The organism is Streptosporangium subroseum (genome assembly GCF_900188345.1).
In the GTDB taxonomy this organism is placed as follows: Bacteria; Actinomycetota; Actinomycetes; order Streptosporangiales; family Streptosporangiaceae; genus Streptosporangium; species Streptosporangium subroseum.
In genome coordinates this window covers 1-57671 of sequence record NZ_FZOD01000016.1, presented here as the reverse complement: position 1 = coordinate 57671, position 57671 = coordinate 1, and the positions used below count along the sequence as shown (strand labels likewise).

General features: G+C 68.9%; 49 protein-coding genes, 2 tRNA genes and 1 riboswitch (1 of these 52 running past the window's edge). Of the genes, 28 read left to right on the top strand and 23 right to left on the bottom strand.

Annotated features, from left to right (window positions below; translation table 11 throughout):
• Positions 1 to 470, bottom strand: the 5' portion of a protein-coding gene (locus tag CHC08_RS18020; RefSeq protein ID WP_089208461.1) for a tripartite tricarboxylate transporter TctB family protein. The gene continues 67 nt to the left of window position 1, outside the view; the window shows 470 of its 537 coding nt (coding positions 1–470); the start codon lies at positions 468 to 470; its stop codon lies off the left edge, out of view.
• Positions 470 to 1432: a tripartite tricarboxylate transporter substrate binding protein gene (locus CHC08_RS18015; protein WP_089208460.1), complete on the bottom strand. Its 963-nt coding sequence runs from the start codon at positions 1430 to 1432 to the stop codon at positions 470 to 472. The genes CHC08_RS18020 and CHC08_RS18015 overlap by 1 nt, the downstream gene beginning before the upstream one ends.
• 172 nt (positions 1433 to 1604) lie before the next feature.
• Here CHC08_RS18015 and CHC08_RS18010 point away from each other — a divergent pair, with 172 nt between their 5' ends.
• From CHC08_RS18010 to ilvC, 8 genes are all read left to right on the top strand, one after another.
• Positions 1605 to 3287, top strand: coding sequence for an ATP-binding protein (locus CHC08_RS18010; RefSeq protein WP_245878391.1), 1683 nt, complete (start codon positions 1605 to 1607; stop codon positions 3285 to 3287).
• On the top strand, positions 3284 to 3955 hold the full coding sequence (locus CHC08_RS18005; RefSeq protein WP_089208459.1) for a response regulator: 672 nt from the start codon (positions 3284 to 3286) through the stop codon (positions 3953 to 3955). The genes CHC08_RS18010 and CHC08_RS18005 overlap by 4 nt, the downstream gene beginning before the upstream one ends.
• Before the next feature lie 209 nt (positions 3956 to 4164).
• Positions 4165 to 6306: a VanW family protein gene (locus tag CHC08_RS18000; RefSeq protein ID WP_089208458.1), complete on the top strand. Its 2142-nt coding sequence runs from the start codon at positions 4165 to 4167 to the stop codon at positions 6304 to 6306.
• Positions 6307 to 6360: 54 nt separating this feature from the next.
• On the top strand, positions 6361 to 7269 hold the full coding sequence (locus CHC08_RS17995; protein WP_089208457.1) for a 2-hydroxyacid dehydrogenase: 909 nt from the start codon (positions 6361 to 6363) through the stop codon (positions 7267 to 7269).
• Positions 7270 to 7526: 257 nt separating this feature from the next.
• Complete coding sequence (locus CHC08_RS17990) at positions 7527 to 10205, top strand: putative bifunctional diguanylate cyclase/phosphodiesterase (RefSeq protein ID WP_245878390.1); 2679 nt, start codon at positions 7527 to 7529, stop codon at positions 10203 to 10205.
• A gap of 344 nt (positions 10206 to 10549) precedes the next feature.
• On the top strand, positions 10550 to 12337 hold the full coding sequence (locus tag CHC08_RS17985) for an acetolactate synthase large subunit (RefSeq protein WP_089208456.1): 1788 nt from the start codon (positions 10550 to 10552) through the stop codon (positions 12335 to 12337).
• 82 nt (positions 12338 to 12419) lie between these two features.
• The gene (gene ilvN, locus CHC08_RS17980) at positions 12420 to 12944 is read left to right on the top strand and encodes an acetolactate synthase small subunit (protein ID WP_089208455.1); all 525 of its coding nucleotides are present in this window, start codon (positions 12420 to 12422) and stop codon (positions 12942 to 12944) included.
• 39 nt (positions 12945 to 12983) lie between these two features.
• The gene (gene ilvC / locus CHC08_RS17975; protein ID WP_089208547.1) at positions 12984 to 13964 is read left to right on the top strand and encodes a ketol-acid reductoisomerase; all 981 of its coding nucleotides are present in this window, start codon (positions 12984 to 12986) and stop codon (positions 13962 to 13964) included.
• Positions 13965 to 14085: 121 nt separating this feature from the next.
• On the opposite strand, the gene CHC08_RS17970 is transcribed toward ilvC, so the two are convergent.
• The 3 genes from CHC08_RS17970 to dacB all read right to left on the bottom strand — a co-directional run bounded on the left by CHC08_RS17970 (position 14086) and on the right by dacB (position 17931).
• Positions 14086 to 14946, bottom strand: a complete 861-nt coding sequence (locus tag CHC08_RS17970; RefSeq protein ID WP_089208454.1) for a CAP domain-containing protein — start codon at positions 14944 to 14946, stop codon at positions 14086 to 14088.
• A 403-nt stretch (positions 14947 to 15349) separates the two neighbouring features.
• Entirely contained in the window at positions 15350 to 16231 is an 882-nt protein-coding gene (locus CHC08_RS51540; RefSeq protein ID WP_143653258.1) for a CAP domain-containing protein, read from the bottom strand.
• A 155-nt stretch (positions 16232 to 16386) separates the two neighbouring features.
• Entirely contained in the window at positions 16387 to 17931 is a 1545-nt protein-coding gene (dacB, locus tag CHC08_RS17960) for a D-alanyl-D-alanine carboxypeptidase/D-alanyl-D-alanine endopeptidase (RefSeq protein ID WP_089208452.1), read from the bottom strand.
• A gap of 127 nt (positions 17932 to 18058) precedes the next feature.
• Between dacB and CHC08_RS17955 the strand changes: the two genes are divergently transcribed.
• Positions 18059 to 19417, top strand: coding sequence for an MFS transporter (locus CHC08_RS17955; protein WP_089208451.1), 1359 nt, complete (start codon positions 18059 to 18061; stop codon positions 19415 to 19417).
• Here the strand turns inward: CHC08_RS17955 and CHC08_RS17950 are convergent.
• A complete protein-coding gene (locus tag CHC08_RS17950; protein ID WP_089208450.1) occupies positions 19398 to 19943 on the bottom strand; it encodes a DUF1707 and FHA domain-containing protein in 546 nt (181 codons plus the stop codon). The genes CHC08_RS17955 and CHC08_RS17950 overlap by 20 nt on opposite strands.
• A gap of 88 nt (positions 19944 to 20031) precedes the next feature.
• Here CHC08_RS17950 and CHC08_RS17945 point away from each other — a divergent pair, with 88 nt between their 5' ends.
• The 5 genes from CHC08_RS17945 (at position 20032) to CHC08_RS17925 (ending at position 27484) form a co-directional block, all read left to right on the top strand.
• Entirely contained in the window at positions 20032 to 20559 is a 528-nt protein-coding gene (locus tag CHC08_RS17945) for a PadR family transcriptional regulator (RefSeq protein ID WP_089208449.1), read from the top strand.
• On the top strand, positions 20556 to 21263 hold the full coding sequence (locus tag CHC08_RS17940) for an ABC transporter ATP-binding protein (RefSeq protein ID WP_089208448.1): 708 nt from the start codon (positions 20556 to 20558) through the stop codon (positions 21261 to 21263). The genes CHC08_RS17945 and CHC08_RS17940 overlap by 4 nt, the downstream gene beginning before the upstream one ends.
• Before the next feature lie 112 nt (positions 21264 to 21375).
• Entirely contained in the window at positions 21376 to 24000 is a 2625-nt protein-coding gene (locus tag CHC08_RS17935; protein ID WP_089208447.1) for an ABC transporter permease, read from the top strand.
• A 225-nt stretch (positions 24001 to 24225) separates the two neighbouring features.
• Positions 24226 to 26850, top strand: a complete 2625-nt coding sequence (locus CHC08_RS17930) for an FtsX-like permease family protein (RefSeq protein ID WP_089208446.1) — start codon at positions 24226 to 24228, stop codon at positions 26848 to 26850.
• 67 nt (positions 26851 to 26917) lie between these two features.
• Complete coding sequence (locus CHC08_RS17925; RefSeq protein WP_218825353.1) at positions 26918 to 27484, top strand: hypothetical protein; 567 nt, start codon at positions 26918 to 26920, stop codon at positions 27482 to 27484.
• Positions 27485 to 27547: 63 nt separating this feature from the next.
• Here CHC08_RS17925 and CHC08_RS17920 read toward each other — a convergent pair whose 3' ends face one another.
• Positions 27548 to 28411: a hypothetical protein gene (locus CHC08_RS17920; protein ID WP_089208445.1), complete on the bottom strand. Its 864-nt coding sequence runs from the start codon at positions 28409 to 28411 to the stop codon at positions 27548 to 27550.
• Positions 28412 to 28617: 206 nt separating this feature from the next.
• On the opposite strand from CHC08_RS17920, the gene serA reads away from it, so the two are divergent.
• Together serA and CHC08_RS52425 are read left to right on the top strand one after the other, a co-directional pair.
• Positions 28618 to 30207, top strand: a complete 1590-nt coding sequence (gene serA / locus CHC08_RS17915) for a phosphoglycerate dehydrogenase (protein ID WP_089208444.1) — start codon at positions 28618 to 28620, stop codon at positions 30205 to 30207.
• Between the two features lie 490 nt (positions 30208 to 30697).
• Positions 30698 to 30823 (top strand): hypothetical protein, encoded by a 126-nt coding sequence (locus tag CHC08_RS52425; RefSeq protein WP_275937183.1) that lies wholly within the window; start codon positions 30698 to 30700, stop codon positions 30821 to 30823.
• Positions 30824 to 30886: 63 nt separating this feature from the next.
• On the opposite strand, the gene CHC08_RS17910 is transcribed toward CHC08_RS52425, so the two are convergent.
• The 4 genes from CHC08_RS17910 to CHC08_RS17895 form a co-directional block, all read right to left on the bottom strand.
• Positions 30887 to 31753, bottom strand: coding sequence for an ROK family protein (locus tag CHC08_RS17910; RefSeq protein ID WP_089208443.1), 867 nt, complete (start codon positions 31751 to 31753; stop codon positions 30887 to 30889).
• Complete coding sequence (locus CHC08_RS17905) at positions 31750 to 32916, bottom strand: sugar ABC transporter permease (RefSeq protein ID WP_089208442.1); 1167 nt, start codon at positions 32914 to 32916, stop codon at positions 31750 to 31752. Before CHC08_RS17905 ends, CHC08_RS17910 begins: the two co-directional genes overlap by 4 nt.
• A 61-nt stretch (positions 32917 to 32977) precedes the next feature.
• Positions 32978 to 33697, bottom strand: a complete 720-nt coding sequence (locus tag CHC08_RS17900) for an ATP-binding cassette domain-containing protein (RefSeq protein ID WP_089208441.1) — start codon at positions 33695 to 33697, stop codon at positions 32978 to 32980.
• Positions 33698 to 34783 carry a sugar ABC transporter substrate-binding protein gene (locus tag CHC08_RS17895; protein ID WP_089208440.1) on the bottom strand — a complete coding sequence of 362 codons (1086 nt, stop codon included), beginning with the start codon at positions 34781 to 34783 and terminating at the stop codon, positions 33698 to 33700.
• A 114-nt stretch (positions 34784 to 34897) separates the two neighbouring features.
• Here CHC08_RS17895 and CHC08_RS17890 point away from each other — a divergent pair, with 114 nt between their 5' ends.
• The gene (locus CHC08_RS17890; RefSeq protein WP_218825352.1) at positions 34898 to 36070 is read left to right on the top strand and encodes an ROK family transcriptional regulator; all 1173 of its coding nucleotides are present in this window, start codon (positions 34898 to 34900) and stop codon (positions 36068 to 36070) included.
• 266 nt (positions 36071 to 36336) lie between these two features.
• On the opposite strand, the gene CHC08_RS17885 is transcribed toward CHC08_RS17890, so the two are convergent.
• A complete protein-coding gene (locus CHC08_RS17885; RefSeq protein WP_089208439.1) occupies positions 36337 to 37140 on the bottom strand; it encodes a C40 family peptidase in 804 nt (267 codons plus the stop codon).
• An 11-nt stretch (positions 37141 to 37151) separates the two neighbouring features.
• Positions 37152 to 37382: riboswitch (cyclic di-AMP (ydaO/yuaA leader) on the bottom strand.
• A gap of 143 nt (positions 37383 to 37525) precedes the next feature.
• Between CHC08_RS17885 and CHC08_RS17880 the strand changes: the two genes are divergently transcribed.
• Both CHC08_RS17880 and CHC08_RS17875 read left to right on the top strand, forming a co-directional pair.
• Positions 37526 to 38572, top strand: coding sequence for a 3-isopropylmalate dehydrogenase (locus tag CHC08_RS17880; protein WP_089208438.1), 1047 nt, complete (start codon positions 37526 to 37528; stop codon positions 38570 to 38572).
• A 170-nt stretch (positions 38573 to 38742) separates the two neighbouring features.
• Positions 38743 to 39837: a branched-chain amino acid aminotransferase gene (locus CHC08_RS17875; protein ID WP_089208437.1), complete on the top strand. Its 1095-nt coding sequence runs from the start codon at positions 38743 to 38745 to the stop codon at positions 39835 to 39837.
• A gap of 153 nt (positions 39838 to 39990) precedes the next feature.
• Here CHC08_RS17875 and CHC08_RS17870 read toward each other — a convergent pair whose 3' ends face one another.
• On the bottom strand, positions 39991 to 40578 hold the full coding sequence (locus CHC08_RS17870) for a Uma2 family endonuclease (RefSeq protein WP_179282096.1): 588 nt from the start codon (positions 40576 to 40578) through the stop codon (positions 39991 to 39993).
• A 102-nt stretch (positions 40579 to 40680) separates the two neighbouring features.
• Positions 40681 to 41334, bottom strand: coding sequence for an O-methyltransferase (locus CHC08_RS17865; RefSeq protein ID WP_089208435.1), 654 nt, complete (start codon positions 41332 to 41334; stop codon positions 40681 to 40683).
• A gap of 344 nt (positions 41335 to 41678) precedes the next feature.
• On the opposite strand from CHC08_RS17865, the gene CHC08_RS17860 reads away from it, so the two are divergent.
• The 4 genes from CHC08_RS17860 to cimA all read left to right on the top strand — a co-directional run bounded on the left by CHC08_RS17860 (position 41679) and on the right by cimA (position 46389).
• Entirely contained in the window at positions 41679 to 42323 is a 645-nt protein-coding gene (locus CHC08_RS17860; RefSeq protein ID WP_245878388.1) for a hypothetical protein, read from the top strand.
• Positions 42324 to 42706: 383 nt separating this feature from the next.
• A complete protein-coding gene (locus CHC08_RS17855; RefSeq protein WP_179282095.1) occupies positions 42707 to 43993 on the top strand; it encodes an N-6 DNA methylase in 1287 nt (428 codons plus the stop codon).
• Entirely contained in the window at positions 43990 to 44613 is a 624-nt protein-coding gene (locus CHC08_RS17850; protein WP_089208433.1) for a restriction endonuclease subunit S, read from the top strand. Before CHC08_RS17855 ends, CHC08_RS17850 begins: the two co-directional genes overlap by 4 nt.
• A 198-nt stretch (positions 44614 to 44811) precedes the next feature.
• Complete coding sequence (gene cimA, locus CHC08_RS17845; protein WP_089208543.1) at positions 44812 to 46389, top strand: citramalate synthase; 1578 nt, start codon at positions 44812 to 44814, stop codon at positions 46387 to 46389.
• Between the two features lie 222 nt (positions 46390 to 46611).
• Here the strand turns inward: cimA and CHC08_RS17840 are convergent, their stop codons facing one another.
• On the bottom strand, positions 46612 to 48318 hold the full coding sequence (locus CHC08_RS17840) for a heparinase II/III domain-containing protein (RefSeq protein WP_089208432.1): 1707 nt from the start codon (positions 48316 to 48318) through the stop codon (positions 46612 to 46614).
• Positions 48319 to 48714: 396 nt separating this feature from the next.
• Between CHC08_RS17840 and CHC08_RS17835 the strand changes: the two genes are divergently transcribed.
• Entirely contained in the window at positions 48715 to 49311 is a 597-nt protein-coding gene (locus tag CHC08_RS17835; RefSeq protein WP_089208431.1) for an HD domain-containing protein, read from the top strand.
• 108 nt (positions 49312 to 49419) lie between these two features.
• Here CHC08_RS17835 and CHC08_RS17830 read toward each other — a convergent pair whose 3' ends face one another.
• From CHC08_RS17830 to CHC08_RS17805, 7 genes are all read right to left on the bottom strand, one after another.
• On the bottom strand, positions 49420 to 49797 hold the full coding sequence (locus CHC08_RS17830) for an antibiotic biosynthesis monooxygenase family protein (protein ID WP_275937182.1): 378 nt from the start codon (positions 49795 to 49797) through the stop codon (positions 49420 to 49422).
• A gap of 61 nt (positions 49798 to 49858) precedes the next feature.
• A complete protein-coding gene (locus tag CHC08_RS17825; protein ID WP_143653257.1) occupies positions 49859 to 50452 on the bottom strand; it encodes a hypothetical protein in 594 nt (197 codons plus the stop codon).
• Entirely contained in the window at positions 50449 to 51117 is a 669-nt protein-coding gene (locus CHC08_RS17820; RefSeq protein ID WP_179282094.1) for a DUF6286 domain-containing protein, read from the bottom strand. Before CHC08_RS17820 ends, CHC08_RS17825 begins: the two co-directional genes overlap by 4 nt.
• A 62-nt stretch (positions 51118 to 51179) precedes the next feature.
• The gene (locus CHC08_RS17815; protein ID WP_089208427.1) at positions 51180 to 51734 is read right to left on the bottom strand and encodes an Asp23/Gls24 family envelope stress response protein; all 555 of its coding nucleotides are present in this window, start codon (positions 51732 to 51734) and stop codon (positions 51180 to 51182) included.
• Positions 51731 to 51919, bottom strand: a complete 189-nt coding sequence (locus CHC08_RS48325) for a hypothetical protein (RefSeq protein WP_143653255.1) — start codon at positions 51917 to 51919, stop codon at positions 51731 to 51733. Before CHC08_RS48325 ends, CHC08_RS17815 begins: the two co-directional genes overlap by 4 nt.
• Positions 51916 to 52263 (bottom strand): Asp23/Gls24 family envelope stress response protein, encoded by a 348-nt coding sequence (locus tag CHC08_RS17810; RefSeq protein ID WP_338055682.1) that lies wholly within the window; start codon positions 52261 to 52263, stop codon positions 51916 to 51918. Before CHC08_RS17810 ends, CHC08_RS48325 begins: the two co-directional genes overlap by 4 nt.
• On the bottom strand, positions 52260 to 52760 hold the full coding sequence (locus tag CHC08_RS17805; RefSeq protein WP_245878387.1) for an Asp23/Gls24 family envelope stress response protein: 501 nt from the start codon (positions 52758 to 52760) through the stop codon (positions 52260 to 52262). The genes CHC08_RS17810 and CHC08_RS17805 overlap by 4 nt, the downstream gene beginning before the upstream one ends.
• Before the next feature lie 287 nt (positions 52761 to 53047).
• Here CHC08_RS17805 and CHC08_RS17800 point away from each other — a divergent pair, with 287 nt between their 5' ends.
• Entirely contained in the window at positions 53048 to 53824 is a 777-nt protein-coding gene (locus CHC08_RS17800) for a fumarylacetoacetate hydrolase family protein (protein ID WP_089208426.1), read from the top strand.
• A gap of 28 nt (positions 53825 to 53852) precedes the next feature.
• Positions 53853 to 55184, top strand: coding sequence for a glutamate--tRNA ligase (gene gltX, locus CHC08_RS17795; RefSeq protein ID WP_245878398.1), 1332 nt, complete (start codon positions 53853 to 53855; stop codon positions 55182 to 55184).
• 101 nt (positions 55185 to 55285) lie between these two features.
• On the opposite strand, the gene CHC08_RS17790 is transcribed toward gltX, so the two are convergent.
• On the bottom strand, positions 55286 to 57265 hold the full coding sequence (locus CHC08_RS17790) for a M3 family metallopeptidase (RefSeq protein WP_089208424.1): 1980 nt from the start codon (positions 57263 to 57265) through the stop codon (positions 55286 to 55288).
• Between the two features lie 177 nt (positions 57266 to 57442).
• On the opposite strand from CHC08_RS17790, the gene CHC08_RS17785 reads away from it, so the two are divergent.
• Together CHC08_RS17785 and CHC08_RS17780 are read left to right on the top strand one after the other, a co-directional pair.
• A tRNA-Gln gene (locus CHC08_RS17785) sits at positions 57443 to 57514 on the top strand.
• Positions 57515 to 57576: 62 nt separating this feature from the next.
• A tRNA-Glu gene (locus tag CHC08_RS17780) sits at positions 57577 to 57652 on the top strand.
• The last annotated feature ends 19 nt before the right edge of the window (positions 57653 to 57671 follow it).

Below are 57671 nucleotides of genomic sequence, written 5' to 3'. Positions count from 1 at the left end.
GTGAGGGTGGACAGCACGACGGCGACCACGCCCGCGCGGAGCCGGTGTTCGGCGCCGAGCGTCACCGACAGGCCGAAGAAGAGCAGCGCGCCCGCGATGATCCAGCCGAGCAGGTCCAGCAGCCCGGCGAAGGCCAGGAAGATCACGCTGACCAGCACGACCGTCCGCCAGTCCGCCGGCGCGTCGGTGTCGGCGTCCTCGGCCTGCTCGGGGTCGCCACGGCCGCCCCTGACCACGTCGAGCACGTAGAACAGCCCGATCAGCAGCAGCGCCGAGCCGACGATGATCGGGAAGAAGCGGGGCCCCAGCCCGAACGTGGAGCCCGCCGCGGTGACGTCCGCGGTGCCCACGATCACGAAAGCGCCCAGCGCGAGGACGACCAGGGCCAGGACGAGTTCGGGCCGTCGCCAGGAGTACGCCGGATCGGCGCCACGATCGGTGGCGCCGCCCGGCTCTTCGGGGAGGGACATCAGGAGACGAGACCCATTTCCGCGATGACAGCCTTGATCTTGGTCTGCTCGGCCGTGAGGAAGTCGGCGAACGGCTGGCCGGTCTGGAAGACGTCGGCCCAGCCGTTCTTGGTCACCGCGTCCTTCCACGCCTGCGAGTCGTGCATCTTGGTGACCAGGTCGGTCAGGTTCTTCTTGGCCCCGTCGTCCAGGCCGCCGGGCGCGACGAAGCCCCGCCAGTTGGCGAGCTCGACGTCCAGGCCGGCCTCCTTCAGCGTGGGGGCGTCCACGTTGCCGAGGCGGGCCGGCGAGCTCACGCCGAGGGCGCGCAGCTTGCCGGACTTCACGTGCTCGGCGAACTCCCCGATGCCGGAGATCCCCATCGCCACCTTGTTGCCCAGCAGGGCGTTGAGCGCCTCACCGCCGCCGGAGTGGGCGATGTAGTTGACCGACTTGGGGTCGATGCCACCGGCCTTGGCCATCAGGCCCGCCACGATGTGGTCGGTGCCCCCGGCGGAGCCGCCCGCGATGGCGATCTTCGCCGGGTCGGCCTTCCACGCCGTCACCAGGTCGGCCAGCGTCGCGTACGGCGAGTCCGCCGGAACCACGACGATCTCGTACTCCTCGGTGAGCTTCGCGATGGGAGTGGTGTCGGCCAGGGTGACCTTCGACTTGTTCTGCTCCAGCGCTCCGACCATGACCAGGCCCATGGTCATCAGCAGGTCGCCGTTGCCCTTCTCACCCGCGAGCTGGGCCAGGCCGATGCTGCCGCCCGCGCCGGGCACGTTGTAGACCTCGACCTTGCGCGACTGGTCGACCGACCTGAAGGCCTGCTCGGCGATGCGGGAGGTCTGGTCCCAGCCGCCTCCCGGCGCGGCCGGAGCCATGATCCTCAGCGCGTTCGCGTCGGATCCCCCACCCGAGCCGCACGCGGTGAGGGCGAGGGACAGGGCAGCGAGGGCCGCCAGTCTCCGAAGACGCATCGTTAACTCCCAACAACATAAAGAAAGCGTGGTGAGGATGCTGAGGCTAAGCGATCACGGTGTCGATGCTTTGCGTGCTTGCCGTCGTATCGGTCGTATTGGTCATGGCCGCCGCGACCCCGTTGTTATCTCGGGCTGCTTTCATAAGGTCCCCTGACCAGGGAGCCGACTCGTGCGACGCCTACTCAACGCCTCGCTTGGCACCCAGCTGTTCTTTCTGCAGATGGTGATCGTGTTTCTTGCGGTCGGTGGTACGGCAGGCGTCTGGGTGGAGCACACCCGCGACCAGCTCGACCAGCAGTACCAGCAGCGAGCACTGGCGATCGCCGAGTCCGTGGCCGGGCTGCCCCAGGTGCGTGAGGCCTTTGGCCAGGCCAGGCCCGAGCTCAGCCTGCAACCGATCGCGGCGGGGGTCCAGGCGGCCACCGGCGCCGACTACGTGGTGATCGCCAACCGCGAGCAGATCCGCTACGCGCATCCCAACACGGCCCTGATAGGCAAGAAGCTCTCCACCGACGGCTCGGAGATACTGGTGAGCGGCCGCCCCTGGACCGGCATCCAGACCGGCACCCTCGGCCGTTCGGTGCGCGGCAAGGCCCCCATCTTCGACGCCTCCGGGAAGATCATCGGCCTGACCTCGGTCGGCGTCCTGGAGGGAACGGTCGCCGACCAGCTCGGCGAGGCGCTGCCGCCGCTGCTGTGGACCGTGCTCGCCGTACTCCTCGCCGGATCCGGCGCCACCGCGCTGATCGCCCGGCGGGTCCGCCGCCAGACCTTCGGCCTGGAGCCGAGGGAGATCGCGGCCCTGCTCGAACAGCGCGAGGGCGTGCTGCACGGTGTCAAGGAGGGGGTGCTCGCCCTGGACCTCCAGAGCAGGGTGACGCTGATCAACGACGCGGCCCGCGACCTGCTCGGCCTCTCCCAGCACGATGTCGGACGGGGCCTGCGGGAGATGCCCCTGTCCGACCGGATGCGCGACGTGCTGGACGGCGTGGACTCCGGTGACGACCGGGTGGTGCTCCACCGCGACCGGGTGCTGGTGCTCAACCGCACCCCGGTGGCGGTCCGCGAGCAGCAGAGCGGCTGGGTGGTCACCCTGCGCGACCGGACCGAGCTGGTACGGCTGGCGCGCGAGCTCGACCAGGCCAGCACCACGACCGGCGCGCTGCGCGCCCAGGCCCACGAGTTCGCCAACCGGATGCACACCGTGGTCGGCCTGCTGGAGCTCGGCGAGCACGAGACGGCGGTCAGCTACATCACCCAGACCACCGAGGCCTACAGCCGGCACGCGTCCGGCATCAGGGAGAAGGTCGCCGACCCCACGCTGGCCGCGCTGCTGCTGGCCAAGTCCGCGGAGGCGGCCGAGCGGGGCGCGTCCCTGGTGCTCTCCGATGACTCCCGGGTGGAGGAGGGCATGCTCGGCGACCCGCACGACGCGGTCCTGGTCGTCGGCAACCTGGTCGCCAACGCCCTGGACGCGCTTCAGGAGACCGGGGGCACGGTGGAGGTCTCGGTCCGCACCGAGACGGACGGCCTGCACGTCAGGGTCGGCGACTCGGGTCCCGGGATCACCCCCGACCTGGCCGGCGAGGTGTTCCGCGAGGGGTTCACCACCAAGGTCGCCCACGCGGGACCGCGTGGCCTCGGCCTGGCCCTGACCCGCCAGGCCTGCGCGCGCCGCGGTGGCTGGGTGCGGATGCACAACGCGGGCGGCGCCGTCTTCACCGCCCTGCTGCCCACGGGTGAGGGCACGGCGGCCGGCGAACCTGTCCGGAGCGCCCGGGACACCGGAGGCGGCGAGACCGCGGGAGTGGCCGGGCAGGGCGAGGCCACGAGGCTGGGGACGCCGGAGTGATTCGCGTGCTGGTGGTGGACGACGACTTCATGGTGGCCAGAATTCACAGCGGCTACGTGGCGCGGGTGCCCGGATTCACGGTGGTCGACGCCGTGCACACCGGAGGCGCGGCGATCTCGGGGGTGGCCGTGCACGGCCCCGACCTGGTGTTGCTCGACATCTACCTGCCCGACATGTCCGGACTCGACGTGCTCACGGCGCTCCGAGGCGCCTCCCACCCGGTCGACGTCCTGATGATCACTGCCGCGCGCGACGTGACCACGGTCCGGGCGGCCATGCGCGGCGGTGCGGTGAACTACCTGATCAAGCCGTTCACGGCGCGGGCCCTCACCGAACGTCTCGAACAGTACGCCGAGACCCGCAGGCGGCTCGCCAGGATCGGTTCCGAGGCCCGCCAGGACGAGGTCGACAGCCTGTTCGGCCTGGCCAAGGGAGGGCCGCCGCCGCTGCCCAAGGGGTTGTCCGCCCCCACGTGCGCCCTGGTCGCCGACGCGCTCAAGGCGAGCGGCACGGATCTGTCGGCGGCCGAGGCCGCCGTGCTCACCGGCCTCTCCCGGGTCAGCGCCCGCCGCTACCTGGAACACCTGTGCGCGGTGGGACAGGCGGAGCTCCGGCCGCGTTACGGTACCGCCGGACGGCCCGAACACCGCTACCGTTGGACGGGATGATCGCGAACCTCGGGTGGCGACCGTGCTGTTCGTGCGGCCTCGCGTGCCGGGGGCCGGCCGCCGGGAGCGACACCACGATTCGGTTACCGGGATCACCCGGTTCCAGTCGGGGGAGGCAGTCAATTGTTATTGCTTTGCGGACGTTGTCTGACGGTTGTGGTTTAGGGTTGCCAGAGATAAAAGCTGCGAAGTAGGAGGAGACGGAGGCCGTGCGGAACGCCGGAGCGTCGATCGACCCGCCGACGGATCCCTTCGAGGCGATACCCAAGCCCTCACGTCCCGTCCCACCGGGCGCTCGCGGCCCCAGCGGTGTGAAACCCCAGGGAGGATCGCGACTTCCTCCGGGCGTCTCACCCGACATCTTCGGCTCCTCGGGTTTCGGCTCTCCCGCCGGGCCCGCCGGCCCCGCGGGGGGATCGCCCGGGCTGCCGCCCGCGGCCCAGCCGTCGCAGCCCTGGCAGATGCCCGCCCCGCCTGAGCGCGCCCTTCCGCAGCGCTCCCTCCGTGACGAGCCCGGGCTCATGCCCGGCGGTGGCGGCGGCTCCCCGCAACTCGAACCCCTCCGCTACGAGGAGCCGCTTCCGCGCCGCCGCCGGAGCCGGACGCTCGTCCTCGTCGTCGTGACCGTCCTGCTGCTCGCGGGCCTCGCCTACGCGATCCCCGCGGTCGTCATGTCGGGCAAGATGCTCCCCGGCACCCGGGTCCAGAACATCGACATCGGCGGGCTGACCGCGACGGAGGCGGCCGACAAGCTCAGGGCGCAGCTGGCGGACAAGGCCTCCCGCGAGATGACGCTTCTGGCCGCGGGCAAGAAATACGACATCGACCCCGACAAGGCCGGGCTGGAGTTCGACGTCGTCGCCACCATCGACCAGGCGCCCAGTGACTTCCCCTCACCCATGGAGGTCTGGCGGGCGCTCACCGGCACCCTCCTGCTGGAGCCTCAGATCTCGGTCGACTCCGATCTTCTGGAGAGCGCGGTCAAGTCCCTGGCCAAGAAGATCGATGTCAAGGTCCGCGAGGGCAAGGTGACGTTCGAAGGCGTCAAGCCGGTCGTCGTGACGCCCCAGGACGGCCGCATCCTGGAGCAGGAGGCCGCCGGCGGCGCCATCAGGAAGGCGTTCCTCGGCCCCGAGGCCGAGGTCCGGCTGCCGGTTTCGGTGATCAAGCCCAAGGTCACGGCGGATGTGGTCAAGAAGGCCGCGGCCGACGCGGACAAGGCCCTGTCCGGTCCCGTCACCCTGACATACGCGGGCAAGCAGGCCCGGTTGCCGGTCGAGACCCTCGCCGCGCACCTGTCCTTCGAGCCTGACGACTCCGGTGGCATGAGCCCGTCGTTCGACGCCAGAAGCGCCATCGCGACCGTGGAGAAGAACCTCGTCGACCCGTCCCTGGCCCCCCGCGAACCCACCTTCCAGATCGTCGCCGGAAAGCCCAAGCTGATTCCCGGGCACAAGGGCAAGGGCATCGACGACAAGAAGCTCGCGGGCGACGTGGCCGAGATGGTCACCCAGGGCGGCAGCCGGACCATCCCGGTCACCCTCGCGACCGTCCAGCCGCGGATCTCCGAGGCCGAGGCCCGCGGGCTCGGCATCAAGGAGAAGGTCAGCGAGTTCACCACGCCGTACGACTGCTGCCTTCCCCGGGTGACCAACATCCAGACGATCGCCAAGCTCCTCGACGGCTACCTGGTCAAGCCCGGCGAGACCTTCTCGCTCAACGGCGTCATCGGCCAGCGCGACACGGCCCGCGGCTTCGTCCCGGCCCCGATGATCCAGGGCGGCCGGCTGATCGACTCGGTCGGCGGCGGCATCTCCCAGTTCGTCACCACCATGTACAACGCCGTCTACTTCGGTGGTTTCGAGGACGTCCAGCACGTGGCGCACGAGTTCTACATCTCCCGCTACCCGGCCGGCCGCGAGTCCACGGTCTCCTGGCCCGAGCCCGACTTCCGCTGGAAGAACGACTCCAAGTACGGCGTGCTGGTGAAGACCTCCTTCTCAAGCAGTTCGGTCACGGTCGCCTTCTGGAGCACCAAGCGCTACGACATCACGTCGGTCCCCTCCGAGCGCTACAACATCACCCCGTTCAAGAGCGAGACCGACAGCAGCCCCAGCTGCATCGCCATGGTCGGTCAGCCGGGCTTCACGATCGACGTCTGGCGCGTCTTCGCGCAGGGTGGCAAGGAGATCAAGCGGGTCAAGGAGACCACGGTCTACCGTCCGGAGACGGACCTGAAGTGCGTGCCCGCCGCCACCACCCCCGCCGACACCGCCGACACCGCAGACATCCCCGGCGCGGTGGACGCCTCCGATGACGGCGACACCGCGGACACCGTCGTCGATCAGTAGACCCGCCTCCGCGCCAGGATGATCTCGTGGATGGCGCGGCTGGATAATGCAGGCATGAAGATCTGGGTCCCCTCCAAAGCCGCCGTCGATGTGCTGAGCGATCTGCCCGATGTGGAGTGCGCCGTCTACGACGGCACGGAAGCCGTACCGCGAGGAGCGGAGGAGGTCGAGGTCTGGGTCCCGCCGCTGCTCCCGGTGGCGCGGCTCCCGGAGCTGCTCGCCCGGATGCCCCGGCTGCGGCTGCTGCAGACGGTCACGGCCGGTGTCGACCTCTACCGGCCTCATCTGCCGGAGGGCGTGACGCTGTGCAACGCGCGAGGGGTGCATGACGCGGGCACCGCGGAGTGGGCGGTGGGAGCCATGATCGCCGTGCTGCGGGAGTTCCCGGGGTTCGCCGCCGCGCAGCGGGACGGTGAGTGGACCTACCACCACACCGGCGTGCTGGCCGACTCCACGGTGCTGATCATCGGCTACGGCTCGATCGGCGAGGCCCTGGAACGGCGGCTGGACGGTTTCGAGGTGAACGTCGTCCGGGTGGCCAGGACCGCGCGGGCGAACGTGCACGGCCAGGACGAGCTGCCGGAGTTGCTGCCCAGGGCGGACGTGGTGGTGTTGCTGGTCCCGTCCACCCCCTCCACCGTCGGCCTCGTGGACGCGGACTTCCTGTCGGCGATGAAGGACGGCGCCGTCCTGGTGAACGCGGCCAGGGGAACGGTCGTGGACACCGACGCGCTCGTCGCCGAACTGGGGAAAGGCCGGATCCTGGCCGCGCTCGACGTCACCGATCCCGAGCCGCTGCCCTCGGGCCATCCTCTCTGGACGGCGCCGGGAGTTTTCATCACTCCGCATGTCGCGGGCAGCAGTCCGGCCTCGGAAAGGCGCATGCTGAAGCTGCTCCGCTCGCAGCTCCTGCGCTACCTCGCGGGGGAGGCGCTGAAGAATGTGATCACGGATTCCTACTGACCAGCAAAGGAATCCGGACCGTGGCTACCTCGTGACCTGGGGTGCGTACGGTCGATAACTGCGATCGTTATCGTCCGCGTGGTTATCAGATCGGTGACGACTATGGCGTTGTCACCACTCAGACCGGCGGAACGGCACACACTGACCATGTGGCGTTGCGGGCGCGGAGGATGATGCGTCGGCAACGGCAACGCGAGCGCAGCGAATAAAGGGATGCTGCAGCAGCGAGACGAATCGACACCGATGGGCAGACGACATTGATCCGCTGGCGTGACCCCCGGGTACCGCTGACCGCCGCCGCCGGCATCGGTGCGGTGGGGCTCGTCGCCGCGTTTGTCAGCGGCGCTTCCGCCGTGGTCGTCGGGGCGGTGGCGGGCTTCATCGCCGCCACGACCGCCGCGATCTCGTTGTTCACCGCGGCGACCAGGGTGGCCGACCGGCGCAGGGCGATGGCCTGGCGATGGCTGGCGGGTGGCTCGCTCACCTGGCTGGTCGGGATCGGCGTGCGGCCGCTCGCGGACGGCACGCCCTTCGTGGTGACCTTCGCCGACCTGATGCTTCTCGTGGGCACGGCCATGATCGCCGTCGGCACCGCCCTCTGCGCCACCCGGCCCGCGTACGGGCACGCGCTGCTGCGTGACCTCGCCGACGGCTACGTGTGCGCCGCCTCGGTCTTCGTGATCACCTGGGTGCTTCTACTGGCCCCGGTCTACGGCGAGGCCGGCGACGCGGGCGACTTCGCGGTCACCTTCGCCTCGCCGCTGTTCTGCCTGATCCTCACGTGTGTCGTCGGTCCAGCGGTGGTGCCGATCCGGAGATCCGCCTGGCCGGTGGGGCTGGCCGCGCTGGCCGTGCTCGCCGCCATCACGATCGCCGAGATGGCCACCGCGCTGACCAGGGTGAGCGATGCCGCGCCCTCGCTCACCTGGGTGTGGCTGGCCCCCGCGGCCTTCCTGCTGCTCGCGGCGGTCCCGTGGAGCGACCGCACGGCGCGGGTGGCGGACTCGGAGGAGGGCGACGACGAACCGGGCACGCTGTCCGTCCGCGAGAGCACGTCCTCGTTGATCGCGTCGGTGCCGCTGCTCCTTGTCGTCGTGGCCACGGGCGTGGTGCTCTTCCGCGTGATCGAGGGCAGGATGCAGGGGCCGGTGCAGGTCCTGGCCGCGGTGTCCGCGTCGATCGTCGGGCTCCTGGCGGTGCGCCTGTTCCTGATGCTGGTGGAGACCGGCCGGATGCGGCGCCTGGTCGACCTCGGAGAGCGGCAGCTGCACGATCTCGCCGAGAGCACCGGGGACGTGGTCCTGATGTGCGACTACGACGGCGTCGTGCGGGAGATCGGCGAAGGTGTCGAGACCACGTACGGCTACCGCCCCGAGGATCTGATCGGCGGGAAGATCTTCGACTACATCCACCCCGAGGACGTGCCCGGCATCCAGGTGGCGCTGCGCGCGATGAGCCTGGACGAGGAGCCGGCCCCTGGGCCGGGCACCTGCATGGTCGCCTGCCGGGTCAGGGCGTCCGACGGCACCTGGCGGCCCACCGAGTCGGTGGCCACCCGGCATGTGCGCGGCGAGGAACTGCTGCTGATCACCACGCGCGACATCAGCGACCAGGAGGCCCTGCGCAACCAGGTCGCCCACCTGACCTTCCACGACGGCGTCACGGGACTGCCCAACCGGGCCTACTTCGAAGAACGCACCCGGGAGGTGCTGGTCCGTCCCGGCGCGAGCAGCGCCGTCGTCGTCTTCCTGGACCTGGACGGCTTCACGGCGGTGAACGACTCGGTCGGCCACGCCAGCGGCGACTACCTGCTCGGCCAGGCGGCTCGCAGGCTCCGCGCCACGGTGCGGGCCGACGACACCCTGGCGCGCTGGGGCGGTGACGAGTTCGCGGTGCTGCTGGAGTCGGCGGTGGACGCCCAGACGGCGGTGGACCTGGCCGAGCGGCTGGTCCGTACGGTCTCGTCCGAGCCGTTCCGGGTGGCGGACCGTGACATCGCGCTGACCGCGAGCGTCGGAGTGGCCTTCGCCGACGACGACGTGTCCTCCGCGGACCTGATCCGCAACGCCGACGTGGCGATGGCCAGGGCCAAGGAGCTGGGCGGGCGCCGGGTCGAGGTGTTCGCCGCGCACATGCACGCCGACGTGGTGCGCCGCCTGGAGCTCGCCGCCGACCTGCAGCGGGCGCTGCTGGAGAACCAGTTCGCGATCGAGTACCAGCCGGTGGTGGACCTGGCCACCTCGCGCGTCACCGCGGTCGAGGCGTTGGTCCGCTGGGTGCGGGGAGGCACGTTCGTGCCGCCGGAGCAGTTCCTCGGCCCGGCCGAGGACACCGGCCTGATCGTGCCGCTCAGCGAGTGGATCCTGCGTGAGGCCTGCCGGGAGGTGGCCGCCTGGCGCACCTCCTCCTGGGACATCGGGCTCTCGCTCAATCTGTCGTCCCGGCAGATCATGGCGCCGCGTTTTGTGGAGACCGTGGAGTCGGCGCTCACGGAGAGCGGCCTGCCGCCCAGCGCACTGACCCTCGAGGTCATCGAGGAGATGCTGGTCGAGGACGCCGAGGAGACCATCACCCGGCTTTCGGAGCTGCGCAGGCTCGGCGTACGACTGGCCATCGACGACTTCGGCACCGGCTACGCCTCGCTGGCCCTGCTGCGGCAGCTCCCGGTGGACATGATCAAAATTGATCCGTCGTTCGTGTCCGGTCTCGGCGGCGACGAGACCCTCACGTTGCTGACCCGGACGATCGTGCGGCTCGGTCACGACCTGGGTCTGATCGTGGTCGCCGAGGGCATCGAGCGGCCGGAGCAGCTGGAGCTGCTGCGGGAGATGGGCTGCACCCGCGGCCAGGGCTTCCTGGTCGCGCGGCCGATGGCCGCGCGCGGCGTCGACGCCCTGATGTGTACCAGCCTCTCCAGCCTGCACAGCGGCGTCTGACGACGTCCATCCGTCCGCCCGGGTGATCCGTCCGCCCGGAACCCGACGGTTCGTGCCAGACTCGTCCGGATTGGGAAGTTGGGGACCGGGGGAGGCTCGGGAACCAGGGGACCTGGGGGCCTGTCACCTCCGCTTTCTCATATGGGACAGGCTTTCGCGCCCATATCTGGTATCTCGGACTCTGAGATATGTGTCCCATGAATTTGACGTGGAGACGCTCCGTCGGCCAAGGTAGAGGCATGCAGCATCACCGTGGGATTCTCGTAGTACTTCGCCGGCGCGCAGGCCGATAACGCGAAGCACTACGACCTGCGCGCCGCCCCAGCTCCGCCTCCCAAGGCGGAATGGGGCATTTTTTATGTCGTCAAGCATGCTCAGCCACAAGGAACGAGCCGATGACCGAACAGATGACAGGAGCCCAGGCCCTCGTGAGGGCGCTGGAGCAGGTCGGGGTCGATACCGTGTTCGGGATCCCGGGCGGTGCCATCCTCCCGGCCTACGACCCTCTCTACGACTCGGCCAAGGTCCGGCACGTGCTTGTACGGCACGAGCAGGGCGCCGGCCACGCGGCCCAGGGATACGCGCAGGCCACCGGCAAGGTCGGGGTCTGCATGGCGACCAGCGGTCCCGGCGCGACCAACCTTGTCACCCCCATCTCCGACGCCTACATGGACTCGGTCCCGATGGTCGCGATCACCGGTCAGGTGGTCAGCAGCTCCATCGGCACGGATGCCTTCCAGGAAGCCGACATCTCCGGCATCACCATGCCGATCACCAAGCACAACTTCCTGATCACCGACCCCGAGGACATCCCCAGGACGATCATGGAGGCCTTCCACATCGCCTCGACCGGACGTCCGGGGCCGGTGCTGGTCGACATCTCCAAGGACGCGCTCACGTCCACCATGAACTTCCAGTGGCCTCCGGTGATGCAGCTGCCGGGCTACCGCCCGGTGACCCGGCCGCACTCCAAGCAGATCCGCGAGGCGGCCAAGCTCATCATCGAGGCCAAGCGGCCGGTGCTCTACGTCGGCGGCGGCGTGCATCGGGCGGGTGCGTCGGCGGAGCTGCTGGAGTTCGCAGAGCTGATGGACATCCCCGTCGTCACCACCCTGATGGCGCGCGGCACCTTCCCTGACAGCCATCCGCAGCACATGGGCATGCCCGGCATGCACGGCTCGGTGTCCGCGGTCGGCGCGCTGCAGAAGTCGGATCTGCTCATCGCGCTCGGCGTCCGCTTCGACGACCGCGTCACCGGCCAGCTGTCCACCTTCGCCCCGCATGCCAAGGTCATCCACGCCGACATCGACCCGGCTGAGATCTCCAAGAACCGGTACGCGGACGTCCCGATCGTGGGCGACTGCAAGGAGGTTCTCACCGACCTCCTCACGGCGGTGCGCGGCGACGGCCGCAAGGGCGACTACACCGAATGGTGGAAGGCACTCAACGCCTACAAGCAGACCTACCCGCTGGGCTATGACAACTTCGAGGACGGCTCCCTCGCCCCGCAGTACGTCATGGAGCGGTTGAGCGAGCTCGTCGGTCCCGACGCCATCTACACCGCCGGCGTCGGCCAGCACCAGATGTGGGCCGCCCAGTTCATCGGCTACGAGAACCCGGGCACCTTCATCAACTCCGGGGGAGCTGGCACGATGGGCTTCGCCCTCCCCGCCGCGATGGGCGCCAAGATGGGCCGCCCCGACAGCGTGGTCTGGGCCATCGACGGCGACGGCTGCTTCCAGATGACCAACCAGGAGCTGGCCACCTGCACCATCGAGGGTGTGCCGATCAAGGTCGCGATCATCAACAACGGTAACCTCGGCATGATCCGGCAGTGGCAGAGGCTGTTCTACAACGAGCGTTTCTCCAACAGCGACCTGCAGACGGCCCAGCGGATTCCGGACTTCGTGAAGCTGGCCGAGGCATACGGTTGTGTCGGTCTCCGGTGCGAGCGTCCCGAGGACGTGGACGCGACCATCCAGAAGGCGATGGAGATCAACGACGTGCCGGTCGTGATCGACTTCGTCGTGCACCAGGACGCCATGGTCTGGCCGATGGTCGCGGCGGGGACGAGCAACGACGACATCAAGTTCGCGCGCGACATGGCGCCGGTCTGGGACGGCGAGGACTAGGCGTGAGCGAGCGAAGCGAGCGGACAGACAGGCACAGCGGCCCGGCGCACGCGCGGGCGGGCCGCCGGTTGAGGGAGAAGTCATGAGCAGGCACACGCTCTCCGTGCTGGTGGAGAACAAGCCCGGCGTGCTCGCGCGCGTCGCGTCGCTGTTCAGCCGCCGCGGGTTCAACATCGACTCGCTGGCTGTCGGGCCGACCGAGCACGAGGACATCTCACGGATGACCATCGTGGTCAGCGTCGCCGACCTGCCTCTGGAGCAGGTCACGAAGCAGCTCAACAAGCTGGTCAACGTGCTGAAGATCGTGGAGCTCGACCCGGTGCAGTCGGTGCAGCGCGAACTCACCCTGATCAAGGTGCGTGCCGACGCCGAGAACCGTTCGAGCGTCCTGGAATTGGTCACCCTGTTCCGTGCCCGCTGCGTCGACGTCGCCTCGGACGCGGTGACCATCGAGGTCACCGGCACGCCGGACAAGCTGCAGGCCTTCATCAAGGTCCTGGAGCCGTACGGCATCAAAGAACTGGTTCAGTCGGGCATGGTGGCCATCGGCCGCGGCGCCCGTTCCATCACCGATCGTTCTCTGCGGGCCCTCGACCGGACCGCGTGAGTCGCATAGGAAACCCGAAAGGTTAAGCAAGTGACTGAGATCTTCTACGACGACCAGGCCGACCTGTCGATCATTCAGGGCCGGCACGTGGCCGTCCTGGGCTACGGCAGCCAGGGTCACGCCCACGCGCTCTCCCTGCGCGACTCCGGGGTGGACGTCCGGGTCGGTCTGCCCGAGGGCTCCAAGAGCCGCGAGAAGGCCGAGGCCGACGGCCTGCGCGTGCTCTCCCCCGGGGAGGCCGTCGAAGAGGCCGACCTGACCATGATCTTGGCGCCGGACCACATCCAGCGTCACCTTTACGCCGACCACGTGGCTCCGAACCTGGTCGAGGGCGACGCCCTCTTCTTCGGTCACGGCCTCAACATCCGCTACGGCCTCATCGAGGCCCCCGAGGGTGTGGACGTGGCCATGGTCGCGCCCAAGGGTCCCGGTCACCTCGTCCGCCGCCAGTACACCGCGGGCCGCGGCGTGCCGGTGCTCGTCGCCGTGGAGAAGGACGCCAGCGGCAGCGCCTGGGACCTCGCCCTCTCCTACGCCAAGGGCATCGGCGGCACCCGCGCCGGCGCGCTGAAGACGACCTTCACCGAGGAGACCGAGACCGACCTCTTCGGCGAGCAGGTAGTCCTCTGCGGTGGCCTGGCCGAGCTGATCAAGACCGGGTTCGAGACCCTGGTCGAGGCCGGCTACCAGCCCGAGGTCGCCTACTTCGAGTGCCTGCACGAGATGAAGCTGATCGTCGACCTCATGTACGAGGGCGGCATCCACAAGATGAACTGGTCGATCTCCGACACCGCCGAGTACGGCGGCTACACCCGTGGCCCGCGCATCGTGACGGCGGAGACCAAGAAGGAGATGCAGCGCATTCTCGCCGAGATCCAGTCCGGCGAGTTCGCGAAGGAGCTGGTGGAGGAGTTCGACGGCGGCCAGAAGAAGTTCACCGCCTACCGCGCCGAGCTCGCCGAGCACCCGATCGAGAAGACCGGTGCCAAGCTCCGCCCGATGATGAGCTGGCTGAAGTAGCGGAACTCACCGCGAGCCGATCCGGGCACCTCGATGTGCCCGGCGCTCCGCGCGGTGTCCCAACGTGTACGGCCCGCGCCCCCGCGAAGGTTCACTTCGCGGGGGCGCGGGCCGTCCGGGCTCAGCGCTTGGCGAAGACCAGAGTCCAGTAGGGGACCTTCTGGGCGTTGTAGGCGAGGCCCGCCCCGGCGTGGGTGTAGGCGCAGTTCAGAATGTTCTCCCGTTGAGTGGGGACGTCGTCCTCCTTCATCCATTCATCGACCACCTTGTTCGGGGTGGGAAAGCCCCACGCGGCGTTCTCCCCCCAGACCGACATCGGCGCGAAGCCGCTCGCCCTGATGCGACCGAGTGCGTTCTCGTGGTCAGGGGCGTTGGTGGCGGCCATGTGTTTCGAGTTGTTCTGGGCGACCGAGTGCAGTTGTACGTCGTGCGTGAGCGGACCGCAGCCTTTCGTCTGTCGCGTGAGGTTGGCCAGCCGCACCACCTCGGCCTCTTCCTTGCTTGAGGGCCACTGGGCGGCCGAAGCGGGTTTGAGGGCCGTGCCGGCGCTGGGCGTCGGTGTTGGCGTGGGCGTCGGTGTGGGAGTCAGCGTGGGAGTAGGGGCGTCCGTCGTGCAGGACAGCCGGACGGGCTTGGAGCTGTCCTCGTTGCCTTTGCGGTCGGTGGCGGCGGTGTAGTAGACGCCGGGAGCGCACCGCAGGTTCGCGATGCCCCACCCGTTGGCTCTCCTCTGGGCTGCGCTCTTGACGACCGTGTCGGTCCCTGCCACTGCGCGTTTGATGTGGATGCGGAGCAGCGCGGTGTCGTCACAGCCCAGGCGGGAGGCGGAGGCTTGGATGGTTCCGGCGGCGGTGACACGGGGTTTGGCGGCGTGCACCTGGCACGCGGCCTGCGGGGCTGCCGCGGCGTGGGCCGTGGCGATCGGTGTGCCGAGTGCCGTCAGGCCCCCGAGGCACAGCAGTGCCCCTAGCGGTCTACGCATGTCGGTTCCTCCGGATTTGGTTGGACGCTGGTTGGATCTCGCATTCTGTAGATATAGATCGCTCTTACTGTGGAACGCCGGGCGTTGCTGTGATTTCCGGGTAAACCAAAGTGCTTCAAGTGGTGCACAGGAGAGGCTGCGTTGGGTCAACGCTCCACGGGCTTCGGCCAGGGGCACCCGAGCTCGGAGACGTTCACACGATGAACCGGTCGCGGCGCTCCACGGGCCTCAGCCAGAAGCACTCAGGGAACGTCGATCGGGAGCGTTCGAGCTCGGAGCCCTTCACGAGCCGGACGGGGCCGGGACGGACGGGGCCACCTCGTACGGCGACGCCCCCGCGACGGTCATCCGTCACGGGGGCGTCGCCGTACTCTCCGCCGTCTCCCGGGGGGAAGGCCGGGGTTTACCTGGCGGCGAAGTCCTGGGTCCAGTAGATCTTGTACCCCTGGGTGCCCTTGGCCAGGCCGACACCGATGAGCGTGAACTTGCAGTTCATGATGTTGGCCTTGTGGCCCGCGCTGTTCATCCAGCCGGTCATCACGGAGGCAGGGGTCGTCTGTCCCGCGGCGATGTTCTCCGCCCAGCCGGACCCACCGGTGAAGCCGGCCGCCCGGATGCGGGCCATGAAGTCACGGCCGTCCTTGGAGGTGTGGCTGAAGTAGTTCTGGGCCGCCATGTCGGCCGAGTGGTCGAAGGCGGCCTTGCGGAGCTGCGCGTCGTGCTTGAGCGGCTGGCAGCCGCCCTTCGCCCGCTCCATGTTGACCAGCCGCAGGACCTCGTTCTCCTCGGCCGTTCCGACCCCGGGGGTCGTCGGGGTCGTGGGGGTCGTGCTGACCGTGGGGGTGGGTTTGGGGGTCGCCGCGGGGGCGGCGGTGGTCGTGGGGGTTGGGGCCGGGGTGCTCGTGGGGGTGCAGGACGCCAGCCGGACGGGCTTGGACGTGCTCGTGTGGCCCCGGTAGTCGGTGGCGGTGGCGTAGTAGACGCCGGGCGCACACCCCAGCTTCACGGTGACTCGCCCGTTGGAGCCCTTCCTGGCCGCGCTCTTGACGATCGGGTCGGTCCCGGCCACCGCGCGTTTGATGCGGATGCGGACCAATGCGTTGTTGCCACAGCCCAGCCGGGCGGCGGATGCCTGGATCTTTCCGGCGGCTGTGACGTAGGGCTTGGCGGCGTACACCCGGCACGCGACCTGCGGGGCACCTGCTGCGGCTTGGGCGGTGGCGATCGGCGTGCTGAGCGCCACCAGACTCCCGAGACACAGCAGTGCCCCTAGCGGTCTACGCATGTCGGTTCCTCCAGATTGATTAGACGCTGGATGGATTCCGCATTCTGTCGGCATAGACCGCTGTTGTCACGAAATTTCAGACATTAATGTGGGTTTCAGGTAAACCAGAGTGGTCCCAGAGGCGTCGGGGGTATCATCGGCCGGTCATCGACCGGTCAGCACTGCGCGGGCTTCAGCCAGGAGCACTCGATCTCGGGGGCGTCCGCCGGGGCCTTCCTGAGCTGGATGTTCATCACGTCGGCGGGTGCGGTCCTGCTGAACTGGGCGAGGCGAATGGCGATCTTGTCCTCGATGTCCTTCGGGGAGGCGGACAGATACTGGTTGAGCAGCACGGAGAAGACCAGCGGCTCGTTGTCCGCGCTGGTCACGTAGCCGGACAGGGCCGAGATGCCGGTCAGGGAACCGGTCTTGCCCCGGACGTTCCCGGCGGCGGGGGTGCCGGCCATCCGGCTCCGCAGCGTGCCGCCGACCATCCGGTCCGGCTCGCCCGCGATCGGCAGCGAGCCGTACCAGGTGGAGAACCAGGGCTTGGACCGCAGCGCGATCAGCAGGTCCGTGATGCCGCCCGGGGTGAGTCCCTCTCCCCGGGACAGGCCCGAGCCGTCCCGCATGCGCAGCGAGGGCATGCCGTTGGCGTGGGCGAAGGAGGTGGCGGCGGCGAGCCCGGCGCCCCAGGTCCCGGTTCCGGAGACCTTGCGGCCGACCGACTTGATCAGGATCTCCGCGTGCATGTTGTTGCTGAGCTTCATGAACGGGATGAGGAGCTCGCTCAGCGGCATCGACTGGTGGGAGGCCACGGTGGCCGCGATCTGCGGGGTCGCGTCACGAGTGGTGGAGCCCATCACGCGCACGCCGTGATTGGTCAGTGCCTTGCGGAAGAGAGAGACGGCGTAGCCGGTGGGGTCGTTCACGGTGACCCACTCGTCGTAGCCGCCCGCGACGGTCCCCGTGATCAGAACGGTGTTGGTTCCGTGCTGCCGTTCGATCGACACGCTGGTCGTGGTTCCGGTGGTCGCTTTGTTGACGATGTTCAGGTAGTCGGTCTCGGGGGTGGTGGACACCTTGACGGGCTTGCCGGCGGCGGATCCGGGGGCGACCGAGACGATCACGCTGCCGGCGTCGTAGTCCGTGTCGGGGGAGGCGGTCAGCGCGGAGATCTGCGCCGAGTAGTAGTACGGCTCGTCGTCCCAGGCCCAGTCGGTGCCCAGCGGCACCGAGTCGAACCAGGTGTCGTCGGCGACCAGCTTGCCGGCGACCGTCTTGATCCCCGCGTCGGCGACGCGGGCGGCCAGCGCGTCGTAGTCGGCGGCGAGCATGGTCGGGTCGCCGGTGCCCTTGAGGTACAGGTCGCCGGCGAGGGTGGATCCGGCCTTGCGACCGGTGGACAGCACGCTCGTGGTGAAGCGGAAGTCCAGGCCGAGGGAGTCGATCGCGGTGGCGGAGGTCAGCAGCTTGGCGTTGGAACCGGGGGTGAGGACCTTGCCCGCGTCCTGGCCGTAGAGCTGTTCGCCGGAGACGGCGCTCTTGACGACCACCCCCGCCTGGGCCGGGGTCAGCCGCGCGTCGCTGAGGATCTGGTCGAGGTCTTTGACCAGGTCGGTGACGCCGGACGTGGGTTCGAGGGCGCTCGCCGGGGCGGAGCTCCAGGTGAGACAGGCGAGCAGGAGGACCGAGATTGTCGCTCTTCGCGAAGGCCGCAAAGCTTCTCCAAAGTGGGTAGGGGATCTGCGATGATCATGCTGGAGGATCACAAATCTCGCAGCAATACGGAAATATCCGTATCTTTCTGGGTCTACCGAGCGATCGCTTGCTGCGATTGAATGGGTCATGATCAAACCGGCGCTCGCTCCCGCCGTCGTCACCGTCCCCCGCAGCGTGCGCATCGGCTACGGTGTCGGCTCAGTCTGCACCGCGACGTTCACCACGGTCCCGGGATTGCTGCTGCTGTTCTACATGACCAACATTCTGGCCATCCCCGCCTGGATCGCCGGCATCGTGGTCTTCCTCCCCAAGGTCTGGGACATCTTCATCAATCCCTGGGTGGGCCAGCGCTCCGACCGGACGGTCTCCCGTCTCGGCGCGCGCCGTCCCTGGATGCTCCTGGGCGCGCTCACCTTCCCCGCGATGTTCGCCCTCACCTTCGCCGGCCCGCCGCTCACCGGCACGTCCGCCGCGCTGTACGTCGGTCTCTTCTACTTCCTCACCGCGACGGCCTACGCCTTCTACGAGGTGCCCTACAAGGCGATGGGCACCGAGATGGCCGAGGACTACCACGAGCGCTCGTCGATCCTCCAGTGGAAGATGGTCTTCGTCGGCCTCGCGGTCCTGCTGTCCGGGGCCCTCGCGCCGGTGATCGCGGGCGACGATGCCTCCGGCTACCGGATGATGGGCCTGGTCATCGGGGCCGCGCTGCTCGCCTCGATGCTCGCCGCCTTCTTCGGTACGACCCGCGCCCCGACGGTCGTACGGGCCACGGCCGAGCCGTCGATCAGGGCCCAGTTCGCCGCGGCGCGCTCCAGCAGGCCGTTCATGGTGCTGCTCGGCCTGAGCTGCGCGCAGATGTTCGCCGCCGGAACCATGCTGGCCGGAACGCCGTACCTGGCCACCTACATCCTGCACGAGCCCTCGGCCACCACCACGCTCCTGCTGTGCATCGTCGGTCCGCTGCTGGTCACGATGCCGCTCTGGGTGTGGCTGTCCAGGCGCTACGAGAAGCGCGGGGCGATGATCCTCGGATCGGTGCTGTTCCTGGCGGGCGCGATCGGGATGGCCTTCTCCGGTCAGTTGGGTTCGGCGTACGCGCACCTTTGCGTGCTCGTCATCGGCTTCGGCTATGCCGGGTGGCAGATGCTGCAGTTCTCGATGCTGTCGGACGTGATCGTCCACGACGCGACGGTCACCGGCAGGCAGCGGGCCGGGGTGTTCACCGGGCTCTGGACGGCTGCCGAGACCGTGTTCTTCGCGCTCGGCGCGCTGGTGCTCAGCTGGCTGCTCGGCGTGGCCGGGTTCGTCGAGTCCGATCCCTCCGCGCCGGTGGCGCAGCCCGACTCGGCGATCACGGCCGCGCTGTACGGCGCGACGCTGCTGCCCGCGCTCGTCGTCGTGGCCAGCATCGTGCTGACGGCGCGCTACCCCCTGACGGCGGAGAAGCTCGGATCGGAGAAGCTCAGATCAGCTGAGGTGTGATCACCAGGAAGCCGCAGTCGCCGAAGGAGATGACGTCGCCCGGTCGGACCCTCGCCGGTCCGACCAGGCGCCAGTCGTTCAGCCGGGTGCCGTTGAGCGAGCCGAGGTCGATGAGGATCCAGTCCTCCTCGTCGCGGCGGAGCTCGGCGTGCACCCGCGAGACGGTCAGGTCGGCGAGGACCAGGTCGCAGGCGGAGCCGCGGCCCACCACGTAACGGGTGCGGCCGTCGCCGGGCAGCGCCAGCCTGGGCAGTCTGGGGCGTCGCCAGGCGGATTCCACACGCTTGGTGAAATCGGAGGCCGAGGAGACGACCTCGGTGACCATGCGCCGGAACCGGCCGCGTTGCGGGAGATCGGCGACCAGGTTGTCGAGCTCGCCCTGGTTGCGTGCGCGAAGCGCCATGTCGACGCGGCCGAGGAACGTGTCGTGTGACAGATGCCCCTCGACGGCGCGGTCACGGAGCTCATTGATCGCACGGTCGCGATCCCCGTCGGACGCGCGGGACGGAGGATGCGTCGAGCTCATCCTCTGAGTATCAGGCCCAAGTATGGAACCTGTCCAGAATATGCAGATCTCTTGCGGTGACCATACTGAGTATGCATACTCAGTATCCATGGCGATTCGGCAAGGACTGCTCGCTCTGCTGAGTCAGGGGCCCCGCTACGGCTACCAGTTGCGCGCCGAGTTCGAGACGTCGACAGGGGCGACCTGGCCACTCAACATCGGCCAGGTCTATACGACGCTCTCCCGCCTGGAGCGCGACGATCTGGTGAGCCCCGGAGAGCAGGACGAGCAGGGCCGGGTCGTCTACACGATCACCGAGGCCGGTCGAGCCGAGATGGAGCGATGGTTCAGCACCCCCGTCGCCCAGGCCGACCGGCCCCGGGACGAACTGGTCATCAAGCTCGCCATGGCGGTCACCGCGAGGGCGGACGTGCGGCCGGTCATCCAGGCCCAGCGCACCGCGACCATGCGCACGCTGCAGGAACTCACCCGCGCCAAACGCGCGAACGCCGGCGAACCGGCACAGCGACTGGTACTGGACTCGATGATCTTTCAAGCCGAGGCCGAACAGCGCTGGCTCGATCACTGCGAGGCCGTGATGGCGGCCTCCCCCCAGACGCAGGAGACACAACGATGAGTTTCGATCCGGTCGTACGGCTTGCGGACGTTACCCGCGTGCACGGTGACGGCCCGCAGGCCGTATCGGCCCTGAGAGGGGTGAGCCTGGACGTCGCCGCCGGAGAGCTGGTGGCGGTGATGGGCCCCTCGGGGTCGGGCAAGTCGACCCTGCTGAACCTGGCGGGCGGGCTCGACCTGCCCACCTCCGGCTCCGTGGTCATCGAGGGCACGCCGCTGGTGAGCCTGAAGGCGGCCGATCTGGCCGGACTGCGCCGCCGCCACGTCGGTTACGTCTTCCAGGATCTCAACCTGATCCCGTCGCTCACGGCGGCGGAGAACGTGATGCTCCCGCGCGAGCTGGACGGGATCAGGGCGAAGCAGGCCCGTCGGGACGCCCTGGAGGTCCTCACCGAGGTCGGTCTCGCCGAGGTCGCCGACCGGTTCCCCGACGAGATCTCCGGTGGTCAGCGCCAGCGGGTCGCGATCGCCCGCGCCCTGGTCGGGGAGCGGAGACTGCTTCTGGCCGACGAGCCCACCGGCGCGCTGGACACCCCCACCGGCGACGACATCCTCCAGCTCCTGCGCGCCCGCTGCGACGTGGGAGCGGCGGTGTTGCTGGTCACCCACGAGCCCCGCTACGCCGCCTGGGCCGACCGGGTGGTCTTCCTGCGCGACGGCGAGATCGCCGACTCCACCGCCGTCCCCCTGAAAAGCGCCCGATGATCGAGCGAACGGACAGGCGACACGCTCACCATCCTGGAGACCGTCCGATGAACGAGCGAACGGACAGGCGGCGCGGGTTCGCGAGTTCCGGGCCGCGGGGCGGGAGGACGGCATGAGCGCCCTCCTCGCCGCGCTGCGCATCTCCCGCAGGGACGCGTGGCGGGCCAAGGGGCGCAGCGCACTCATCATGGTGATGATCGGCCTGCCCGTCCTCGTCATCACGGGACTCCTGACCTTCGCCGCGACCGCGGACCTCACCCCGAGAGAGCGCCTCACCGCGGACCTCGGAACGGCCGACATCCGCATCAAGACGACGGAGACCCGCGGCAGGCTGGAACAGGACCTCCAAGGCCAGTGCTGCCCAGGCGGTGCCGGCCCCGTTTCCACGCCGCCGTGGACATCGGCGGAGCTGACGAAGCTCCTCGGACCCGGAGCCCGGCTCCTTCCGGCGAACGACGGCAGCGCCGACTTCTGGAGCAGGGCCGGGCGCGGCCATGTGACCGCGCACGAGCTGGATCTGCGAGATCCTCTGACGGCGGGCATGTATCGCCTGGTGGAGGGTCGGGTCCCGGCCTCGCCCCAGGAAATCGCGGTGACGCCCGCGATGCTGGAGAGGGGGGCTCGCCTCGGCGCTCCGCTGGTCGTCACGCGGGCGGAGAGGTCGCTGCGGGTCGTCGGAACGGTCGAGAACCCGCACCAGACCAACAGCGCGGAGATCGTGGGATTGCCCGGCACCCTGCTCCTGGACAGGCGGGACGGTAACGGTGTCGGCTGGCTGGCCGACACCGCGAGGCCGGTCAGGTGGGCCGACGTCCAGCGGCTGAACGGCGTCGGGCTGCTGGTCCGATCCCGTGCCGTCATCGAGGATCCGCCCGCCTACGGCCCGCGCTTCGAGCCTTCGTCCAATATGGACCAGACCGTGGCGATCGGGCTCGCCGGAGTCATGATCGTGCTGGAGGTGGTGCTGCTCGCCGGTCCCGCCTTCGCGGTCGGGCTCCGCCGGCGCCGCCGCGAACTCGCGCTCATCACCGCGCAGGGAGGCTCTCCGGGGCACCTACGCATGATCGTCCTTGCCGACGGCATCGTCCTCGGCGGCGGTGCGGCGGTGATCGGTCTGACCCTCGGCGTCGGCCTGGCCTCGCTCTCGGCCGCGCTGGAAGCGGGCAGGCTGATCGGTGGGGTCGGCCCCCTGGAGATCCCTTGGGGCCTGGTCGTGATCACCGCACTGATCGGCACGGGCAGCGGGCTCATCGCGGCTCTGGTGCCCGCCGTACAGGCGGCCCGGCAGGACATGGCGGCGGTGCTCGGCGGGCGTGCGAGCGCGGTGCGCGATCGAGCCGGCACTCTCCTGCCGGGCCTGGTCCTGCTCGTCGCCGGAGCCGTGGCCGCCGTGTTCGCCATCAGGATCGACCAGAACTGGGTCCTCGCCGCCGCCCTTCTCGCCCAGCTCGGGCTGGTCGCGCTGGCGCCCCGGCTGGTCAGGGCGGCCACACGGGTGGCAGCAAGGCTTCCCCTGCCCTTCCGGCTGGCCGCCCGAGACGCCTCCCGCCACCGAGGTCGTACGGCCTCCGCGGTCGCGGCGGTCATGACCGCCACGGCCGCGGTCATCGCGGTGGGGGTCGCGACCAGCAGTGGCTACGCCCAGAGCCGCGACGCCTTCCAGGCGGTAATTCCGGCCGGAACCACGACGATCGAGACCAGAGGCCTCGACGACGACGGATGGGCCAAACTGAGGGCGGCCACCGAACGGAAGCTGCCGGGGGTGCCGCTGATCGAGGCCGCCGAGGTCCGGGACGCCAAGGGCGTCACCCTCATGCTGAGCTCCCGGCGCATCGACGGCAACGGGCCGCCGTTCTTCCCCGGCAGCTCCGGCGGCCTGCCGATCGGGGACGGGCGGCTGCTCACCCTCGTCCAGGGGCGGCAGGACCCGGTGGCGTCGGCCGCGTTCTCCTCGGGGAAAGCAGTGGTGTTCGATCCACGCCTGGTGCGAAACGGACGGCTGAGCCTGAGCGTGACTGCGCGCATCGTGGTCTCGGGCGGTGAGAACCTCAGGGCGCGCTCCGAGATCACGATCCCCGCCGTCGTGGCCAGGGCCGCCGATCCCCGGTACGCCGTCGCGGTGCTGCCGGTCGCCGCCGCCCAGAACGCTGGGCTGGAGGTGAAGACCCGCGCTCTGTACATCGACCCGGCCTCCTACCGGCCCACCCTCCAGCAGGAGCTGGATCTGGAGTGGGAACTCGCGACGGTGGCCCCGTCCAACGTTTATGTCGAGCCCGGATTCCAGGAAGATCCCGCCCCGCTGATGTGGATGCTCCTGGGAGCGGCGCTCATTCTGGTGCTGGGCGGCACATTTGTCGCCACCGGGCTCGCGGCGGCCGACATGCGGCCCGACCTCACGACGATGGCCGCCGTCGGAGCGCCATCCGGCACGCGCAGGCTGGTCGTCGCGGGGCAGGCCGGATTCATCGCGGGACTCGGCGTCCTGATCGGCGCGCCGGCCGGCGCCTTCACGGGAATCGCCGCGATCTGGCCCGCGGAAACCCGGGGCTGGACGGAACGCTTCATGGGCAACCGGATGGAGGACGGCGGGATCCTGTCCCCACTGTGGGCGCCGCCGACGATCGAGATCCCCTGGCTCTTCCTCGCGGCGGTGGTGATCGGCCTGCCGATACTGGCCGCGCTGGTGGCGGGGGCCCTCACCCGGACGAGGGCGGTGCTCACCCGTCGTCTCACCTGACCCCGGCTCATGGCTCCCGTGAGGGAACCGCGAGCTCGCCGCCCGGTTGCGGCCTGCCGGGCTGCCCGGCCGTCACGTTCAGCCGGTGACGCGGGCGTCGGCCACCCGGGCGCGCTGCCTGATCACTGCGAGGCCGTGCCGGCGGCCTCCCCCTAACGCAGGAGACACAACAATGAGTTTCGACCTGCCCGCCTCCGATTCCACCTCCACCCCGGAGAGTGTCCGATGAGCGCGTTTCTTGCCGCGCTGCGCATCTCCCGGCGCGGAATCGGGCGAGCCAAGGGGCGTAGCGCGCTCATCATCGTGATGATCGGCCTGCCCATCCTCGCCCTCACCGCCGTGTTGACCGTGGACGTCACCCGGAACATCGATCCGAGAGAGCGGCTGACCATGGACCTGGGCGCGGCCGACGCCAAGGTGATCGCCAGGGCTGCGGAGCCGATCCGGCAGAACCTGAGAGGCGACGACTGGGAGCCCCGACGTGACAGGCCGCTGCGGAAGCGGTCCCAGGCGGAGATCCAGGCCGTGATCGGACCCGGCCGGATCATCCCGATGAGTGAAGACTTCGGAGAGTACTGGACCGGGACCGACTACGCCTCCGCGGGAGTCCGGGAGATCGACCTGCGCGACCCGATGGCGGCGGGGATGTTCCCGCTCTTACGAGGGCGCTACCCGCAGACCGCGGACGAGGTGGTCGTCACCGCCTTCCTGAAGGCGGAAGTCGGCTCGACGATCCGCTACACCCGTGACGACGTGCCCAAACGGGTGGTGGGGGCGGTGGTCAAACAGCCGAACCGCCTCGGCATCAAGATCATCGGACTGCCCGGCTCGCTGATCCCCGTCGGTACCACGACCGCTGTCGAAGAGTCTTATGCGGCCGAACGGTCCTGGCTGGTGGACACCCCGGCGCCGATCACCTGGAACGAGACGCGCCGGATCAATCGGGCGGGTGTGACCGTGCTGTCGCGAGCGGTGCTGGAGGACCCGCCGCCCGTGGGCGACGGGCCGGAGCAGGCCATCAGGGGGTGGTTGGGCAGCAGGGGGATCAACGCTCTCCTCGTGGGCGTCATGGGGGTGACGCTGGCCGTGATCGAGGTTGTGCTGCTGGCCGGGCCCGCCTTCGCCGTGGGCCTGCGGCGCCGTCGCAGGGAGCTCGCGCTCATCTCCGCCCAGGGCGGCTCGGCCCGCCACCTCAAGCTGGTCGTGCTGGCCGACGGGCTGACCCTGGGACTGGCCGCCGCGGTGCTCGGCATCGCTGGAGGAATCGCCGCCGCCAGAGCGATCACGTCCTACCTCGGGGTCTGGCCGCTCGGAGAGATGGGGCCGTTCGAGGTGCCTGCCGGGCAGATCGCGCTGGTCGCGGTGCTCGGCGTGTTCAGCGGGGTGGCGGCGGCCGTGGTGCCCGCCGTACAGGCCGCTCGGGCGGACGTGGTGGCGGCGCTCACCGGGCGGCGGGCCGAGGTGCGCGACCGCGCCGGATGGCCGCTGCTCGGTCTGATCCTGCTGGTGGCGGGGGTCGGGGCGATGATCTCCGGGATCTGGGTGGCCGACTCGGTGGTTCTCTTCGGTGCAGTGATCGGGCTGCTCGGCCTGGTGATGGTGACGCCCCGGCTGGTCCGGCTGATCGGCGGACTGGCCGGAGGGCTCCCGCTGCCCTTCCGGTTGGCCGCTCGCGACGCCTCCCGCAACCGAGGTCGTACGGCCCCCGCCATTGTGGCGGTGCTGGCCGCCGCGGCGGCGTTCAGCGCGTTCACCGTCGGCGTCGCCAGCGAGCGGAGAGCGTCCGACGAGTACTACCGGATGCAATTTCCGATGGGTGCCACGGCGGTCTACGGCAACGACGTCACCGAGGAGTCCTGGAAGAAGATCCGGCCGATCGTCGAGGGGGTGCTCCCCGGCGTGCCGCTGGTGGAGGCCTACGTCCCGGTCGCCGACGACGGGATGGTGTCGTTCCAGCAAATGGACGGAGCGTGCAGCCGCTGTATGACCACGTCATCGGGGTTCGGCTACCTTCCGGCCGGTGGGCCCGACCTGCTCCGCCTCCTGCTGGGCCGTACCGATCGAGCGGCCGAGACGGCGCTGGCGGAGGGGAAGATGGTGATCTTCAATCCGAAGGCGGTCAGGGACGGCAGGATCCGTCTTAACCTCTCGACGTGGACGTCGGACGAGCCGAAGGAGCGGACCGTCGCCGTGCCCGCGGTGGTGGCCACCGTTCAGGGGCCGTTCAACGTGCTCGGTGTGATGCCGGTCGGGGTGATCACCAAGGAGGGGTTCACCGCCAAGCTGAGCCACCTCGTCGTGGATCCGGCGGTCGCCCACCTGACCCGGGAGCAGGAGCAGCGCCTCAGCGGGCCGGTGCGCGCCGTCACCACCAAGGTCGCGGTCCGGACCGAACGGGGAAGCCGGCAGGATGACAGACCCGCCTTCATCCTGTGGGTCATGGCGGCCTTCGCCTCCGTGGTGGTGCTCGGCGGCACGTTCACCGCCGCGGGACTGGCCGCGGCGGACGCCCGGTCCGACCTCGACACGCTCTCGGCGGTCGGGGCGAGGCCCGGGACCCGCAGGCTGGTGGCGGCCGGGCAGGCGATGTTCATCGCCGGGCTGGGAGTGCCCCTCGGCCTGCTCATCGGGCTGGTCCCCGGGCTCGCGCTGGCGAGCCAGGTGAGCCTGCGGCGCGACGCCGTGCGGGAGATCGGACTCAACGGGGTGCCGTTCGAGAGGATGGGCGTCATCCTCAGGGTGCCGTGGCCGGAGCTCCTCGCCGTGGGGATCGGCCTGCCGCTGGCGGCGGCGCTGATCGCGATGGCGTTCGCCGGGACCAGGACCACGCTGATCCGCCGGATGGGGTAGGCGGGGTTTCCGGCCGGGCGACGGCGAGGGTACGCCGGGCCGGACGAAAGAGCTGGTAGGTGTGGTGGTGTCCCAGTTCACGGCAGCGAGCGAGACGATGGCCGACAGCACCGAACCTCTCAGATCCCCCAGGCGCTCGGGCATGCTGGGCCGGATCCGGCGGCGCGAGCCGTCCGAGCGGCTGCTGTTCGGCGCCGTCTACGGCACCGTGCTGGCCAGCAGCCTGGCAGCCGCCCTGGACCAGGCCCCGGCCAATCCCGGATACGACGCGTTGTGGGTGCTGATCTCCGGGCTGGTGGCGGCCTTCGCCCACGGGTACGCGCACGCGCTCGCCCACCACACCGTGACCGGCGACAAGCCCCTCGTCCACGCGGCGCGCTCGGTGCTGACCGAGTGGCCGCTGGTGGCGGCCACCCTGCCGACCGCGGGCGCGCTTCTCGCGGCCCACCTGGGGTGGTGGAACTCGTCCACCGCCGTCAACGTCGTCCTGGTGTTCAACGCGGTCACGCTGTTCGGCTGGGGAGTGTGGGCCACCAGGGCCTCCGGCGGCTCCTGGCCGGCCGCCTGGAAGGTGGGGTGCGTCGACATGCTGCTGGGCCTGGCCATCGTCGTCGCGAACACCTTGATCAAATAAGCCCGGGGTCGTCGCCCGGCGGGTTTCTTCCCGCCGGGCGACGACCCCGGACCTGTGACGTCCTCAGTCGGTGACGTCGGCGCAGACCACGTGGGCGCCCAGCTCGACCATCCGCTGCTCGCTGCGCGCGTCGGCGACCCTGGCCATGAGGATCGGCGCCTCGCTCGCCGCGAGCTGCGGCAGCCGGGCGCGTACTCCGCGATGGATGTCCCTGACCACGTCCTCGGCCGCCGACATGTGCACCTTGACGTGCAACATGATCCCCGGGGCGCCGGAGGAGGTCCGGGCCTCGGAGATCCACACGTGGTGGACGAGCGGGTAGCCGGAGAGCAGGTGCGAGATCGCGGCCCGCAGCGCGGGCAGGATCGGGTGGTCACACCGTCGGTAGCCGGGGTCCACCTGCTGCATCGGCCCGGACAGATGGGGCCGGGGCGCGGGGATCCACGGCGCCGACGGCGCCGCGGGCACCGGGATCTTCGGGCGCGCCGTCGAGGGGCGCGAGACGGTGGCCATCGCCCCGGTCGCGTACGCCGTCGGAGTCGTCGTCGGGGTCGCGCTCGACAGTGCGGGCGTGGGCCCACTGCGCGTCGAGAGCAGATATCGCTGGAGATCCTCGATGGGCACGGCCGCCGCCGCAGGTCCAGCCGCGTCGATCACGATTTCCCGCACACCGGTGACACGCTGGATGTCGAGGATGGTGTCGGCGTCACAGGCCGACAACGAGTGGCTGCCACGGTGCCGTGCGTAGGTGCCCGCCGATGTGTACCCGAGCAGCACACGATCACCGGCCTGGGTCGTGCCGAGCACGACGGAGCGGTCCGGTCGCACGGCAACCAGGAGTCCCCATTCGGCAAGCGCTGCCAGCAGCCGGTGCGGGCCGCCATGCTGCGCGAGCACTTCGCCGAGAGCGGGGTTCCCGATGCTCATATGAGGAACGATAGGTAGTGAACCACGGCTTATCAGGGTAATAGCGAAGTTTTGTGTGGAGCAATACCAAGTTGAATTTTCTGCGCATGGGATGCGTAGGGATTGGGTACCCGTCTCGGATCCCGGGACACTCGTGAAGCCGTTCACAAGCGCCGATAGACTAGGTGAGGTCCATGCAGCCTCCTCGTCTCAGAAGGATCTAGCCTGTGAACAAGCCCGTCGTACTGGTCGCAGAAGAACTCTCCGAGGCCGGTCTGGCGGTTCTGGGCGCCGACTTCGAAGTCCGTCACACCGACGGTGCCGACCGTGCCCAGTTCCTGCCCGCGCTCGCCGACGTGGACGCGCTCATCGTGCGCAGCGCCACGCAGGTGGACGCCGAGGCCATCGCCCACGCTCCCAAGCTCCGCGTCGTCGCCCGTGCCGGCGTCGGCCTGGACAACGTCGACGTGGAGGCCGCGACCAAGGCCGGTGTCATGGTCGTCAACGCGCCGACCTCCAACATCACCAGCGCCGCCGAGCACACCGTGGCCCTCATCCTCGCCTCCGCGCGCAACGTCGCCCAGGCGCACTCCGCGCTCAAGGCCGGCGAGTGGAAGCGCTCGAAGTACACCGGTGTGGAGCTCGACGAGAAGGTCATCGGCATTCTCGGCCTCGGCAAGATCGGTCAGCTGGTCGCGCAGCGCCTGCAGCCGTTCGGCGTCGAGCTGATCGCCTACGACCCCTACCTGCAGCCGGCCCGCGCCGCTCAGATGGGCGTCCGGCTGGCCTCGCTGGAGGAGGTTCTGCGCGAGTCCGACTTCATCACCGTGCACCTGCCCAAGTCCAAGGAGACCATCGGCCTCATCGGGGACAGGGAGCTCCACACGGTCAAGCCGTCGGTCCGCCTGATCAACGTCGCCCGCGGCGGCATCATCGACGAGAACGCCCTCTACTCCGCCATCAAGGAGGGCCGCGTCGCCGGCGCCGGCATCGACGTGTTCCCCAAGGAGCCCGTCACCGACAGCCCTCTGTTCGAGCTGGACCAGGTCGTCGTCACCCCGCACCTGGGCGCCTCCACCCACGAGGCCCAGGAGAAGGCCGGCACCCAGGTCGCTCGCAGCGTGAAGCTCGCCCTCGCCGGCGAGTTCGTGCCGGACGCGGTCAACGTCCAGGGCGGCGTCGTCGCCGAGGACGTCAAGCCGGGCCTGCCGCTGGCCGAGAAGCTCGGCCGGGTGTTCACCGCCCTCGCGGGCGAGGTCGCCACCAAGCTCGACGTCGAGGTTCGCGGCGAGATCGCCGCCCACGACGTGCGGGTGCTGGAGCTGGCCGCCCTCAAGGGCGTCTTCACCGACGTGGTCGAGGACTCGGTGACCTATGTCAACGCCCCGCTCCTGGCCAAGGACCGCGGTGTGACGGTCGAGCTGATCACCAGCGCCGACAGCCCTGACTGGCGCAACGTCGTGACCGTCCGCGGCGTCCTCGCCGACGGCCGCACGGTCTCGGTCTCGGGCACGCTGTCGGGGCCGCGCCAGATCACGAAGATCGTCGAGGTCAACGGCTACCAGATGGAGATCGAGCCGACCGACCACCTGTCGTTCTTCACCTACACCGACCGCCCCGGAATCGTCGGCGTCGTCGGCCGGATCCTCGGAGACCACAGCATCAACATCGCCTCGATGCAGGTGGCCCGGGACGCGAAGGGCGGCAAGGCCCTCATCGCGCTCACCGTCGACACGGGCATCCCGCAGGACGTCGTCGACCAGATCGGCGCCGAGATCGGCGCCGACAGCGGTCGCTCGGTCGACCTGGCCGAGTAACCGGGCAGCGTTTCCTCGTTTCCTCGGTTTCTCCGGCTGCGGCCGCCGCCCCGACGACCCGGGCGGCGGCCGCAGCCGCGTCTCAGCATGTGAGAAGTGTGTACGGCGGGCGAGACGGCGATTCGATGGCCAGGTAACCTGGTGTCAAATGCGTCAGGTTCTTGTACTCCATTACCTGCCGCGGCGGGGCCTGACAGGGGCAGACCGGCAGCTCGCCGCGGTGTGATGGCGCCCGCCGGCCCCAAGTCCCCGCCGCCGATCCGTGACCCGGATTCGCGGCATCGGGCTCGATTTCGGATTCGTGACCGGAGTCCCGATCACCTCTCCTGCTCGCATGCGACCGAGACGAGAATCGCCATGTATGACATGTATCCCTGGAACCGTCCCGAAGAGAACGAGGACGAGGCCGCCCAGGCCCTCCAGACCGCCCTGGACCGTCGCGACAACGGCGGCGTTCCCGCCCGTTAGCCGGGTTCGGGCCGGGCGGCCGATGACCCCGCGCACGATGGTGGCCGGGCGGCCGGTGATCCCGTACACGATGGTGGCCGGGCGGCCGGTGATCCCGTACACGACGATGGTCGGGTTCCCCGCGACCGGAGGCGACGGCCGTGCCTGAGACGACCCGGTCAAGGCTCGAAGGCGCTCTACCGGTTCGCCTTCGCCGAGACCGAAGAACGCCCTACGGGTTCGCCTTCGCCGAGGCCGAGTGGGCGAGGGCGAGCGCGCCCAGCAGGGGCGCGTCGTCCACGAACCGGGCGGCCCTGATCTCGGGCGGGAACGGGACCGTCCGCGCGATCGCCGCCGACAGGCCGGGCAGGATCCGGCCGGCGGCGCCCATCATGCCGCCGCCGACCACCACGCGCTCGGGGTCGAGAACGACGCACAGGTTCGCCACGGTCATCGCCAGCGTGCCCAGCGCCTCGTCCAGGAGCCCCTCCGCCGCTCCGGGCCGCTCGAACAGCTCCGCGGTCGTCACGGAACGGCCCAGCGCCGCCGAGCCCCTCGCGGCCAGCGCGACTCCGGAGACGCGTTCCTCCAGCGGCGCGTGACCGTCGGCGAAGCCCGGCTCCGCGGGCTCGACCAGCAGGTAGCCGATCTCGCCCGCGGCTCCGTGCGCACCCGGCACCACCTGCCCGCCGACCACCAGGGCCGCCGCCAGTCCCGTGCCCAGGTTCACGTAGAGCCCGGTGGAGACGCCGCGCAGCGCACCCCAGCGGAGCTCCGCCGCGGCGGCGGCGTTGACGTCGTTGTCGATCACGACGGGGACGGACCCGAACTCCTCCCTGAGCAGCCGGGGCAGCTCCAGCCCCTCCCAGCCGGGCACGTTCGGTGCCAGGCGCACCCGGCCGCCTGAGATCACCCCGCAGTTCGAGACGCCCACGGCGGCGGGGGAGCCCAGGAGCTCCCTGGCCGCGGCGAGGGTCCGAGGCAGGGTCCGCTCGCCCGTGTCGAGCCGGACCCGGTCCAGGAAGGACGGCCCGTCGGAGCCGGAGACGCCGACGGCGACCTTGGTCCCGCCGAAGTCGATGCCGAGGACGTGGCTCACCGGGCGCTGCCCCGGCGGGCGAGGGAGTCGATGGCCACGGCCAGCGCGAGGACGGCGGCGGTGACCATGAAACGGACCGAGGAGTCCACGTTGAGCAGCAGCATCCCGTTGGTGATCGACTGGATGACCAGGATGCCGAGCAGCGCGGCGTAGGTGCGGCCACGGCCGCCGAACAGCGAGGTGCCGCCGATCACGGCCGCCGCGATGGCCATCAGCAGGATGTCGCTGCCGCCGGAGCTCTGGTTCACCGCGGCCAGCCGGCTGGCCGCGAGGATTCCGCCGAAGGCCGCCAGCGTGGAGGACAGCACGAAGGCGAGCACCCGGATCCTCGTCACGTTGATGCCCGCCCTGCGGGCCGCCTCGGCGTTGCCGCCCACGGCGTACATCCAGCGTCCGAACGCGGTGTGCCGCAGCACCAGGTCCAGGCCGATCACCAGCGCCCCGAAGATGACGAGCAGCAGGGGCACGCCCCGGTCGGCCGAGAGGACCACGACGGCTCCGGCCAGGAGCACGGCCAATCCGCCGATCCGCAGCGCGATCCAGTGCGAGGGCTTGACGGGCAGCCCGGCGGCCACCCGGAGCCGCCTGGTGATCACCCCGGCCGCCGCGTAGGCGCCCACGAGGACGGCGACCAGCAGCCACGCCAGCCAGGGCGGCAGCCAGGTGTCGCTGAGCCCGGCGATGAACCCGTCGAAGGGCAGGTTGATCGTTCCGCCCTGGCCGAGCAGGTAGATCAGCAGTCCCTGCCAGCCGATGAGCCCGGCGAGGGTCACCACGAACGAGGGCATGTACAGCCGCGTGTGCATCACGCCGTGGAGCAGCCCGACCGCCGATCCGACCAGCACCGCGACCACGATCGCGAGCACCGGGTTCCAGCCGTGCCGTACCGACAGGATCGTCATCACCACCGCGCACAGCCCGCTGACGGAACCCGCCGACAGGTCGATCTCGCCGAGCAGCAGCACCATGATGATGCCGAGCGCGATCGTTCCGGTGGCGGCCATCTGCAGGACCAGGTTGGTCAGGTTCTCCGGCGACAGGAAGTGCTCGTTCAGCGACCCGAACACGACCGCGATGGCGATCAGCCCGCCGACCACCGGCCACGCGCCCAGGTCTCCCTGCCGCAACCGGTCCAGCTTGTACGGCATGCCGAGAACGGTCATGCGTCCTCCTCAGGACCCGGGGCGGAAAGGTTGTCCGCGCCAACTCGTGCGCTGCGCCGGCTCATGCCGCCGCTCCGGTGATGGCGGCCACGATGGCCTCCTGGGAGGTGTCGGCCGTGACGAACTCGCCCGCGTTGCGCCCGAGGCGCAGAACCACCACGCGGTCGCTGACGGCTCGCACGTCGGCGAGGTTGTGGGAGATGACGAGCACCGCCAGGTTCCGGTCGCGCAGGCGCCTGATCAGGTCCAGGACCTGGGCGGTCTGTTCCACGCCGAGGGCGGCGGTGGGCTCGTCGAGGATGACCACCCGGGGATCGCCGACGAGCGCCCGCGCGATGGCCACGGACTGGCGCTGGCCGCCCGACAGGGAGGCGACCGGCACCCGGATGTCGCGGATCCGCACGTCGAGCTGGTCCAGGAGGTCGCGGGTGGCGCGTTCCATCTTGATGTGGTTGAGGATCGACCAGCGGCGGCGTTCGGAACCGAGGAAGAGGTTGGCGACCACGTCGAGGTTCTCGCAGAGGGCCAGATCCTGGTAGACGGTCGAGATGCCCAGGGACTGGGCGTCGTGAGGGGTGGTGATTTTGGCTGGACGGCCGTCCAGAGTGATGGTCCCCTCGTCCGGGATGACGACCCCGGAGACCGTTTTGACCAGGGTGGACTTGCCCGCCCCGTTGTCGCCCATCAGGGCGACGACCTCTCCCTCGCGCAGGTCCAGGTTCGCGCCGTCAAGCGCCTGGACGGCGCCGTACCGCTTGGTGATGCCGGTAGCCGAGATCATCTACTCGATGCCCGCCTTCGCACACGCGTCCTTGACCTCCGCGGTGCAGATGTCGGCGGCCTTGTAGAAGCCGTCCTTCACGATCGTGTCCTTGATCTTGTCCGCCGTGACGGCGACCGGGTCGAGGAGGAAGGCGGGAACGTCGGCGGTGCCGTTGTTCACCGTGGTGGGGGCGGCGGGCTTCTGACCCTTGGCCAGTGCGACGGCCAGCTCGGCCGACTTCTCCGCTTCCGTCCTGATGTTCAGGTAGATGGTCATGTTCTGCTCGCCGGTGAGGATCCGCTGGACGGCGGCGAGTTCGGCGTCCTGGCCGGTGATCGGGGGAAGGTCCTTGTATCCGGCCCGCTTCATCGCGGCGATCGCGCCGCCCGCCATGCCGTCGTTGGCCGAGAGCACGCCGACGACGTTGTCGCGGCCGAGCGCGGTGATCGCCTGCTCCATCTCCTGCTGGGCCTTGTCCGGGCTCCAGTCGGGGGTGTCGAACTCCCTGCCCACATCGACCTTGCCGTCCAGGACGTTGTGCGCGCCCTTCTTGTAGTCGGCGGAGCTCGGGTCGGTCGTGGCGCCGTGAATCATCACGATCTTGCCCTTGTCCAGGGTGCCCCTGGCGGTGAGCGCGTCGAGCAGGGCCTGTCCCTGCATCTCCCCGACCCGGACGTTGTTGAACGAGACGAAGTAGTCGTAGCCGATGCCGGAGATCAGCCGGTCGTAGGCGATCACCGGGATCTTCTTCTGCTTGGCCTGGTTGACCAGCGGGGCGACGGCTCCGGCGTCCACCGCGTCGAGCACCAGGATGTCCGCGCCCTGGGTCAGCGCGGCCTCCACCTGTTGCTGCTGCTTGGCGGCGTCCTGGTCGGCGTTGTTGTATAGAACATTGCATTCGGCACAGAGTTGCTTGACCTTGGCCTCGAACAGCGGCCGGTCGAAGGCTTCGTAGCGGGTGGTCTTGGACTCGGGAAGGAAGAGGGCGATGGTGGGTGCCTCCTTACCGTCCTGGCTGTCCTGTGTTCCGGCGGTGTTCGTGCTGCCGCAGGCGGTCGTGGCGAGTATCGCCAGGAGAGGAACGGCCAGCCATCCTCGGTGCATCGCACATCTTCCCTTCGTGCAGACCTCGAATGCGATTGATTGGTAAGAAAGGTAGTTTACTATCAAAGGCGTTGGCTAGCCCTATTTCCATGATCGTAGGATGAGGAGAGCTGAGTGCGAGGCGAGCTAGGCAATCCACGGCTGCTGCGGGTGATGAACGAGCGGCGGCTCCTCGACCAGCTCCTCGACCACGGCCCCGCCTCCCGGGCGGATCTGGCCAAGGCAACCGGCCTCTCCAAACCGACTGTCTCGGCCGCGATGGCCGGCCTGGAGGCGGACGGCCTGGTCCACCTGGTCGGAGAGGTCTCCGGCCGCCCCGGCCCCGTGACCTCGCTCTACGACATGAACGCGCGCGCGGTCCATGTCGCGGGCATCGACATCGGCCGCGACTGGATCCGGGTGGCGGTGGCCGATCTCCGGGGCCGCTTCGCGGGCCGCCGCGACGGCCGCAACGACGCGCGCAGCGAGGAGGACCTGGTCGCCAGGGTCCGGGACCTCACCCACGCGGCGGTGACGGAGGCCGGCCTCGAATGGCCTTCCATCACCTACGCGATGGTCGGCAGCCCCGGCGTCTACGACCCGGAGGCGGGGCGTCTGGACCTCGCCTCGAACCTGCCGGGCTGGGGCAGTCCCGGCCTGCTCGACCGGCTGCGCACCGCGCTGGAGACCGACCTGGCCATCGAGAACGACATCAACCTGGCCGCCCTGGGCGAGCACGCCCACGGTGAGGGCAAGGGGAAGTCCCACTTCGCGCTGGTGTCCGTCGGCACCGGTGTCGGCATGGGCATCGTCATCAACGGAGAGCTCTACTCCGGAGCCCGGGGCGCGGCGGGAGAGGTCTCCTACCTGCCCGCGGCCGAGAATCTCGCCCCCGACCAGGAGGTGCTGGAGCACGGGCTCACCGAGACGGTGGTCGGCGCCTCCGGCGTGGTCCGCGAGGCCCGTGCCGCCGGGCTGCGGCTGGAGACGGCCAAGGAGGTCTTCGGCGCCGCGGCGGCCGGCGACCCTCTGGCGCTGGCCGTCGTCGAGGCCGAGGGCCGCCGGATCGGCGGGCTGATCGTGGCGGTGGCCGCGGTCCTGGATCCGGAGGTGGTCGTGCTCGCCGGCGGCGTCGGCCGCAACCTCGACCTGCTCGGCGACTCCATCACCGCCAGGATCGCCGAACTCGGACCGCTGCGCCCCACCGTGGTGGCGAGCACGCTGGGCGACAGCGGAGTCCTGCTGGGCGCCGTCACCCGTGCGCTGGGCCGCGCCTGGGATGTCATCTTCACCGGCCGCCGCGCCTGACCTCGGCCTTCCCCTCCCGTGAGCCCGTGGGAAGGGAAGGCCGCCGGGTGCCGGCGGGTGTCGGGTCGCCGTACGCCGACCCGATGCCGAGTGCCCGGGGTAGCCATGCGCCGACCCGGACGTCCTAAGCACGTGGGCGCGGTGGTTGGCGCTGCCGGTGGTCACCGTGCGCGGACCCGGGCGTCCGAGACGTCACACGCCGAGACCCGGGCGTCCGAGACGTCACGCGCCGATCGTGGCGTCTCGGACGATGACGGCGGGAGGCTTCAGGCGGGGTTCAGCGTGCCGGCCTTGATCGCGGCCTTGACGCCCTTGGGGTCGGGGCGGACGGCGCCGGCGAAGGAGGCGCGACGCCCCGCGTCGAGCTTCTCCACCTTGACCACGTCGCCGGTGTGCGGGGCGTTGATCATGTAGCCCGGCTTGCTGACCATGCCGACGTGGTCGAGGCCGCTGAAGAAGACCAGATCGCCCGGCTGGAGGTCCTTCCAGGCGATCTTCTTGGAGAACGCGTTGTACTGGTCGTTGGTGACGCGGGGCAGCTTGATCCCGGCGGCGCCGTAGGCGCGGAGCACCAGGCCGGAGCAGTCGAAGCCGCCGTGGCCGGTGCCGCCCCAGACGTAGGGCGTGCCGCGCTTGGACATGGCCCACTTCACGGCCTTCTGCCAGGCGGGCTTGGGGGGCTTCGGGGGCTTGGGGGCCGCGGTGGGGGCGGGTGCGGTCGCGGGTGCCTGTGAGGGCTCGACGGTGCCGGGTGCGCCGGAGGTGCCGGGCGTTGCCGGGCTGGAAGCCGCCGGGCCATGAACCACCGGACCGGGAGCAGCCGGATCAGGAGCAGCCGGATTAGGAGCAGCCGAGCCGGGAGCCGCCAGGCCGGGGATCGTCAGGCTGGGAGCCGCGCCGGGAGCCGCCGGCCCGGGGGGCGGAACGGGGGCCTCGCCCCGGGTGACGGGGAAGGAGGACCCGGTGAGAGGGGCGTCGGTCAGGGGAGAGGAGTCGGCCAGAGCGACGGCCGGAGTCGCGAACACGGCGGCGCCGGCCACGAACAGCGACAGGACACGGGGGTAGGTCATGCCGGACAAAATGGTTCCTTCCATAAGGCCGGCCGGGTGAGCTGTCGGACTCGGGCGTGGAGGCCGCCCTACGGCGCGAGGGATGCGCCGATTCGCCCCAAGGAATCGCGTGAGGCAGCGGGGAACGGCTCCGGGGGTGGAGCGAGGTTCCTCGATGTCCCGTGGATCCCGAAAAAGTGGTTCCCCGGCTCCGCGCAGGCCGATATAGGGGATGACCTGCGCGAATTAGGCGTCGATACGAATGCTGAGGACCATAACGAAAGTCAACGAAACGGTCAATACCTAGCAAAGGTGGACAAAACGATCAGGCGTGTCGTACGCTCGAATCTGTCCGCAGAATGAGATCGTTGTTCGATCACCGAGACGGGACCGGTAGGGTGCGTTCATGGATTCGCGTAACATTCGCCTGGCCGTCATCCCCGGAGACGGGATCGGGACCGAGGTCGTCACCGAGGGCCTGAAGGTCCTGGAAGCGGTCGGCACGAAGGTGGAGACCACCACCTACGATCTCGGCGCCAAGCGGTATCACGAGACCGGTGAGACCCTGCCCGACTCGGTTCTGGATGAGCTGCGCGGATATGACGCGATCCTGCTCGGCGCGGTCGGCGACCCCAGCGTGCCCCCGGGCGTCCTGGAGCGCGACCTGCTGCTCAAGCTCCGCTTCCAGCTCGACCACTACGTGAACCTCCGCCCGGTCAAGCTCTTCCCCGGCGTGGAGACCCCGCTGGGCAAGGCCCGCCCCGAGGACATCGACATGATCGTGGTCCGCGAGGGCACCGAGGGGCTGTACGCCGGGACCGGCGGCGTGATGCGCCGTGGCACGCCCCACGAGATCGCCACCCAGGAGTCGCTGAACACCGCCCACGGCGTCGAACGGGTCGTCCGCTACGCCTTCGAGAAGGCGATCGGCCGCCCCCGCAAGAAGCTGACGCTGGTCCACAAGACCAACGTGCTCACCTACGCCGGTGACCTCTGGGCCCGCATCTTCGACCGGGTCGGTCTGGAATACCCCGATGTCGAGACCGACTACTGCCACGTGGACGCGGCCTCGATGTTCTTCGTCAGCCAGCCGGAGCGGTTCGATGTGATCGTCACCGACAACCTCTTCGGTGACATCCTCACCGACATCGGCGCCGCCATCGCCGGTGGCATCGGCCTGGCGGCCAGCGGCAACGTCAACCCCGACCGCACCGCGCCGAGCATGTTCGAGCCGGTTCACGGCAGTGCCCCCGACATCGCGGGCAAGGGCAAGGCCGACCCGACCGCGACGATCCTGTCGGTCGCCATGCTCCTGGAGCACCTCGGCCTGGCCCAGGAGGCCGCCAGGGTCGAGCAGGCCGTGGCCGACGACCTGGTCGAACGGCTGACCGGATGGGCCGGCAGGACCACCCACGAGATCGGTGACGACATCACCGCCCGAGTAGCCGGCTGAGGAAGCCGCCTCCCTCACTTCAGACGCGCCTGGCGGCTCATATGAGCCGCCAGGCGCGTCTTCGTTATCCCGGCACTGCCGGTTTTCGATGTCGATGCAGTAGTTTTCCCGTTACCTGATCCGTCGCAGAATGGACTCAGGCCGCCCGACACCAAGAGAAGGATCCCGTCATGACCACCGCTCAGCAGCTCAGCTTCGACGTGCAGCTCTCCGACCACGCGCGCACCGCGGCCGAGCGTGAGCAGGTAATGGCGAGTCCCGGGTTCGGGCAGGTCTTCAGCGATCACATGATCTCGATCGACTACACCGAGGGCGAGGGCTGGCACGACGCGCGGCTCATGCCGTACGGCCCGCTGAGCCTGGATCCCGCGACCGCGGTCTTCCACTACGCCCAGGAGTTCTTCGAGGGCATGAAGGCCTACCGCCAGGAGGGCGGCACGATCGCGACCTTCCGCCCATACGCCAACGCCGCCCGCTTCAACAGTTCGGCGTGGCGGATGGCCATGCCGGAACTCCCGGAGGAGACCTTCGTCGAGTCGCTGGAACTCCTCGTCCAGACCGACCGCGAATGGGTGCCCACGACGCCGGGGCACAGCCTCTACCTGCGCCCCTTCATGATCGCCACTCAGGCCGCGCTCGGGGTGAACTACCCGTCCAGGACCTACAAGTACATGGTGATCGCTTCCCCGGCGGCGGCCTACTTCGGCGCCGGCAAGCCCGTCTCGGTCTGGCTCTCCACGGAGTACACCCGCGCCGCCCCCGGCGGGACCGGCGCCGTCAAGTGCGGCGGCAACTACGCGGCGGCCTTCGTGGCCCAGCGCCAGGCGGTCGAGCAGGGCTGCGACCAGGTGGTCTGGCTCGACGCGGGTGAGCACCGCTACGTCGAGGAGATGGGCGGGATGAACCTGTTCTTCGTCTACGGCGACCGCCTGCTGACCCCTGCGCTCACCGGCACGCTCCTGCCCGGCATCACCCGCGACTCGATCCTCACCCTCGCCGCCGACCTCGGCCTGACCCCCGAGGAGGGCCGCCTGTCGATCGAGGAGTGGCAGGCGGGCAGCGAGTCCGGCGAGCTCACCGAGGTCTTCGCCTGCGGCACCGCCGCGGTCGTGACCCCGGTCGGCTCGGTCAAGGGCGCCGACCGCGCCTGGACGATCGGCGACGGCACCCAGGGACCGGTCACCTCCAGGATCCGCGAGGAGCTCGTGGGCATCCAGTACGGTTCCCGCCCCGACGCGCACAGCTGGGTCCACAAGATCTGCTAGAGGCCCCGTGCGCGACGTTGGCCTGATTTCCCGCGACCGGGAACGGCGCTCGGCTTCAAAATGACCCGGTCAAGGCTCGGAGCCACTCCATCAGCCACTCGCCCAAGGGAAAGCCCGGCCTCCCACCGGCCGGGCTTTCTCCGGGAACAGGGCCTATCCCTCGATCAGCTTGGCGGTGTCGATCGTGAGGTTCCATGGCGCGGGTAGCTCAAGCGGCTTGCCGAGCGACTCGGTGACCTCGTCGGCGTAACCCTCCGGCCCCGGCCGGCTGAGCAGCCTGAACCGGCTCGCGAAGGTGTCGATCACCAGATAGAGCGGGACTCCCGCGAGCGCGCAGTTTCGAGGCTTGACCATGTGATCATCGTGGACGCTGCTCGGGGAGACGACCTCGGCGACCAGCAGTGTGGCGTTCGCGTACACATGGCTGGGGTCCCAGAGACGGCGATTCGCAGGAACGACGATGAGATCCGGCTCATACCGATCCGCCTGCGCCTGCGGGAAGATCCTGGCCTCCGGGTAAACACGCCATCCCTTCTCCATTGAGAATGGCATGAGCTGGGACATGAGTTGATACACGACATCGGCGTGAGCGATCGTGGCCACTTCTCTCACCACGATCCGGCCGTTGACGATCTCGATGCGATGCTTCTCGAAGCGATCGACGAGCTCCAGGTAAAGCTTTTCGAGCTCCGCCTGATCGTTGATCTGGCGAATGACCGATTTCTCCATGACCAGTCCCATGGGATCATCCTTCCCTCCGTGCGGGTGGGCGCAACGTGTTTGGCACATCACTTAAAGTAATGGAAAAGTCTCGCGCCCACCCGAGATCCGGGAAAGTTCTCGTCAGTGCTTTCGAATCATGGTGAGGCCGTCGGCGATGGGCAGCATGATCGAGTCGACCCGGTCGTCGTTCATGACCATGTCATTGAACTCGCGCATGAGCTGGGTGGTCTCGTCGTCATTGGTGGGATCGGCGACGTGCCCGCTCCACAGGGTGTTGTCGACGAGGATCAGGCCGCCCGGAGCCAGGCGGGGCAGGAGGGTCTCGTAGTAGACGGGATAGCTGACCTTGTCGGCGTCGATGAACGCCAGGTCCACGGCGAGCTGGGCGGGAAGCTCCTTCAGCCGCTCGGCCGCCGGGCCGATCTTCAGCTCGATGCGATCGGCGATCCCGGCCTTGTCCCAGTAGCGCCGGGCGATCGCCGTCCATTCCTCGCTGACGTCGAAGCAGTGCAGCCTGCCGCCGGAGCCGAGGCCCCGGGCGAGGCAGATGGACGAGTAGCCGGTGAACGTGCCCACCTCCACCACGTTCCGGGCGCGGCTGACCTGGGTGATCATGGTGAGGAAGCGTCCCTGGTCCGGGGAGATCTGCATGCGCGCGCTGTCCCCGGTGAACTCGCGGGTCTCGACGGCGAGCGCGTCGAGGACGTCGTCGGACCAGGTGCTGTGCGCGAGGAGATACTGCCCGACCGCTGAATCGAGATAAGTCGCCTTCATGCTGGCCATTCTTGTTCGGATACAGGCTGGCAGCCGTCAGATTGGCGTCGGAAATCAAAGAAATCTGAACTTCGGTGCCGAGCGGTGGAGTGTCTGGCATGGGGTTCACAGTTTTTGTATCGCAATACGCTTGCCGGGTAGGTATGCAAAGCGCTACCGTCATCACGTACCGCGGAGTGCTTGTGGCGACCAGAGGTTCACCAAAGTGAGGATGCGGCCGGGGAAAGGCCGCAGAAAAGGCCGTGCCCCGGGCGGCATGCAAAGCAGAGGCGGACCCGGGGCTTACGTCGCCAAGCATATCCCGACGCTCGTCCCCCGACAACCGATCATTCTGGGAGTGCCCCGTGAGTTTCGAGCTGCCCGAATGGTTCTGCCGGATGTTCTCGTCGCCGCGTTTCGTACCGTATCGGAACGCCGTGGACGGGGATGACAAGCGGGCGTGGGATCTGTACCGATGGAACATCGAGGTATCCGAGGCCTTCTACTGCCCCCTGCACTGCCTGGAAGTCAGCCTGCGCAATGCACAGCACATCGAGTTGAGCGCCAGGTTCGGCCGGGTCGACTGGTGGGTTGCGGCGCCGCTGCGCAAGCACGAACTGGCCAAGATCGCGCAGGCTGAGCGCAGCCTGCGGGACAAGGGCGCCGGCCTTCCCAGCGCTGACGATGTGATCGCCGAGCTGTCGTTCGGGTTCTGGGTGTCACTCCTGAGCCGCTCCTACGACCGGTATCTCTGGGTGCCCGTATTGCACAGAGCGTTTCCGCACTATTCGGGTCGCCGTGAGGGGTTGCGCGACAACCTGCAGGCAATGGTCCTCCTGCGCAATCGGGTTATGCATCATGAACCCATCCACCACCGCCGCCTGGAAGCCGACCACGTGAAGATCTACAGACTCCTGGGCTATCTTGAGCCGGCCGTCGCAGTATGGCTACGGGACTTCGACAGGGTTCCAGAGGTCCTCAAGCGGCGTCCGGAGGGGAGAGGCCGGTGACGAACTCGTTTGAGGAATACCTGTCACGGCCGGTCATCGCTCAGCTCGCGGGGGTGGGGCGGCCGGCGGTGACCAACTGGGAGGGCCGTCATCACGACTTCCCCCGCCCGGTGATCGTCGACGGAGCCGAGGTTTTTCCCACGGCAATGGTGGAGGCATGGCTTGACCGCCGAGTGATCACAAAAAACGCGCTCAGACAAGGGGAGCCCCCGGGGACCACATACGGGACCCGGTTTCGGAACAATCTTGGCACTCTCTCCGGAACCCAGGGAGCCGTTACGGCAAGCGGCCTGGCCGCGGAGCCCTCGACCGCCGAGTCTCCGGCCGAGCTTCCCGAGATTGCTCTGTGGGAGGTGCTGCGGGAAGCACGCGGTGCCGATCGCATGACGACCGTCTACCGAAATGTCATTCTTGGTCTGGTCTGTCTGCGTGCCACCGATCCAGAGGGCTGGGCGAACCTCGCCGAACAGGATGGCGAGAACCTGACGCCGGACCCTTTCATCGCCCGGCTGACGGCCTTCACTCCCGACCTCCCCAGGGTTTTCCGCGAGGCCGGTTTCGACCAGCGGTGGGAGCCGACCTTCGGTCGAATCGTGCGGGCGGTGGATCAAGCCGTCTCCGAGTGCGGAGGTGCGGAGACCTTCCGGGCTCTCCTTGACCGGTTCTCCTCGATGGAGGGCCGCCGCAGAGGAGAGTTCTACACCCCCCGCTCCCTAGCCCGTGTCCTCGCGGCGACCGTCATGCCCGGTCCTGACGAACAGATCTACGATCCGTGCTGCGGCTCGGGCGAGATCCTCGTGGCCGCAGCCATCCATGCGAGGCGAGACGGCGGGCGCACTCCGCTGGTGCATGGATTCACCTGGAGTCCCGAGTTGTCGGCGGTCGCCAGGCTGAACCTGGCCGTGCACGGAGTTGACGGTGATGTGGCCCCTCGGATGAGTCCGATGTTGGACGTGCCCCTTTCCGAGAGGGCGCAGTATGACGTGGTCGTAGCCAATCCACCGTTCAACATGAGTTTGTGGAGCGGCCAGGAGGCCGCTTACTCCTGGTACTGGCGTTATGGCTCGCCGCCCGCGCACAACGCGAACTTCGCCTGGCTGCAGTACATCGTGATGTCGCTGAAGCCGGGAGGGCGTGCCGCGGTCATCATGGCGAACGGCGCGTCCTCCTCTGAGAACGCCCGCGAACGGGCGATCCGGACCGGGCTGGTCGATGACAACTGTGTTGAAGGAATGATCGCTCTACCGCCGCAGCTCTTCTACTCCACGACGATCCCCGCCACTGTCTGGTTACTCGGACGTCCCGCGAGCCCGAGAGGCGAGATCCTGTTCATCGACGCCTCCGACCTCGGAAACATGGCCGATCGCACGCATCGTGTTCTGAGCGGCGAGGATGTCGGCGCGATCACGGAAGCCGTTGACGGTTGGCGGCGTGCGAAAGGACCATACGAGGCGATCCCGGGATTCTCCCGGTCCGTTCCGTTGGAGGAGATCCGGGGGCAGGATTACGTGCTTAATCCGAGGAGATACGTCTCTTCTGCGAACGACCCGGTAAAACGTTCCGACACAAGTAGGCTCCACGCGCTTGGACGACGACTGGAGAGCCTTCACGCCCGGGCTGCCGAGGCGGATGCGTTGGTTGAGCGTGAGCTGAGAAGGATCGGTTTGTGAAGGCACTGATCGGAGACCTCCCCGACGGTTGGCGCCAAGTCCTGCTCAAGGAGATCTGTGATCTCGTGGCGGGGCCGAGTATCCCGTCGGCGGTGTCCAGCGGGGACTTCCCGGTGGTGAAACCGCGAAACGTCGGAGACGGAAGACTGGTGGGAGTCGCCGACGGGGTTGAGGCGGAGGTGGCCGCCGAATTGTTTCGCTACCGGCTCATGGATGGAGATGTCGTGTGCGTGCGGACCGGGGGGCTCGGGCGCCATGCCCTCGTGACCTCGGAGCACGAAGGGTGGTTGTTCGGCACGGGAATGATCAGGCTGCGTCCTGGCGATCAGGTCAACCCTCGCTACTTCAACCACTATCTCAGTCATCCGCTGGTCCAGGACTGGTTCAAGCGTAACGCCGCCGGATCGGCCATCCCCAGTATCAGCGGCAGAGCATTGGGGACGCTCCCCGTCGCGATTCCTCCGATCGAGATCCAAGTGGCGATCGGGGATGTCCTCGGAGCGCTGGATGAGAAGATCGCCGTACACCACCAGATCGGCCAGGCAACCGCTGAACTGCGAGACGCCCTTCTACCGCGTCTGTTCGGCGACCCCGAAGGTCTGACGGGTCTCGGATCCTGAGATCGATGTGTCAGATGCTGTCAGCGTGTGGCAGACTCCTGAGCATCATGTTCTACGTTCTGCTCATTATCGGCAGGCGCGCCGGCTGAAAAGGGACACCGCCGGCGCGCAGACCTCTCACGTCCGTGAGGGGTCATTTTTGTTTCTCAAGGCCGAATGAGCGCGCGGCGGATCGTCAAACCCGCGAAGGAGACCGACATGAACGATGATCGTTTCCATGTGTACGACACCACGCTCCGTGATGGCGCCCAGCAGGAGGGCCTGAACCTCACGGTGACCGACAAGCTGGCCATCGCGCGTCACCTGGACGATCTCGGCGTCGGTTTCATCGAGGGTGGCTGGCCCGGCGCCAATCCCAAGGACACAGAGTTTTTCAGGCTGGCTCAGACCGAGCTCGACCTGAAGTACGCGCAGCTTGCCGCGTTCGGCGCGACCCGCCGGGCAGGCACGAAGGCAGCCGACGACCCACTGGTGGCCGCTCTGCGCGAATCCGGCGCGCCGGTCGTGACCCTTGTCGCCAAGAGTCACGACCGGCACGTGGAGCTGGCCCTCCGCACGACTCTCCAGGAGAACCTCGCGATGATCCGCGACACGGTTTCTCACCTTCGTGCGGAGGGACAGCGAGTCTTCCTCGACGCCGAACACTTCTTCGACGGCTACAAATCCAATCCAGCCTACGCGCTGGAGGTCCTGCGCACCGCCGCCGAGGCGGGGGCGTCCGTCATCGCCCTGTGCGACACCAACGGCGGCATGCTCCCCGACGAGCTCGCCGAGGTCGTCCACGTCGCGACCGGGACGTCCGCCAGGATCGGCATCCACTGCCACGACGACACCGGCTGCGCGGTGGCCAACACCCTGGCCGCCGTGAAGGCGGGCGCCACCCACGTGCAGGGCTGCGCCAACGGCTACGGCGAGCGGTCGGGCAACGCCAACCTGTTCACCGTCGTGGCCAACCTCCAGCTCAAGCGGGGCTTCGACCTCGTCCCGCGGGAGTCGCTGGCCGACATGACCAGGATCGCCCACGCGATCACCGAGGTCACCAACGTCACCCCCAACTCCCACGCCCCCTACGTGGGCGTCTCCGCCTTCGCGCACAAGGCCGGGCTGCACGCCAGCGCCATCAAGGTCGACCCCAACCTCTACCAGCACATCGACCCGGCCGAGGTCGGCAACGACATGCGCATGCTCGTCTCCGACATGGCGGGCCGCGCCTCGGTCGAGCTCAAGGGCCGGGAGCTGGGCTACGAGCTGTCGGCGGAGACCTCGCGCGAGCTGGTGAACCGGGTCAAGGAGATGGAGTCCAGGGGCTACACCTTCGAGGCCGCCGACGCCTCCTTCGAGCTACTGCTCCGCGACACCGTGGCGGGCGAGCGCAAGCGTCACTTCGAGGTCGAGTCCTGGCGAGTGATCGTCGAGCGGACCCGCGGCGGCGAGCTGGTCAGCGAGGCCACGGTCAAGCTGTACGCCAAGGGCGAGCGGATCGTCGCCACCGGTGAGGGCAACGGCCCGGTCAACGCCATGGACAGGGCCGTGCGGCTGGGACTGGAGAGGCTCTACCCCGAGCTGGCGGAGGTCGAGCTCATCGACTTCAAGGTGCGGATCCTGGAGGGCACCCACGGCACCGACGCGGTCACGCGCGTGCTGGTCACCTCCAGCGACGCGACCACCGAGTGGTCCACCGTCGGCGTGGACGAGAACATCATCGAAGCCTCCTGGCAGGCTCTGGAGCAGGCCGTCACCTACGGCCTGCTCCGCGCGGGCCACGTCGCCGGTTGACCTTCCCCCGGGGCGTACGGACTCAGGCCGCGCGCCGGGGGGATCCCCGTGCCTTCTCGTACGGACTCAAGCCGTACGTCCCGGGGATCCCGTGCCCTGCTACCTGTCCGCGATGGAGAGCGGTTTCAGGATGAGCCCGTTCGACGGGGACTCTCCTGGAATCCGCTGCCGGGGTCCCGGGAGGGATCCGTTGCGGCCCTCGGGGGAGGGCCGCAACGGACCTCAGGAGAGATCCGCGCCGTTGACCCGGAAGCTGACCGATCCCTGGGACGTCTCCAGGCTGACCTTGCCGCCGGCGCATGAGACCGAGGGCTTGTCCGTGCCGGGCACCACGACCGTCAGCAGCGGACCGTCGGACGCGGGGGAGACGACCGCGGGGGCGGGCTCCTTCTGCAGGTAGGCGGGGGAGACCCAGCCCTGGTAGGGACTCTGCTGTCCCTTGGCCACCTTCAGCCCGCTCACCGGCTTGCAGGACGGCATCGAGATCTGGACCAGCGTCGCCTTCCAGCCCGCCTTGTCCTTGACCACGACCCGGCCACCGGAGTTCGACACGGTGGAGAACTCGCGGGCGAAGTGCCAGACGTTGCGGACCTGAGAACCCTTGGGGACCGTGTCCAGCACGGCCATCACGTCCTCCCCGTGGTTGACCAGCACCGAGCGGGTCCGAGGCACGCCGTAGGCCTTGTCGGTCAGCCGGTAGCTCTGCCGGTCCTGCCCGATCGAGGATCTGCTCAGGGTGGTGGCCGTCTTGCCGCGGAACCTGGCTCCGACCACGGCGGGGGTGTTGTGCGCCTCGGGGGACATGGTCCAGTTGCGGTAGGCGCTGTTCTCGTAGGAGTGGAAACCCACGTCGACCAGAAGGTCGCGGCCCTGGGCGTAGTAGGTGACGCCGAGGTGGTCCTCGTGACCGTGATACTTCAGGCCGGGGCCGAAGCGGATGGAGTAGAACGCCGACTCGGGCTTGTCCCAGGCGGTGCGCCCGTAGACGTAGCCGTTGCCGAACACTCGCACGGTCTTCGCGGGGTGGTCGCCGGACGTCTTCACGGCCTGGTCGTAACCGACCGGCCGCACGTCCGCGGTGCCGTCGCCGATCGGGACCATGAACCCGTTGGGCTGGGTGGAGTAGGCGATGAAGCCCTCCAGCGACTCCCACCGTTTGGCGATCTCTCCGGGCACCTTCCGCCCGCACGCCGTGATGTTGTCCATCGCGACCTTGAGGCGTTCGTGGACGTAGATCGCGTAGCGCGGGGCCTGCTCGCGCAGCACGCCCTGGGAGTCGACGTCGAGCTTCACGGTCTCGGTCAGCCGCTTGATCGCGAGGTTGGACCACTCGTCGCGCTTGTAGCGGCAGCCGATGCCGAGCAGGGCGATGTCCTGGTCGATGCCGTGGTTGTGGCCCTTTTCGTACAGGTTCGGGTTGGAGAGCATCTTCGCGTGCTCGGCCAGGCTGCTGGTCAGCCAGGAGGCGCTGACGTGCTTGCTGAGGCAGAGCAGCGCGGGGGCGCGCAGCGCGATCGGGTGCTCCTGCCAGGCGTAGGAACTGGCCTTGGCGCTGCCGAGGGGGTTGTCCTCCACCCAGTCCTTGGCGATCTCGGTGGCCCGGTCCAGGTACGCCTTTTCCCCGTTGTTCTCGTAGTCGGCGACCAGACGGCCCATCCAGCGCAGCGAGTGGAAGACCATGCTCCACGAGCGGTTGCGGTAGGGGTCGGTGCGCCAGTTGACGTCCTTGGCCACCTTCACCGGGTCCAGGTCGAGGAACTCGACCTCACCCGCCATGATCTCCGGCCCCGTCGGCGTGGCCGGCAGCCAGTCGCCCTGACACTCGGAGGTGCGTTTGACCTGGTCCGAGCCCTCCGCCGTACCGACCGTCGCGCCGCAGGTCGCGAAGAGAACGAGTGAGAGAAAGAGTGCTTGTGTGCGGCGGCGCACGCCAGTTCCTTTCGGGCCGAACGAAGAGGGCGGATCATGGTGTCCAAATCCCAGCAAATCGGTCAAGCAGGGCGGACCTCTTCCGGCACATCGTTAGCAACTAGATGCGGGCCGCGCGTTTGACGCCTCTGGGCTCGGCACGCCGACTCCCGAAGACAGTGCGATCGGCATCGATCCCCGAGGACCGCGATCCCCGAGGACCGCGATCGGCGCCGGGATCTTGAACGGCGGGATCGGCGCCGAATCCCGAGGACCGCGATCGGCGCCGGGCCTAAAACGGCGGGAGCCTGTCGAACGGCGCCATCGCGGCGGTCGTGAGACCCATGGCGGGATCCCATCGACGGCTGACCTCCCGGCCACTCGCGGGCCGTTCTTCAACTGGGGCAAGCTGAGCGCATGAGATTCGCCGACATTGTGATTCCCGACACCTCCGCCGCTCGCGGCGCGCTGGAGGTCGCCACCGCCTACTGCTCACCCGCCCTGCTGAACCACTCCGTGCGGGCCTACCTCTGGGCGGCGGCCTACGGGGCGATGAACGACATTTCTTTCGACGCCGAGCTGCTGTATGTCTCGTCGATGTTGCACGACATCGGCCTGGTCAGGGAGTTCGACAGCCACACCGTGCCGTTCGAGGAGGCGGGTGGCCATGTCGCGTGGGTCTTCGGCGCCGGCGCGGGGTGGCCGGTCGAGCGGCGCGTGCGCGCGTCGGAGGTGATCGTGCGGCACATGTGGGACAAGGTGGATGTGGCGCAGGATCCCGAGGGGCACCTGCTGGAGCTGTCCACCGGGCTGGACGTCTCCGGGCGGGGGGCGGATGACTTTCCGGCCGGGCTACGGGCCGAGGTGCTGGAGCGCTACCCCCGGCTGGGGCTCGGCGAGGAGTTCATCGCGTGCTTCAGGGACCAGGCCGAGCGGAAGCCGGACAGTCTCGCGGGCGTGTTCGTCCGCGCGGGCGTCGCCGAACGCATCAGGGCGAACCCGCTGGACCACTGATGAACCGGAGCGCGCATGCGCTCGAACTCCCGGCCGCGACCTGGAAGCGGTCCCGGCCGGGATACGTCCCCGGGGACCGTATCCCGGGGCTTGAGAAGGCGCGTCCGTTCAGGAGCCGGACTTGGGGCCGGCGCTCTGGACCACCTCGAACGACCAGAGCTGGGCTCCGGAGGCGGCCGGTCCCTGCCCATGGCCGTGCCCGTGCCCGTGTCCCTCACCCTGCCCCTGGCCGCCGGCCTGTGCGGCGGCCTGGGCATGGCCCTTCTGGAAGGACTGGCTCTCGGTCCAGCGCTTGAAGTCCTCATCGGAGCGCCAGCGGGTGTAGACCAGATATTGGTCGGTGCCCTCCACGGGACGCAGCAGCTCGAACCACTCGAACCCGTCGGCGGACTCCACAACCCCGGCCCGCCCGGAGAACCGGCGCTCCAGCTCCTCGCGCATCTCCTCGGACACGGTCAGCACGTTTATCTTCACAACCGAAGGCACAGCTTCTCCTCGAAGTCCCCGAAGCATTGGTTTCCCCGACCACTTTAGGGTCGGCGCTCCGTCAGGCGACGTTCCTCCGGGGGTGTGGCGACTCCAGGCTCACCTGGGCGACCGTCGGCACCCGGTCGGTCTCCAGCGCCTGGCGCATGTGCGGGAGGGCGCTCCCGCCCAGCTGCTCGCGGATGGCGTTCATCGGGACGGTCTCGGCGACCGCCATGCGCAGCTGTACGGCGGGGCGCGCGTTGGTGCCGACCAGGGCGGCGGTGGCGCCGAGAACCCCGGGCTGCGAACTGACCTCGGTGGCCATCGCGTCGGCCACGTGCCCCGTGTTGACCTCGGTCACACCGGCGGGGCCCCTCTGCAGGCGGATTCCGCCCAGTCGCTGGCTCCGTCCCTGGACCAGCAGCCAGCGCAGGCCCAGCAGCGCGAGCACGATCGCCGCCCCGGCGACCACCCACCACAGCATCGGGTAGTCACGGAGGAAGGCGGAGCGCACCGAGTCGGTGATGAGCGGCGCCCTGGCGGGCGCGAAGCTCTGCGGGAACAGGCGTGCGCCGCGGGCGATCACGAGGCCGCTCAGGATGATCAGCAGCAGCCCGATGATCAGCAGACCCAGCCGGTTGCCCCTTGCGGTCTTCCTGTCCATGCGGCTCACGAACGTTCACCCTTTTCTCGCAGTTTCACCCGTACGGAATGGTCGCGTACGGGACTGAGCGTGGCGATTCGCGCGGTCACGGCCTGCCGTACGGCGTCCGCCACCCCGGTCGTGTCCCGCAGGAAGCTGTCCGCCTTCACGTGCGCGGTCCTGCCGAGCACCCTCACCCGGGCATGGTCGACGCCCTGGACCTGCTCGGCCGCGTGGGTCAGAGCGTGGGCGAAGCCCTTGGGGCGCATGCCGATGATCAGGTCCTTGTCGCCGGTCCTGACCGGGATGAGCCTGGGCCGTCCGGGTATGAGCGCGAGCAACACCAGCAGCAGGCCCAGAAGGGCGGGCACGAGGGCGCCCATGAGCACCGACGGGTCGTCCCACGACGTGGACGACGCCCAGCCCAGCACTCGGTCGTAGGGCACCAGGCGCAGCGGGTTGCCGAGAAGCGCGCTGATCACCTCCGCGGCCACCAGGCCGCCGATCACGAGCATCAGGATGGCCGTGATCACAGAGGGGATCACCCGGCGCGGACGGAAGGCTTTGACCGCCGCCCGGTCCGCGGAGGCGTTCCGCGGCACTCCGGCCGGCACGGGCGGTACGGGCTGTTCCGTGAGCTCCGCACCGGGTGCGGTCGGCATCTCCTGCGTGTTTATCTCATCGGTGTTCCTCATCCCCGGGACCATGTCCGGCGGGCCGGATGCGGGAACGTCCGATGGGCCGGATGCGGGAACCGTCATCGGCCTTCTCCCTCGGGACGTTCGGCCTGCGGAGTCCTGGAGCAGGTCATCGAGTAGTCGTCGGGAGCCGTCGGGGAACGGGTCACCGTGTACTCGGTGAGAGGCGTCACCCGGGAAGGGACCACGTTCGTCACGTCGATGTCGATGTGGCCGACGGCCAGGCCGGTCAGCGTGTGGATCCGTTCGCTGACGTGCTGCCGGACCTCATCGGCCACGTGCAGGAGCGGGGCGGGATACTCCACCGTCACGTCCAGCCGCAGCGCCGTGAGCTCTCCGTCGACGGTGGCGCGGGCGCCCCCTCGGAAGGTCAGCGGCCCCCGCTCGCCGACCTTGCTCACCCGCGCCACCTCCCCCGCGGCCCGAGCCGCGATGCGCGACACGACTCGCTCCGCGATCTCGGTCCTGCCTCGCTGCTCAGCCGGTACGGCTCGCCGTACGGGCTGGGCGGACCACGCCGCGTCCGCGGGGGTGTCGTCTCCCGGCGGCCGGGTCGGAAGGTCGCCGGCGTTCGCGGGCGTCTCCGTGGCGCGGTGCTCGACCGGGGTGGTCATTGCCGCCCTCCCGACCACCGGAACATGCTGATCTCGCCGCTCTCGGCGATGCGGCCGAGGAGGAATCCGACGGCGCCCAAGACCAGCACCAGAAGAAAGGCGCCGAGACCACCGAAGGCGGCCGCGAAGCCCAGGGCGATGCCGAGAATGAGGCCCATCACGGACCACATTGGGAAAGTGTTCATTGCATACCTCCGATATGGACGTTCACCGGGCGGCCGCCCACCAGCGGGGCGATCGCCGCACGCACCTCGTCGGCGATCTCCGGTAGCGGACGCCCCTGCCTGACGACGATGGAGACCTCCACCTCGTCGTCGTGCAGCGCGACACCGGGAACCTTTCTGCCGGGCAGGTAGGTCGCCACGGTCTCGAACGGCTCGCTCGACAGTTCGGCGACGTCCGGGCACCGTCGAACGGCACCGGCCACCTCGTCCGCCAGGTCGGTGGCACCGGTCATCTCATCGGCCGGGCCGGCGGTACCGGCCACCTCGCCGGTCAGGCCGGTCATGTCGTGCGTCGGGTCGTTCACTGGACGCGCGGCCCCGACTCGGACTGGTCCCCGCTCCCGTTGCCGTCGCCGTCCTGGCCGGGCATGTGAACATCGGCGACCTTGATGTTGACCTCGGTGACCTCGAGTCCGCACATGCGCTCGACAGCCGTGATCACGTTACGGCGTACGGCGGTGGCGACGTCCGGGATGGCCACGCCGTAGTCGACGACCAGCTGGAGGTCGGCGGCGGCCTGCCGCTCGCCCACCTCGACGGACACCCCTTGCATGATGTTCTGCTGGCCGCTCACCATGCCGCGGACCGTGCCGAACGCGCGTGCGGTGCTGGCGCCCATGTCGTAGACCCCGGGGATCTCCCTGGCCGCCATGCCCGCGACCTTCGCCACGACTCCGCTCTCGATGCTGGTGGTTCCCATGGGGGTGACCAGACCCCCCTGACCTCCGGGGCTCCCGGTTCTGGTGCGTGCTACCGCGCCCTCGTCGCCCTTGGTCTTGCTTACCGTGCTCGCTTCGGTCACGTCGTTTCCTTCCCCCGTGGAAAACCGTCTGGCCTCCCGATACCGCTACAGGGCGTAATACCCTCCACATCCGCAACAATCGGCGCATACGCTTTATTAATCGGATAATGGGGATTTATTGGCTAATTATGGATATATTGGGACGATTTGGTTAGTTGAGATTTTTGGTCCTCCGTGTTTCGGGAGCGCTTGGACCGAGCGCTCCCCCGGGCGGACGCTCCCGCGAGGCGGCGTGACGGCTCCGGGTGACGGTCCGGCAGGACTCCGACCGCGACTAGCCTTGTCGTGTGCGTATAGCCAGGTTCTCCACAGGTGACGGTGTCGGATTCGGCGTGGTCGAGGGCGGTCCCGGCGAGGAGTTCATCGCCGGGATCTCGGGGCACCCGTTCGGGTCGATCCAGCTCACCGGCGAGCGTTACTCGCTCTCCCAGGTCAGGCTGGTCGCGCCCATGCTGCCCAGCAAGGTGCTCGCGATCGGCAGAAACTACGCCGATCACGCCCGCGAGATGGGCGGGGAGGTGCCCGACGAGCCCCTGGTCTTCCTCAAGCCGTCGACCTCGGTGATCGGTTCGGGGGAGGCCATCTCCTACCCGACGGCGCTGTCCCAGCGGGTCGACTACGAGGGGGAGCTGGCCGTGGTCATCGGCAGGCTCTGCCGCGAGGTGCCCAAGGAGCGGGCCCACGAGGTCATCTTCGGCTACACCTGCGCCAACGACGTCACAGCCAGGGACCTGCAGAAGAAGGACGTCCAGTTCACCCGGGCCAAGGGCTTCGACACGTTCTGCCCGCTCGGCCCGTGGATCCAGACCGAGCTCGACCCGAGCGACCTGGCCATCACCACGTCGGTGAACGGCGAGGTCAAGCAGAGCTCGCGCACCTCCAAGCTCATGCACGACATTCCAGCGCTGATCGCCCACGTGAGCGCGGTCATGACCCTGATCCCCGGTGACGTCATCCTCACGGGGACGCCCGAGGGAGTCGGCCCGCTCGCCATCGGCGACGAGGTCAGCGTTTTCATCGAAGGAATCGGCACTCTCAGCAACCGGGTGGTCTCGCGTGATTAGGGTTCGTTTCGCTCCCTCGCCCACCGGCATGTTCCATGTCGGCAGCGCTCGTGCGGCGCTGTTCAACTGGGCACTGGCCGAGGGGTCCGGCGGCCGGTTCATCCTGCGCATCGAGGACACCGACGCCACCCGAAACCGTCCCGAGTGGACCGAGGGCATCATCTCGGCCCTCTCCTGGATCGGGATCAACGGCGACAACCCGGTCTTCGAGGGCCCCTACTTCCAGTCGGCCTACGAGCCGCAGCACCGCGAGGCCGTCGCCAAGCTGCTCGCGGACGGTAAGGCCTACCACTGCGACTGCACCCGCGAGCAGGTCCAGGCGCGGACCGGCTCCGAGCACAAGGGCTACGACGGCTTCTGCCGTGACAGGGGCCTGACCGAGGGCGCGGCCCGTTTCCGCACCCCCGACGAGGGGGTCATCGTGGTCGACGACCTCATCAAGGGCAGGGTGGAGTTCCCCAACGACGCGCAGGAGGACTTCGTCGTCGCGCGCAGCGACGGATCCCCCCTCTACGTCCTGGCCAACGCCGTTGACGACATCACGCAGCGGGTGACCCACGTGGTCCGCGGCGAGGAGCACCTGCCCAACGCCGCCCGCCAGGAGTTGCTGTGGCCCGCGCTGGGCGCGCAACCCCCCGTCTGGGCGCACACCCCGGTCATCGTCAACGAGCAGCGCAAGAAGCTGTCCAAACGCCGCGACAAGGTCGCCCTGGAGTCCTACCGCGAGGAGGGCTACCTGGCCGAGGCGATGGTCAACTACCTGATGCTGCTCGGCTGGGGCCCCGGCGGCGACCGGGAGATCATGCCGTGGTCGGAGATGGTCCCGCTGTTCCGCCTGGAGGACGTCATCTCCTCGAACGCCTTCTTCGACGAGAAGAAGCTCCGGGCGTTCAACGGTGAATACATCCGGGCGCTGCCCCTTTCGAGTTTCATCGCCCACTGCGAGCCGTGGCTGGAGCCCGGCTGGGACCGCGAGACCTTCGCCAAGGTCGCCGAGCTCGCCCAGACCCGCATCGCGGTTCTCTCCGAGATCACCGCGAACGTCGACTTCCTCTTCCTGGACGAACCCGTCTTCGATCAGGCGTCCTGGGACAAGGCCATGAAGAACTCCGCCGTGGAGATCCTCACCGGCTATCTCGCCCGTCTGGAGACGGTCGACATGAGCCCCGAGTCGCTCAAGACCGCGCTGGAGGAGGTCGGCATCGAGTACGGCCTCAAACTCGGCAAGGCGCAGGCCCCCGTCCGCGTGGCCATCACCGGCCGGACCGTCGGCCTGCCGCTGTTCGAGTCGATCGAGGTGCTCGGCCGGGAGCGCTCGAAGGACCGGCTCCGCGCCGCCCTCGCCAAGCTCGAAGGCTGAGCGAGCGCTGCCGGGCGGGCCGTGACCCACTACCTGGGGCTCTGAGCCGTACGGCCTGCCCGCCGGAAGCGGGGAGGCCGTACGAGCGCGGAGGAGACCCGTCAGGTCAGCAGGCCGCGACGCTCCAGCAGGGGCTCGATTCGGGGGTCGCGACCGCGGAAGTCACGGAAGGCGCTCATCGCGTCCATGGAGCCGCCGACCGACAGCAGCGCGGACCGGAAGTGGTCGCCGTTCTCGCGCTTGAGGCCGCCGTTCTCCTTGAACCAGTCGACGCTCTCGGCGTCCAGCACCTCGCTCCAGATGTAGGAGTAGTAGCCGGCGCTGTAGCCGCCCACGCCGCCGGAGAAGACGTGCGCGAAGTAGTTGGTCCGGTAGCGCGGGCGCACCAGCCTGAAGGCGATCCCCGCGCTCTCCAGGGCCGCGTCCTCGAACGCCTCGGCGTCCTCGACCACCTCGCCCGGGGCCAGCTTGTGCCAGGCCCAGTCGAGTAGCGCCGCGGCGAGATACTCGACGGTCCCGAAGCCCTGGTTGAACCTCTCGGCGGCCTTCATCTTCTCCAGGAGCTCCGCCGGCACCGGCTCGCCGGTCTCGTGGTGCTTGGCGAAGTTGGCGAGGACCGACGGCCAGGTGGCCCACATCTCATTGACCTGGGAGGGATACTCCACGAAGTCGCGCGGTACGGCGGTACCGGAGACCCGGGGGAAGCGGACATCGGAGAACAGGCCGTGCAGGGCGTGGCCGAACTCGTGGAAGGCGGTGTTGACCTCGTCGAAGGTCAGCAGCGTCGGGCCCTCCGCGGGCTTGGTGATGTTGAGGTTGTTCATCACCACGGGCAGCTCGCCGAACAGGTGCGACTGGTCCACGAGGTTGTTCATCCACGCGCCGCCCCGCTTGGTGGGCCGGGCGTAGGGGTCGAACACGAACAGCCCGAGCTGCGAGCCGTCGGCGTCGAACACCTCGAAGACCCGCACGTCCGGGTGATAGCCGGCCAGATCGTCCCGGTCGGCGAAGGTGATCCCGTACAGCTCACCGGCGGCGTGGAAGACGCCGTCCCTGAGCACCCGGTCGAGCTCGAAGTAGGGACGCAGCTCCGCCCCGTCGAAGTCGTAGCGGGCCTTGCGCACCTTCTCCGCGTAGAACGACCAGTCCCACGGCTCGATGGAGAACCCGGCCTGCTCGCCCAGCGCCTCGGCCTCCCGGCGGGCGTTGGCCACCGCGGGGCCCACCAGCTTGCCGAGCATCTCCTCGACGGCGTCGGTCGTCTTCGCGGTCTGGTCGGCGACGGAGTAGGCGGCGTGGTTCGGGTAGCCGAGCAGGGCCGCCCGATCGGCGCGGAGCGTCGCCATTCTGGCGGCCAGCCCGAAGTTCTCCGGCGCCCGGCCGACCGAGAGCTCGTACAGCTTCCTGCGGGTCTCCCTGTCGGTCAGCTCGGCCAGGGCGGGCTGGTTGGTGAAGTTGAGCAGCGGCAGGACGTACGTGCCGTCCTTCTCGATCGCCTTGATCGCGCTCTCGGAGAGCCCGTCGAGCTGCATGACGTCCTCCACGACGAGCGCGGAGGCGGTGGAGGCCGCCAGCAGGTTCTGCGAGAAGGTCGTGGCGAGTCTGGTCAGCTCCTCGTTGAGCTCCCTGAGGCGCTCCTGGTCGGCTTCGGACAGATCCGCGCCGGCCCGGACGAAGTCGACGCGGTATTTCTCCAGCAGCCAGGCCTCCTCGGGGTTCTCGGTGGTGACCTGTTTGATCCGGGCGTAGAGGGCGCGGTTCAGATGGATGGAGTCGCCGTGCTTGGTCAGTCTGGGGAAGATCTCGGTCTCGATCTCCCGGATGCCGTCGGTCGCGTCGGAGGAGGCGATGCTCATGAAGACGGTCGCGGTCAGCTTCAGGATCTGACCCGAGCGCTCCAGCGCCTCGACGGTGTTGGCGAACGTCGCGGGGCCGGGTTCGTTCGCGATCTCCTCCACCTCTCGCAGCTGGTCGGCCATGCCCCGCTCGAACGCGGGAAGGTAGTGCTCCTCCCGGATCTCCGCGAAGGGCGGCAGCTTGTAGGGCAACGTGCTCGGAGCGAAAAACGGGTTCTCGGTCAAGGTGGGGACTCCTCATAGACGGGCGGGATCGCTTCAGCAGCGTTACACAGCGGGCTCGCAGATGGCACTCCGGTGTCACGGCGATTCGGGCTCTGGTCAATCGTTTTGGTCTTGACCCCCAACCTGGGCTATTCTTTCGGAGTCGCCAGGGAAACCCGCAAGGGAAGCCCAGTGCGGTGGGGTATGGTGTAATTGGCAACACGGCTGATTCTGGTTCAGTTGTTCTAGGTTCGAGTCCTGGTACCCCAGCTGCGTCTTCCTCGGAAGACGTTGCGGATTCAGCTCCCTCCGAATCCGGTGACAGTGTGTAGGGTCCCGTCGTCTAGTGGCCCAGGACGCCGCCCTCTCAAGGCGGTAGCGCCGGTTCGAATCCGGTCGGGACTACCACTGTCTTCTCTTACAAGGT

Excerpts from the sequence above, each read along its gene's own strand:
- CHC08_RS17930 (WP_089208446.1), top strand. The coding sequence starts at position 24,226 with ATGAGCGCGTTTCTTGCCGCGCTGCGCATCTCCCGGCGCGGAATCGGG.
- CHC08_RS17950 (WP_089208450.1), bottom strand. The coding sequence starts at position 19,943 with ATGAGCTCGACGCATCCTCCGTCCCGCGCGTCCGACGGGGATCGCGAC.
- CHC08_RS17895 (WP_089208440.1), bottom strand. The coding sequence starts at position 34,783 with ATGCACCGAGGATGGCTGGCCGTTCCTCTCCTGGCGATACTCGCCACG.
- CHC08_RS17985 (WP_089208456.1), top strand. The coding sequence starts at position 10,550 with ATGGGGCATTTTTTATGTCGTCAAGCATGCTCAGCCACAAGGAACGAG.
- CHC08_RS17945 (WP_089208449.1), top strand. The coding sequence starts at position 20,032 with ATGGCGATTCGGCAAGGACTGCTCGCTCTGCTGAGTCAGGGGCCCCGC.
- gltX (WP_245878398.1), top strand. The coding sequence starts at position 53,853 with ATGTTCCATGTCGGCAGCGCTCGTGCGGCGCTGTTCAACTGGGCACTG.
- CHC08_RS17815 (WP_089208427.1), bottom strand. The coding sequence starts at position 51,734 with ATGACCACCCCGGTCGAGCACCGCGCCACGGAGACGCCCGCGAACGCC.
- ilvN (WP_089208455.1), top strand. The coding sequence starts at position 12,420 with ATGAGCAGGCACACGCTCTCCGTGCTGGTGGAGAACAAGCCCGGCGTG.
- CHC08_RS17880 (WP_089208438.1), top strand. The coding sequence starts at position 37,526 with ATGGATTCGCGTAACATTCGCCTGGCCGTCATCCCCGGAGACGGGATC.
- CHC08_RS17885 (WP_089208439.1), bottom strand. The coding sequence starts at position 37,140 with ATGACCTACCCCCGTGTCCTGTCGCTGTTCGTGGCCGGCGCCGCCGTG.
- CHC08_RS17900 (WP_089208441.1), bottom strand. The coding sequence starts at position 33,697 with ATGATCTCGGCTACCGGCATCACCAAGCGGTACGGCGCCGTCCAGGCG.
- CHC08_RS17870 (WP_179282096.1), bottom strand. The coding sequence starts at position 40,578 with ATGGGACTGGTCATGGAGAAATCGGTCATTCGCCAGATCAACGATCAG.
- cimA (WP_089208543.1), top strand. The coding sequence starts at position 44,812 with ATGAACGATGATCGTTTCCATGTGTACGACACCACGCTCCGTGATGGC.
- CHC08_RS17835 (WP_089208431.1), top strand. The coding sequence starts at position 48,715 with ATGAGATTCGCCGACATTGTGATTCCCGACACCTCCGCCGCTCGCGGC.
- CHC08_RS48325 (WP_143653255.1), bottom strand. The coding sequence starts at position 51,919 with ATGAACACTTTCCCAATGTGGTCCGTGATGGGCCTCATTCTCGGCATC.
- CHC08_RS17875 (WP_089208437.1), top strand. The coding sequence starts at position 38,743 with ATGACCACCGCTCAGCAGCTCAGCTTCGACGTGCAGCTCTCCGACCAC.
- CHC08_RS17955 (WP_089208451.1), top strand. The coding sequence starts at position 18,059 with ATGATCAAACCGGCGCTCGCTCCCGCCGTCGTCACCGTCCCCCGCAGC.
- CHC08_RS17865 (WP_089208435.1), bottom strand. The coding sequence starts at position 41,334 with ATGAAGGCGACTTATCTCGATTCAGCGGTCGGGCAGTATCTCCTCGCG.
- CHC08_RS17995 (WP_089208457.1), top strand. The coding sequence starts at position 6,361 with ATGAAGATCTGGGTCCCCTCCAAAGCCGCCGTCGATGTGCTGAGCGAT.
- CHC08_RS17970 (WP_089208454.1), bottom strand. The coding sequence starts at position 14,946 with ATGCGTAGACCGCTAGGGGCACTGCTGTGCCTCGGGGGCCTGACGGCA.
- CHC08_RS17935 (WP_089208447.1), top strand. The coding sequence starts at position 21,376 with ATGAGCGCCCTCCTCGCCGCGCTGCGCATCTCCCGCAGGGACGCGTGG.
- CHC08_RS17820 (WP_179282094.1), bottom strand. The coding sequence starts at position 51,117 with ATGAGGAACACCGATGAGATAAACACGCAGGAGATGCCGACCGCACCC.
- CHC08_RS17940 (WP_089208448.1), top strand. The coding sequence starts at position 20,556 with ATGAGTTTCGATCCGGTCGTACGGCTTGCGGACGTTACCCGCGTGCAC.
- CHC08_RS51540 (WP_143653258.1), bottom strand. The coding sequence starts at position 16,231 with ATGCGTAGACCGCTAGGGGCACTGCTGTGTCTCGGGAGTCTGGTGGCG.
- CHC08_RS18015 (WP_089208460.1), bottom strand. The coding sequence starts at position 1,432 with ATGCGTCTTCGGAGACTGGCGGCCCTCGCTGCCCTGTCCCTCGCCCTC.
- CHC08_RS52425 (WP_275937183.1), top strand. The coding sequence starts at position 30,698 with ATGACCCCGCGCACGATGGTGGCCGGGCGGCCGGTGATCCCGTACACG.
- CHC08_RS17855 (WP_179282095.1), top strand. The coding sequence starts at position 42,707 with ATGACGACCGTCTACCGAAATGTCATTCTTGGTCTGGTCTGTCTGCGT.
- CHC08_RS17920 (WP_089208445.1), bottom strand. The coding sequence starts at position 28,411 with ATGAGCATCGGGAACCCCGCTCTCGGCGAAGTGCTCGCGCAGCATGGC.
- CHC08_RS17905 (WP_089208442.1), bottom strand. The coding sequence starts at position 32,916 with ATGACCGTTCTCGGCATGCCGTACAAGCTGGACCGGTTGCGGCAGGGA.